At 29.5% G+C, this 57,671-nt stretch carries 54 protein-coding genes and 1 pseudogene (1 of these 55 running past the window's edge); 8 read left to right on the top strand and 47 right to left on the bottom strand.

From position 1 onward, the window contains the following. The 8 genes from dpaL to LQE93_RS12805 all read right to left on the bottom strand — a co-directional run. On the bottom strand, nucleotides 1-949 hold the 5' portion of the coding sequence (gene dpaL / locus LQE93_RS12840) for a diaminopropionate ammonia-lyase (RefSeq protein WP_055263407.1). 266 nt of this gene lie to the left of the window's left edge; only the first 949 of its 1,215 coding nucleotides appear in the window; the start codon lies at nucleotides 947-949; its stop codon lies off the left edge, out of view. 22 nt (nucleotides 950-971) lie between these two features. Next, complete coding sequence (arcC, locus tag LQE93_RS12835; protein ID WP_186839097.1) at nucleotides 972-1,904, bottom strand: carbamate kinase; 933 nt, start codon at nucleotides 1,902-1,904, stop codon at nucleotides 972-974. Between the two features lie 164 nt (nucleotides 1,905-2,068). After that, nucleotides 2,069-3,262 carry a knotted carbamoyltransferase YgeW gene (ygeW, locus tag LQE93_RS12830; protein WP_231073925.1) on the bottom strand — a complete coding sequence of 398 codons (1,194 nt, stop codon included), beginning with the start codon at nucleotides 3,260-3,262 and terminating at the stop codon, nucleotides 2,069-2,071. Nucleotides 3,263-3,314: 52 nt separating this feature from the next. Then, on the bottom strand, nucleotides 3,315-4,517 hold the full coding sequence (locus LQE93_RS12825) for a YgeY family selenium metabolism-linked hydrolase (protein WP_055263401.1): 1,203 nt from the start codon (nucleotides 4,515-4,517) through the stop codon (nucleotides 3,315-3,317). Between the two features lie 242 nt (nucleotides 4,518-4,759). Then, nucleotides 4,760-6,526 carry a sigma-54-dependent Fis family transcriptional regulator gene (locus LQE93_RS12820; RefSeq protein ID WP_186837597.1) on the bottom strand — a complete coding sequence of 589 codons (1,767 nt, stop codon included), beginning with the start codon at nucleotides 6,524-6,526 and terminating at the stop codon, nucleotides 4,760-4,762. 196 nt (nucleotides 6,527-6,722) lie between these two features. Then, the gene (locus LQE93_RS12815) at nucleotides 6,723-7,151 is read right to left on the bottom strand and encodes a DUF3783 domain-containing protein (protein ID WP_055263397.1); all 429 of its coding nucleotides are present in this window, start codon (nucleotides 7,149-7,151) and stop codon (nucleotides 6,723-6,725) included. A gap of 123 nt (nucleotides 7,152-7,274) precedes the next feature. Further along, nucleotides 7,275-8,006 carry a hypothetical protein gene (locus LQE93_RS12810; RefSeq protein ID WP_055263395.1) on the bottom strand — a complete coding sequence of 244 codons (732 nt, stop codon included), beginning with the start codon at nucleotides 8,004-8,006 and terminating at the stop codon, nucleotides 7,275-7,277. 207 nt (nucleotides 8,007-8,213) lie between these two features. After that, the gene (locus LQE93_RS12805) at nucleotides 8,214-9,356 is read right to left on the bottom strand and encodes an AI-2E family transporter (RefSeq protein ID WP_231073923.1); all 1,143 of its coding nucleotides are present in this window, start codon (nucleotides 9,354-9,356) and stop codon (nucleotides 8,214-8,216) included. 216 nt (nucleotides 9,357-9,572) lie between these two features. On the opposite strand from LQE93_RS12805, the gene LQE93_RS12800 reads away from it, so the two are divergent. Beyond that, nucleotides 9,573-9,812, top strand: a complete 240-nt coding sequence (locus LQE93_RS12800) for a hypothetical protein (RefSeq protein WP_055263391.1) — start codon at nucleotides 9,573-9,575, stop codon at nucleotides 9,810-9,812. A gap of 61 nt (nucleotides 9,813-9,873) precedes the next feature. Here the strand turns inward: LQE93_RS12800 and LQE93_RS12795 are convergent, their stop codons facing one another. Further along, nucleotides 9,874-11,076: an acetate/propionate family kinase gene (locus LQE93_RS12795; protein ID WP_331000426.1), complete on the bottom strand. Its 1,203-nt coding sequence runs from the start codon at nucleotides 11,074-11,076 to the stop codon at nucleotides 9,874-9,876. 248 nt (nucleotides 11,077-11,324) lie between these two features. Between LQE93_RS12795 and LQE93_RS12790 the strand changes: the two genes are divergently transcribed. Together LQE93_RS12790 and LQE93_RS12785 are read left to right on the top strand one after the other, a co-directional pair. Further along, a complete protein-coding gene (locus LQE93_RS12790; protein ID WP_055263557.1) occupies nucleotides 11,325-12,380 on the top strand; it encodes a YeiH family protein in 1,056 nt (351 codons plus the stop codon). A 120-nt stretch (nucleotides 12,381-12,500) separates the two neighbouring features. Continuing rightward, entirely contained in the window at nucleotides 12,501-12,965 is a 465-nt protein-coding gene (locus tag LQE93_RS12785; RefSeq protein ID WP_231073922.1) for a GNAT family N-acetyltransferase, read from the top strand. Nucleotides 12,966-12,992: 27 nt separating this feature from the next. Here the strand turns inward: LQE93_RS12785 and LQE93_RS12780 are convergent, their stop codons facing one another. The 10 genes from LQE93_RS12780 to LQE93_RS12735 form a co-directional block, all read right to left on the bottom strand. Next, nucleotides 12,993-13,961: a YybS family protein gene (locus LQE93_RS12780; protein ID WP_231073921.1), complete on the bottom strand. Its 969-nt coding sequence runs from the start codon at nucleotides 13,959-13,961 to the stop codon at nucleotides 12,993-12,995. Between the two features lie 154 nt (nucleotides 13,962-14,115). After that, entirely contained in the window at nucleotides 14,116-15,894 is a 1,779-nt protein-coding gene (locus LQE93_RS12775) for a M3 family oligoendopeptidase (RefSeq protein WP_231073920.1), read from the bottom strand. Between the two features lie 156 nt (nucleotides 15,895-16,050). Further along, nucleotides 16,051-16,761 carry a hypothetical protein gene (locus LQE93_RS12770; RefSeq protein ID WP_231073918.1) on the bottom strand — a complete coding sequence of 237 codons (711 nt, stop codon included), beginning with the start codon at nucleotides 16,759-16,761 and terminating at the stop codon, nucleotides 16,051-16,053. 148 nt (nucleotides 16,762-16,909) lie between these two features. Beyond that, a complete protein-coding gene (gene rbr, locus LQE93_RS12765; protein WP_055263379.1) occupies nucleotides 16,910-17,491 on the bottom strand; it encodes a rubrerythrin in 582 nt (193 codons plus the stop codon). Nucleotides 17,492-17,584: 93 nt separating this feature from the next. Next, nucleotides 17,585-18,463: a DMT family transporter gene (locus LQE93_RS12760; protein ID WP_186837588.1), complete on the bottom strand. Its 879-nt coding sequence runs from the start codon at nucleotides 18,461-18,463 to the stop codon at nucleotides 17,585-17,587. A 139-nt stretch (nucleotides 18,464-18,602) separates the two neighbouring features. Next, on the bottom strand, nucleotides 18,603-19,094 hold the full coding sequence (locus LQE93_RS12755) for a GNAT family N-acetyltransferase (protein ID WP_231073916.1): 492 nt from the start codon (nucleotides 19,092-19,094) through the stop codon (nucleotides 18,603-18,605). A gap of 41 nt (nucleotides 19,095-19,135) precedes the next feature. After that, nucleotides 19,136-20,893, bottom strand: coding sequence for a helicase-related protein (locus LQE93_RS12750; RefSeq protein WP_055263373.1), 1,758 nt, complete (start codon nucleotides 20,891-20,893; stop codon nucleotides 19,136-19,138). A gap of 84 nt (nucleotides 20,894-20,977) precedes the next feature. Then, complete coding sequence (locus LQE93_RS12745) at nucleotides 20,978-21,223, bottom strand: DUF1292 domain-containing protein (RefSeq protein ID WP_231073914.1); 246 nt, start codon at nucleotides 21,221-21,223, stop codon at nucleotides 20,978-20,980. Nucleotides 21,224-21,331: 108 nt separating this feature from the next. Further along, on the bottom strand, nucleotides 21,332-22,210 hold the full coding sequence (locus tag LQE93_RS12740) for a ComEC/Rec2 family competence protein (protein WP_186837598.1): 879 nt from the start codon (nucleotides 22,208-22,210) through the stop codon (nucleotides 21,332-21,334). 162 nt (nucleotides 22,211-22,372) lie between these two features. Continuing rightward, the gene (locus tag LQE93_RS12735; RefSeq protein ID WP_186837586.1) at nucleotides 22,373-23,653 is read right to left on the bottom strand and encodes a dicarboxylate/amino acid:cation symporter; all 1,281 of its coding nucleotides are present in this window, start codon (nucleotides 23,651-23,653) and stop codon (nucleotides 22,373-22,375) included. Nucleotides 23,654-24,024: 371 nt separating this feature from the next. Between LQE93_RS12735 and LQE93_RS12730 the strand changes: the two genes are divergently transcribed. Next, nucleotides 24,025-25,782, top strand: a complete 1,758-nt coding sequence (locus tag LQE93_RS12730) for a sensor domain-containing diguanylate cyclase/phosphohydrolase (protein ID WP_231073912.1) — start codon at nucleotides 24,025-24,027, stop codon at nucleotides 25,780-25,782. A gap of 33 nt (nucleotides 25,783-25,815) precedes the next feature. Further along, nucleotides 25,816-26,601 (top strand): biotin--[acetyl-CoA-carboxylase] ligase, encoded by a 786-nt coding sequence (locus LQE93_RS12725; RefSeq protein ID WP_231073910.1) that lies wholly within the window; start codon nucleotides 25,816-25,818, stop codon nucleotides 26,599-26,601. Here the strand turns inward: LQE93_RS12725 and LQE93_RS12720 are convergent. The 11 genes from LQE93_RS12720 to LQE93_RS12670 are packed head-to-tail and all read right to left on the bottom strand — an operon-like array spanning nucleotide 26,598 to nucleotide 35,674. After that, nucleotides 26,598-27,392 carry an acetyl-CoA carboxylase carboxyltransferase subunit alpha gene (locus LQE93_RS12720; RefSeq protein WP_231073909.1) on the bottom strand — a complete coding sequence of 265 codons (795 nt, stop codon included), beginning with the start codon at nucleotides 27,390-27,392 and terminating at the stop codon, nucleotides 26,598-26,600. The genes LQE93_RS12725 and LQE93_RS12720 overlap by 4 nt on opposite strands. A gap of 2 nt (nucleotides 27,393-27,394) precedes the next feature. Beyond that, nucleotides 27,395-28,252, bottom strand: a complete 858-nt coding sequence (gene accD / locus LQE93_RS12715) for an acetyl-CoA carboxylase, carboxyltransferase subunit beta (protein WP_231073908.1) — start codon at nucleotides 28,250-28,252, stop codon at nucleotides 27,395-27,397. 13 nt (nucleotides 28,253-28,265) lie between these two features. Beyond that, entirely contained in the window at nucleotides 28,266-29,609 is a 1,344-nt protein-coding gene (locus LQE93_RS12710; protein ID WP_231073906.1) for an acetyl-CoA carboxylase biotin carboxylase subunit, read from the bottom strand. 16 nt (nucleotides 29,610-29,625) lie between these two features. Next, the gene (gene fabZ / locus LQE93_RS12705; protein ID WP_055263360.1) at nucleotides 29,626-30,042 is read right to left on the bottom strand and encodes a 3-hydroxyacyl-ACP dehydratase FabZ; all 417 of its coding nucleotides are present in this window, start codon (nucleotides 30,040-30,042) and stop codon (nucleotides 29,626-29,628) included. Nucleotides 30,043-30,058: 16 nt separating this feature from the next. After that, the gene (accB, locus tag LQE93_RS12700; RefSeq protein WP_231073905.1) at nucleotides 30,059-30,526 is read right to left on the bottom strand and encodes an acetyl-CoA carboxylase biotin carboxyl carrier protein; all 468 of its coding nucleotides are present in this window, start codon (nucleotides 30,524-30,526) and stop codon (nucleotides 30,059-30,061) included. Further along, nucleotides 30,526-31,770, bottom strand: coding sequence for a beta-ketoacyl-ACP synthase II (gene fabF, locus LQE93_RS12695; protein ID WP_055263356.1), 1,245 nt, complete (start codon nucleotides 31,768-31,770; stop codon nucleotides 30,526-30,528). Before fabF ends, accB begins: the two co-directional genes overlap by 1 nt. A 13-nt stretch (nucleotides 31,771-31,783) precedes the next feature. Further along, nucleotides 31,784-32,527 carry a 3-oxoacyl-[acyl-carrier-protein] reductase gene (gene fabG / locus LQE93_RS12690; RefSeq protein ID WP_231073903.1) on the bottom strand — a complete coding sequence of 248 codons (744 nt, stop codon included), beginning with the start codon at nucleotides 32,525-32,527 and terminating at the stop codon, nucleotides 31,784-31,786. Further along, entirely contained in the window at nucleotides 32,520-33,473 is a 954-nt protein-coding gene (gene fabD / locus LQE93_RS12685) for an ACP S-malonyltransferase (RefSeq protein ID WP_231073902.1), read from the bottom strand. The genes fabG and fabD overlap by 8 nt, the downstream gene beginning before the upstream one ends. Before the next feature lie 14 nt (nucleotides 33,474-33,487). Further along, nucleotides 33,488-34,414, bottom strand: coding sequence for an enoyl-[acyl-carrier-protein] reductase FabK (gene fabK / locus LQE93_RS12680; protein ID WP_055263350.1), 927 nt, complete (start codon nucleotides 34,412-34,414; stop codon nucleotides 33,488-33,490). An 18-nt stretch (nucleotides 34,415-34,432) separates the two neighbouring features. Continuing rightward, complete coding sequence (acpP, locus tag LQE93_RS12675; RefSeq protein ID WP_231073900.1) at nucleotides 34,433-34,657, bottom strand: acyl carrier protein; 225 nt, start codon at nucleotides 34,655-34,657, stop codon at nucleotides 34,433-34,435. A 42-nt stretch (nucleotides 34,658-34,699) separates the two neighbouring features. Next, entirely contained in the window at nucleotides 34,700-35,674 is a 975-nt protein-coding gene (locus LQE93_RS12670; protein WP_231073898.1) for a beta-ketoacyl-ACP synthase III, read from the bottom strand. Nucleotides 35,675-35,866: 192 nt separating this feature from the next. Here LQE93_RS12670 and LQE93_RS12665 point away from each other — a divergent pair, with 192 nt between their 5' ends. Together LQE93_RS12665 and LQE93_RS12660 are read left to right on the top strand one after the other, a co-directional pair. After that, nucleotides 35,867-36,934 (top strand): NAD(P)H-dependent flavin oxidoreductase, encoded by a 1,068-nt coding sequence (locus LQE93_RS12665; RefSeq protein ID WP_231073897.1) that lies wholly within the window; start codon nucleotides 35,867-35,869, stop codon nucleotides 36,932-36,934. A gap of 119 nt (nucleotides 36,935-37,053) precedes the next feature. Then, entirely contained in the window at nucleotides 37,054-37,476 is a 423-nt protein-coding gene (locus LQE93_RS12660; protein ID WP_186837575.1) for a hypothetical protein, read from the top strand. A gap of 72 nt (nucleotides 37,477-37,548) precedes the next feature. On the opposite strand, the gene LQE93_RS12655 is transcribed toward LQE93_RS12660, so the two are convergent. Continuing rightward, complete coding sequence (locus LQE93_RS12655; protein WP_231073896.1) at nucleotides 37,549-37,725, bottom strand: hypothetical protein; 177 nt, start codon at nucleotides 37,723-37,725, stop codon at nucleotides 37,549-37,551. Between the two features lie 327 nt (nucleotides 37,726-38,052). Here LQE93_RS12655 and LQE93_RS12650 point away from each other — a divergent pair, with 327 nt between their 5' ends. After that, nucleotides 38,053-38,211, top strand: coding sequence for a hypothetical protein (locus LQE93_RS12650; protein WP_156334246.1), 159 nt, complete (start codon nucleotides 38,053-38,055; stop codon nucleotides 38,209-38,211). A gap of 58 nt (nucleotides 38,212-38,269) precedes the next feature. Here the strand turns inward: LQE93_RS12650 and LQE93_RS12645 are convergent, their stop codons facing one another. The 16 genes and pseudogenes from LQE93_RS12645 to LQE93_RS12570 form a co-directional block, all read right to left on the bottom strand. After that, nucleotides 38,270-39,061: a class I SAM-dependent methyltransferase gene (locus tag LQE93_RS12645; RefSeq protein ID WP_055263338.1), complete on the bottom strand. Its 792-nt coding sequence runs from the start codon at nucleotides 39,059-39,061 to the stop codon at nucleotides 38,270-38,272. 153 nt (nucleotides 39,062-39,214) lie between these two features. Beyond that, nucleotides 39,215-43,552, bottom strand: coding sequence for a PolC-type DNA polymerase III (locus tag LQE93_RS12640; RefSeq protein WP_231073894.1), 4,338 nt, complete (start codon nucleotides 43,550-43,552; stop codon nucleotides 39,215-39,217). 105 nt (nucleotides 43,553-43,657) lie between these two features. Then, nucleotides 43,658-44,617, bottom strand: coding sequence for a patatin-like phospholipase family protein (locus tag LQE93_RS12635; protein WP_231073893.1), 960 nt, complete (start codon nucleotides 44,615-44,617; stop codon nucleotides 43,658-43,660). 142 nt (nucleotides 44,618-44,759) lie between these two features. Then, entirely contained in the window at nucleotides 44,760-45,809 is a 1,050-nt protein-coding gene (gene ispG / locus LQE93_RS12630; RefSeq protein WP_055263330.1) for a flavodoxin-dependent (E)-4-hydroxy-3-methylbut-2-enyl-diphosphate synthase, read from the bottom strand. 11 nt (nucleotides 45,810-45,820) lie between these two features. Further along, entirely contained in the window at nucleotides 45,821-46,840 is a 1,020-nt protein-coding gene (locus LQE93_RS12625; protein WP_186837572.1) for a M50 family metallopeptidase, read from the bottom strand. 11 nt (nucleotides 46,841-46,851) lie between these two features. Next, on the bottom strand, nucleotides 46,852-48,012 hold the full coding sequence (locus LQE93_RS12620) for a 1-deoxy-D-xylulose-5-phosphate reductoisomerase (protein ID WP_055263326.1): 1,161 nt from the start codon (nucleotides 48,010-48,012) through the stop codon (nucleotides 46,852-46,854). Between the two features lie 211 nt (nucleotides 48,013-48,223). Beyond that, nucleotides 48,224-49,018 carry a phosphatidate cytidylyltransferase gene (locus LQE93_RS12615; protein WP_055263324.1) on the bottom strand — a complete coding sequence of 265 codons (795 nt, stop codon included), beginning with the start codon at nucleotides 49,016-49,018 and terminating at the stop codon, nucleotides 48,224-48,226. 16 nt (nucleotides 49,019-49,034) lie between these two features. Further along, nucleotides 49,035-49,790, bottom strand: a complete 756-nt coding sequence (locus tag LQE93_RS12610; RefSeq protein ID WP_055263322.1) for an isoprenyl transferase — start codon at nucleotides 49,788-49,790, stop codon at nucleotides 49,035-49,037. Nucleotides 49,791-49,865: 75 nt separating this feature from the next. After that, nucleotides 49,866-50,423 carry a ribosome recycling factor gene (frr, locus tag LQE93_RS12605; RefSeq protein WP_055263320.1) on the bottom strand — a complete coding sequence of 186 codons (558 nt, stop codon included), beginning with the start codon at nucleotides 50,421-50,423 and terminating at the stop codon, nucleotides 49,866-49,868. 14 nt (nucleotides 50,424-50,437) lie between these two features. Continuing rightward, on the bottom strand, nucleotides 50,438-51,148 hold the full coding sequence (gene pyrH, locus LQE93_RS12600; RefSeq protein ID WP_055263318.1) for a UMP kinase: 711 nt from the start codon (nucleotides 51,146-51,148) through the stop codon (nucleotides 50,438-50,440). A 70-nt stretch (nucleotides 51,149-51,218) separates the two neighbouring features. Beyond that, nucleotides 51,219-52,130, bottom strand: a complete 912-nt coding sequence (gene tsf, locus LQE93_RS12595; protein WP_055263316.1) for a translation elongation factor Ts — start codon at nucleotides 52,128-52,130, stop codon at nucleotides 51,219-51,221. Between the two features lie 84 nt (nucleotides 52,131-52,214). Beyond that, nucleotides 52,215-52,916 carry a 30S ribosomal protein S2 gene (rpsB, locus tag LQE93_RS12590; RefSeq protein WP_055263315.1) on the bottom strand — a complete coding sequence of 234 codons (702 nt, stop codon included), beginning with the start codon at nucleotides 52,914-52,916 and terminating at the stop codon, nucleotides 52,215-52,217. Between the two features lie 262 nt (nucleotides 52,917-53,178). Further along, nucleotides 53,179-53,955, bottom strand: coding sequence for a GTP-sensing pleiotropic transcriptional regulator CodY (gene codY, locus LQE93_RS12585; protein ID WP_055263313.1), 777 nt, complete (start codon nucleotides 53,953-53,955; stop codon nucleotides 53,179-53,181). 143 nt (nucleotides 53,956-54,098) lie between these two features. Then, nucleotides 54,099-56,183 carry a type I DNA topoisomerase gene (gene topA / locus LQE93_RS12580; protein ID WP_186837569.1) on the bottom strand — a complete coding sequence of 695 codons (2,085 nt, stop codon included), beginning with the start codon at nucleotides 56,181-56,183 and terminating at the stop codon, nucleotides 54,099-54,101. Between the two features lie 52 nt (nucleotides 56,184-56,235). Then, nucleotides 56,236-57,291 (bottom strand): DNA-processing protein DprA, encoded by a 1,056-nt coding sequence (gene dprA / locus LQE93_RS12575; RefSeq protein ID WP_186837568.1) that lies wholly within the window; start codon nucleotides 57,289-57,291, stop codon nucleotides 56,236-56,238. A gap of 22 nt (nucleotides 57,292-57,313) precedes the next feature. Continuing rightward, nucleotides 57,314-57,547: pseudogene (locus tag LQE93_RS12570) on the bottom strand (YifB family Mg chelatase-like AAA ATPase); the annotation flags it as partial. Nucleotides 57,548-57,671: the final 124 nt, after the last annotated feature.

Below are 57,671 nucleotides of genomic sequence, written 5' to 3'. Positions count from 1 at the left end.
CGAATAGCTTTGAATAGTTCTTAAGAACCTTCCACCCTATTGTATTTCCTTCTCCACAAGCAAGACCTGCCATAATAGTTGGCATATCTCCATCTACTACCCTAAGATTTCCATCATTAGCTACTGCTGATTTATAAAGACAAGCTGCTTCACTAGCTTCAACTATTGTAGTTTTTGGACAATCATCTCCAAATATAGATGCAAAGAATCCTTGAATTCCACCAGCTAATGATCCAACACCTGCTTGTAGAAATATATGTGTTGGCCTTTCTACTCCATAGCTTCTTAATTGATTTAATGCTTCAAGCCCCATAGTCCCGTAGCCTTCCATAATCCACGCTGGAATATCCTCATATCCATCCCAGGCAGTATCTTGAATAACTACACCATTATGCTCATCTGCGTACTTTGCAGCAAGCCTAACAGCTTCATCATAATTCATATCTGTTATAGAAGCATCAGCACCTTCTTTTCTAATATTCTCTAATCTAGTTAAAGAAGAGCCTTTAGGCATATAAACTACGGACTTTTGTCTTAATTTATTTGCTGTCCAAGCTACACCTCTTCCATGATTCCCATCAGTAGCAGTTACAAAAGTTATATCTCCTAATTCCTTTCTAACTTCATCTGAAATAAGCTTTTCATATGGAAGTTCTGATATATCTTTACCTAATCTTTGAGCCATATATTGAGCCATAGCAAAAGAGCCTCCAAGAACCTTAAATGCATTAAGTCCAAATCTATATGACTCATCTTTTATATAAATTCCACCTAAACCTAAATATTCACTAAGCTTATCTAATGCAACAAGTGGTGTTTCCTTATATTGTGGAAAACTAGAATGAAACTCTCTAGCTTTCCTTATTTCTTTTTCAGATAAAAATTCTAAATCTATTTCTTCTTTATTATGAGGTAAAGTATTTACCTTCCATTTTATTTTTCCCCTCATTTCCCCATTCCCCTTTTATACTCTATTTGCTTATTCTTGTTCCTGTTTTACCAGCTATTCCATCCTTAGCTCTTTCTAATAGTGTTATTAACGCATAACGGCCTTCTTTTGATTCTGCAAATTCTATGGCAGCCTCAACCTTAGGCTTCATTGATCCAGGAGCAAATTGCCCTTCTTCTACGTACATTTTCATTTCTTCAACCTTTACATCATCAAGCCATTTTTGATTTTCTTTCCCGTAATTTATAGCTGCTTTTTCTACCGCAGTTAATATAATAAGGCAATCAGCATCTAATTCCTTAGCTAATTCACAACTTGCAAAATCCTTATCTATTACAGCATCAACACCTTTTAATTTACCATCTTTCTTTATAACTGGAATTCCTCCACCACCACAAGCAACTACCACGTGCCCAGCATCTGCTAAAGTTTTTATAGTTTCAATTTCTACTATGCTCTTAGGTTTTGGTGAAGCTACGACTCTTCTATATCCCCTACCAGCATCCTCTATTACATTTTCACCTTTTTGGACCATTAAATCTGCTTCTTCTTTAGTCATAAATCCGCCAATTGGTTTTGTTGGATTAGTAAATGCAGCATCATTTTTATCTACTTCAACCTGAGTTATTATTGTAGATACACTTTTATTTATACCTCTTTCTAGAAGTTCTTCTCTTAAGGCATTTTGAAGATCATATCCTATATATCCTTGACTCATTGCAACACAAACAGACATTGGACACAATGAATACTTAGGATAATTTTTACCAAGTTCTGTCATAGCCAAATTTATCATACCAACTTGAGGCCCGTTTCCATGAGAAACTATAACTTCATTCCCATCTTCAATTAAATCTATAATTGCTTTAGCTGTAGATCTTACAGCTACCATTTGCTCCTCCAAATTATTTCCTAAAGCGTTTCCTCCTAAAGCAATAACTACTTTGCTCATAATTTTCTCCTTTCAAAACCGTAACTTAATACTATAAATAATTAAAAAGGTAGCTTAGCCACTATTGAAAATTTACCTTCAATTAATATTATCTTTTCTTTTAATACAGATGCTATTCACTACCTTTTAATTTAATAAAATTTCATCCTTAACTATTCTATAATATACTATTTTAATTTTCTAGCTTTATTATCATTTTCTAATTTAGCTAAAATCTCTTGAGGATTTTTAACCTTGCTTAAAAATATCATTGCAGCTATGATATATGGTTTAAAGCTAGCTTCTTTATATAAAGAATCTCTATATCTATCAAATACTGAATCTTCTACTTCACCAGCTTCACAGCTTACTCCAGTAATATCGGCTGGTAAGCAGTGTAAATAAAGTGCTGAACCATCCTTAGTTAATTTCATCATTTCTTCAGTACATTCCCAATCTTTGTGATTAGCATTATGTGCTAATAATTCTTTTTCTAACTCCTTAATTCCCTCTAAATCACCTTTCCCATATAAGTCTGTACGTTTTTCCATTGCAACAAACGGTGCCCAGCTCTTAGGATATACTATATCTGCATCCTTAAATGCTTCTTCCATAGAATTAGTTTTAGTAAATGATCCACCTGACTTTTCAGCGTTTCTTCTAGCTACTTCTTCAACATCACCCATAACCTCATAACCTTCTGGATGAGCAAGTACAACATCCATACCAAATCTAGTTAATAAACCTATAATACCTTGTGGTACTGATAATGGCTTACCATATGATGGTGAATAAGCCCATGTCATTGCAACTTTTTTACCTTTTAAGTTTTCAACTCCCCCAAATTCATTTATTAAATGAAGTGCATCTGCCATAGCCTGAGTTGGATGATCAATATCACATTGCAAATTTACAAGTGTTGGTCTTTGTTCAAGAACTCCATTCCTATATCCTTCTTGAACTGCTTCAGATACATTTCTCATATAGGTATTACCTTTTCCAATATACATATCATCACGTATACCTATAACATCAGCCATAAATGAAATCATGTTTGCTGTTTCTCTTACAGTCTCACCATGCGCTATTTGAGATTTACCTTCATCTAAATCTTGAACCTCTAAACCTAAAAGATTACAAGCTGAAGCAAAGCTAAATCTAGTTCTTGTAGAATTATCTCTAAATAAAGATATTCCTAAACCTGAATCAAATATTTTAGATGAAATATTATTCTTTCTTAATTCTCTAAGAGCTTCTGCTATAGTAAATACCCCTTGAATTTCGTCATCTGACTTTTCCCATGTTAAGAAAAAATCATTGTTATACATTTCCTTCAAATCTAATCCATTTAATTTTTCTATATACTTATCCATTAACGCCATATTCGTATTCTCCTTTTCTCTCACTTCTTATATATAAATTTAAATATTTTAATTATTCTTTATCTTCACAATATAAAGTTGGAACTGCTGCATAAACTGCCGCACATTTAACTAAATCAGCTTTCCAAGTCTTTTCATTTGGCGCATGGGCTTCTTCCTCTTTACCTGGTCCAAACCCTATACAAGGTATTCCATATCTACCCATTATAGAAACTCCATTAGTAGAGAATGTCCATTTATCAACTTTAGGTGTTCCGTACATTCCTTCATATGCTTTAACCATAGCTTGTGTTGCTGGTGCTTCTTCTGGAATTACCCATGTTGGGAAGTAGCAATCTGTTGGATAAATAAGGCCTGTCCAGCTTGGTCTTTCATATTTATACATAGTAACTTCTGCATTATATTTCTTAGCAAAAGGTAAATTTCTTACTTCTTCTAAAGCCATTTCATAAGTTTCTCCATCTGTTAAACGTCTGTCTAATGAAATTGCACACATATCAGCTACTGCACAACGTGATGGTGAATTATAGAATATTTGTGAAACTGTTATTGTTCCTTTTCCTAAGAATGGGTCATAATGTAAGTTATCATTTAATACTCTTATTTCTTGAAGTATATCAGCCATTTTATAAATAGCATTATCTCCTCTTTCTGGAGCAGAACCATGGCATGATACACCTTTAACTTCTACTCTTATCTCCATACGTCCACGTTGTCCTCTATAAATATTTCCGTTAGTTGGTTCTGTAATTACAACAAATTCTGGTTTTATTTCAGATTCGTTATATATATATTGCCAACAAAGTCCGTCACAATCTTCTTCTTGAACTGTTCCAGTTACTAGTACAGTATATTTATCTGATAAAAGCCCTAAATCTTTCATTATTTTAGCTCCATATGTTGCAGAAACTATCCCTCCTAATTGGTCTGATGCTCCACGTCCACCTATTTCACTTTCTGTTTCATATCCTTCATAAGGATCAAACGTCCAATTGCTTAATTCCCCAAGTCCAACTGTATCAATATGAGCATCATAGGCTATTAAAGTTTTACCTGTTCCCATATATCCTAATACATTACCCATTTTATCTATTTCAACTTTATCAAATTCTAAACTTCTCATTTCTTCTGCTATTCTTTTAATAACACCTTCCTCTTCAGAACTTTCTCCTGGTATAGCTATTAAGTCTCTTAAAAATCTTGTCATCTTACTTTCGTAACTCTTAGCACGTTCTTTAATCTTATTGAAATCCATAACAATCCTCCTACAAAGTTTATTTTTTTATTACAATTATTAATAAAGCAAAACTCATGCCAAATATAAAAATAAAAATTTAATTTTTTTCACCATTTATTCACGTTTTTTAAAGCCTCTATCTAGAATTATTTATATTGAAATTTAAAAAAATTATCAAAATGATAACTACTTATCATTTTGATAATCTGTCTTAATCCTTTAATTTTAATATCTTTGTTAGTATTTTATCATTTTGATAATTATTCTAAGCCATCCATTTTTCTATATAGCGTAGCTATTCCAATTCCCAATTTTTTTGCTGCAATTTTTTTACCTTCTGTAGTATTTCCATATTTCTCTATAGCTTTTTTTATATATAACTTTTCAATCTCTTTTAATGGTATTATTTCTTTAATATTTATACTTCTATCTATACTATCATTTAATAACTCCTTATAATTTTCTATAAAAGATTCTGGCAACATAGATTTATCTATAATACCTCTTTCATCTGAAATGCTTACCATAAACTCAACAACATTCTCTAACTCTCTCACATTTCCTTGCCACTTATATTTACGAAACATTTCTGATACTTCATCATCAATTTTGTTTACAGACTTATTAAGTAGATTATTATATTTATCCACTAAAACATTTACTAATAAAGCCAAATCCTTTCCTCGTTCTCTTAAAGCTGGAACTTCTATTGGTATTACATTCAATCTATAATAGAGATCCTCTCTAAATTTCCCTTTCCTAACAAGCTCTTTTAAATCTTTATTCGTTGCTGCAACAATTCTAATATCTAGTGATGTAAGTTTATTAGATCCAACCCTTACTACTGTTTTTTCTTGAAGTACTCTCAATAACTTAACTTGCAAAAATAGAGGCATATCTCCGATTTCGTCTAAAAATATAACTCCTCTATTAGCTAATTCAAATTTTCCTATACGCCCATTTACATTCGCTCCAGAAAAAGCACCTTTTACATATCCAAATAATTCACTTTCTAATAAAGATTCTGGTATTGCACCACAATTAATAGCTATAAAAGGTTTATTTCTTCGTTCTCCCTCTGCATGTATCGCTCTAGCTACTAGTTCTTTGCCTGTCCCACTTTCCCCTGTTATCAATACTGTTGACTTTAAATTACTTATGCTTTTAATTTTTTTCTTTAATGACTTCATAGCATCAGATTCACCAACAATACATGATATATCTGTTTTATTATTACCATAAGTTAAAGTTACAGCTTCTTCTTTTATATTCACAAGTTTATTAAATATTAATATTTTACTGTACTCATCTATATCTAATGATCCTTGGATTAATCTACCAACTACCTCATATTTTATATCGTCTATTTTTATTTGATAAACATTATTATCATTAAACTTATCATCAGTTTCATCAATAGATATTCGTTTATTTATTACCGATGATTGCAATTTTAATTCACTCGCACCTTTTTTATTAATACTACTAATTGAATTATTAGAATTTACAACTATAACCCCATCATTCACAGAATTAACTATCTCTTTAAAAAAATCTAAACTCTTTATTTGAAGCATATCCTTAGTATATTCAGATACTTTCGCTGATATAAGTTCTGATATTTGTTCTATAAATGATATTATTGTACCTAAATCATTTAACAGTCTACTTTTTTGTTCTACCGTACTACATACTACCCCTATTACTCCAATAACTTTTTCTTCATATATTATTGGGAAACTTACCTCCATCTTCTCTAAACAATTATCTTTTTCTGGACACTTTTTACAAAGTATATGTTCTCCTGGATTTTCTATAAGATGAATTCTTTTTTTGTTTATAGTCTCTTTATATACAAAACCACTTCTCTTTATATTTTCATTTATTCTATCTTCAAAAATCCCTGTTCCAGCTATTCTATTTAAACTTTTATCTACTATCTCAACATCAATTTTTAATATATTAGAAATAACTTTAGCATATCTTATAACTGAATCCTGTATATTTTTTAGATAAAGAGAATTCATATACTCTATCCTCCTATAAACTTCTCACTCTATTATTATCCGCATATTTTCTTTACTTAACAAATATTAATATATTATTAAATTATTAATCTCAAAACTTGTCTTATAAGATGATTTTACCTTTTATTACCATTTTATTCAATAAACAAAATAAAAAAGAAGTAATAATCGTTTTATTACTTCTTTAACTAAATAATTATTTTTTATGTAAATCTGAAAAATCTCCATTATTTATAGCAGCTCTTTCATTTAAAAGGTTAACTATTACTTCATTTAAAGTCCAATTAATTGATGTCTCTGTTACTATCGCTTTAAGAACATTATTTATTCTTATTTTCTTTAAATTATCTATAAACATATTAATTTTCATATTCGATATATTATTAAATATTATAGCTTTCTCTTTTCTGCCTTCTTCACAATTAGAATCTATTTTATCTTCTAATATATCTTTAATTATACTATTTCCATTTTTTGAATATAAACATATCTGATCTCTTAACCCTAAAATACTAGCATAATTCTTAACTGCTTTAAGCTCTTTTCCATTAAAATTACATAAAATCACACAACTTCTTGCATCGTTATCTAAATCACTATTTTTATCAAGTATCTCAAAAGACATAATTTCACCTCAACCTTAAATTTATTAAATATTAATTGAAATTCTATCATATTTGATAATAAATATCAAAATAAAAATATCTATCCAAACTGATAGATATTTTTATCAACTTTTAATTAATATTTAAGGCTTAATTATAAGGGTCTCAACCTTTCCTCCTGTACTACGTTCCTCTTCTCTATAATTTTCTTCATAATCATCGATTACTTCTTGCAAAGATTCTTTAACTATAGATAATATCTCTCTATCTTTAAGATTTTTCAAGTGATCCATACATAAATCCATATTATTATCTTCTTCGCATCCAACATTTTCTCTTAATTTATTTACCATCATTTCACTACCTGAACCAATAGCCCAAAAACTTCCTTTTCCTGAAATTCCTTGCCATATAGCTCTACCTTTTACAGCCTTAATTCCATAAATAACAGGCTCATCATTATCAAAACCTACTACTAATATATCTCCTGTATAATCTATTAAAAGATTAACATATTTTTCTGCAATTAACTCTGCAGTATCTGCTACTGTAAGTTCTTCAATACAGCTTAAATTATTAAGATCATTTATTATTGTACTTACTGATTTAGTTATTATATCTTTACCGCTTCTTAGAGTTTTTATAGAATTTGTATCTCCAGCAAAAGCTACACCTACACCATTCTTTAATTTAAATAGTTTTTTTCCTGTATCATCATGAATCTTTTCCCCATTCTTCTTTGTAATTGTAAGTCTAGTATCCGCTGCGAGCATTATTTTATTTTCACCAATTACAGCAATTATAGTAGTAGCATTGGCTGTTAATGTAATAAGCATAAAAAATATAATAGTATTACAAATAATTTTTTTTAACAAGCTACACCTCCTCCTCTCTCTATTTATAGTTTGTCAAATTGCTTTATTTATTCTAATTAAATTATGTTATATTATGACAACAATACCTTACCTAGCAAATATAAAAAACGTAAACCTTTAATAAAAACTTAAATTTAAATCTAAAAAAAGACTATTGCATCCAATTAATTTCTGCAATAGCCTAATAATTATGAAAACTTCCATCTTTTAATTCACTATTATATTTTTATTATTTAATCTTTTATTTATAAACTCTTTAGATACCTTATATATTACTGAGAAAGTTGGTATACCTAATAACATTCCTAAAAGACCAAAGGTATTACCTCCAATAAGCATAGCTAACATTACCCATATAGGTGGTAATCCTACTGAACTTCCAACTACTCTTGGATAAATTAAATTACCTTCAATTTGTTGAAGTACAATTATAAATATTACAAACCAAAGTGTTTTCATTGGATCTATTATTAAAATTATAAAAGCAGACGGTATAGTTCCTATAAAGGCTCCGAATATTGGTATTAATGCCGTTACAGCTACTAATACACTAATAAGTAATGCATATGGCATATTTAATATAATCATTCCTATAAAGCATAGTACCCCTATAATAATAGCTTCTATAAATTGGCCACCAATATAGCTAGAAAAAGATTCATTTGCTACTCTTCCTAAATACATCACCTTATCTGCAAAATTCTTCTTACTAAATGCATATAAAACTTTTTTCATACCTAATTGTAATCTTTCTTTATTTAGTAACATATAAATTGAAAAAATTAAAGAAAGTATAAAATTAACTAATCCACTAGTAAAGCCTACTGTAATATTAACTACCCCTGATAAAGATGATACAACTATTTGTCCTGTAAATTGAAGTACTTCCTTCCAAGCTGATAAAAAGTTATTCCATAGTGTACTTAAGATTTCTGTGTTACTTACATATTTATCTATTAAAGCTTCAAAAGATTTTATATATCCAGGTACTGTATCAGTTAAAGTAGACACACTATCAATCAGCTGTGGAATTATAAAGATTATTAATCCGCAAATTACAGCAACTACAGTTATAAAGGTTAAAGCTACTGATAATGGTCTTTTAAGACTAGAATACTTTATATACTTTTTACTATCTAAAAACTTAAATACTCTCTCTTCAAAAATTCTCATAACCAGATTTAATATAAATGCTATAGCTATTCCAATAATAAACGGTGAAATTATTCCTATTATATTTTTCCCACCTGAAATAATATTTTTAAAATTAAAAATTACATAAGCCAGAATAATTGTATATGTAACTAATCCCCAATACTCTTTAAACTTTTCTCCAATAAAATTTTTCAAAGTTTGATAATCCTCCCTTAACATTCTTAAGTTTATTTAAATGATATTATACACCATTTAGGTAGATAAATATATTTTTCAGTCCATTTATACAGTAATTTTAACATTTTATTAATTATTAAGCTGTAATACTTTTAAATAATATGGATAATTTAAACAAAATCACCTTTTTTAAATACTATATAGTATAAAATCTAATGATAGGAGATGATATACATGTCAAGAAGTTGTTGTAATAATAACTCCTGTAATTCGTGCAATGGTAATAGTGCATTAGACTTCGGAAATTCTTGGATTGCTGTACTAGCAATATTTTTAATATTCGGTGGTGGAGGGTTTTCTCAAAGTAGCTTTTGGGGAGACTATAACAAAGTTTTTCGTTGTAGCGGATTTGCTAATGCTTGGTGTGATAATAATAACTCAAATTTTAGTAGCCTTACAGAATCCTCTAATTAAGTCCTGCACTTTTACAAAGCAAAAATATCCTCAGCATTCACGCTGAGGATATTTTACTTTACTATTTAATATTTTCTACTAATTTAACTGTATCTCTAGCAATCATTAATTCTTCGTTAGTAGGAATTACATAAACCTTAACTCTTGAATCATCTGTAGATATTTCTTGAATTTCTCCTCTTGTTTCATTTCTTTCATTATCAAGTTCAAATCCTAAGAATTCTAATCCTTTTAAGCTTTCTCTTCTAGTTAATGAAGCGTTTTCACCTATTCCTGCGGTAAATACTATTACATCAATACCACCCATAACTCCAGCATATGATGCAATTTGAGCTCTTACTTTATAATGGAATACATCTAAAGCAAGCTTAGCTCTTTCATTTCCTTGCTCTGCTGCATCCCTTACATCTCTGAAGTCTGAAGAAATTCCTGAAATTCCAAGAACACCTGATTTTTTATTTAATAAATCATCAACTTCTTGCATTGTATAACCTTTTTCTTTTATTAAAAATCCAATTACAGATGGATCAATACTACCTGATCTAGTTCCCATCATAACTCCTGCAAGTGGTGTGAATCCCATTGAAGTATCTATTGATTTGCCACCTTTTACAGCTGCTAATGAACAACCATTGCCTAAGTGACAAGTTACTATCTTAAGATCTTTTATATCTTTATTCATAACTTCAGCAACTTTATTTGATACATACTTATGAGATGTTCCGTGGAATCCATATTTTCTTATTCCATAGTTTTCATATAATTCATATGGTAAAGGACATATATATGCTTCCTTAGGCATAGTTTGATGGAATGCTGTATCAAATACACCTACCATAGGTACATTTGGCATTAATTCCATACAAGCTCGTATTCCTATTATGTTTGGTGGGTTGTGTAACGGTGCAAGTGCATTACACTCTTCAACTGACTTTAAAACTTCTTCCGTTAATACCACTGATTCTGAATATTTTTCTCCCCCATGAACTACTCTGTGTCCAACTGCTGCTATCTCATCCATTGACTTTATTACGCCATGCTTTTCATCGATTAAAGCTTCTAAAACTAATTTAATAGCATCTTTATGATCTTTAATCTCAGCTTTTATTATATATTTTTCTCTACCTTCAACTTTTTGAGTTAATTGAGAACCTTCAATTCCAATTCTTTCAACTAACCCTTGAACCATAGATTCTTCTGTACTCATATCAATTAACTGATACTTTAATGATGAACTACCACAATTGATTACTAACGTTTTCACTTATCTTTCCTCCAAACTGTAAAGCTAATAAATTTAACATACTTTAATAATACAACAAATCCTTGAAAATTGAAAATAATTAATTATTCTTTTTTATCAAAAAAATCTGATAATTGTTTCGTTATTTTATTTATTATTTTGGATAAACTATCATTGTATTAATTCCATATATAAAATTGCTAATAAAAAATTTAACTAGAGAGGAAGTGAATATTTGTAAGGTTTTAAATATTCCTTACTTTTTCAATATGAGTAACGAGAATAACAAGAATCAAAATAGTTTTATAAAACATGCACTTCAAATTCTTCCTGGATTTTTAGTGTGTGTTGTAATAGCTATAGTAAGTAAAATAATAGCTAAACTTTTTCTCCCAACATTAGGTGCAGCTACAATTGCAATAATTATAGGTATAATCGTAGGTAACACTTTTGGTAGAAAAGAGTATTTAAACAAAGGTACTAAATTTTCTGAAGGAACTCTTTTATCTATATCAGTAGTCTTATTAGGTGGAACATTAAATATTAGTCAATTATTAGATTTAGGTATCAGGGGTATACTCTTTATAATTTTGCTTATGCTAATGACATTATTCGGAACTATTTGGGTTGGAAGATATCTAAAGTTTGGAGAAGACTTTGTACTTTTAATGGCTAGCGGTAATGCTGTATGCGGTTCATCTGCAATAGCCTCAACAGCTCCTGTAATTAATGCACATAGTAGGGATAAAGGTATTGCCATTACTATGGTTAATGTAACTGGGACTGTTCTTATGATATTACTTCCACTTTTAACTTCTTTTTTATATAATAATGAAACTTTTAGAACATCAGCATTTTTAGGTGGAATACTACAATCTGTAGGGCAAGTTGTTGCTGCTGGTTCAATGGTAAGTGAACAAGTAAAAGAACAAGCTACTATTTTTAAAATAGTAAGAATTGTATTTCTTGTCGTCGTAGTATTTTTACTTGCAGCTTTAAAGAAGAAAAGTACTGTTAAAGGTGTTGAAGCCGTTGAAGAAGAAATACATAGTCATAATCATCAATCAAGAATAAAGATTCCATGGTATATTATAGGATTCTTTATAACTTGTGCTTTATATTCATTAAATATAATTCCACATAGTCTTACTCATACGTTAAAAGAATTAGATAATTTTATAGAAGTTATTGCTTTAGCTGGAATAGGTATGAGAGTATATTTTAAAGATTTAATACAACAAGGTCCTAAAGCTTCAATGTATTGCGTATTTATAGCTCTTATTCAAATAATAAGCGCTATTGTATTAATAGGTGTTTTATTATAAATTTTTAACCATAAATTAATTTTAATATTAATTTATGGTATTTTTTGTTATTTGTTATATAATTATAATAACATCAATTAAAAGGGGGTAAAAGTAAAAGATTAACTTTTACTAAAAGCTATGATTAAATTTAGACTTGCAAGAAAAGGTGATGAAAAAGAAGTTTTAACGCTTATAGATATTGTTTTATCTGAATATGGCCTTAATTTAGAACCTTCTGGTGCTGATTTTGACGTTACAGATATAACAAAATTTTATTTTAATAATAAAGGATGGTTTCAAGTTATTGAAGATGATAATAAAATCATTGGTTCAGTTGGAGTCTACAAGATAAATGACTCAACTTGTGAGCTTAGAAAGATGTATCTTTATAAAGAATATCAAGGCAAAAATTTAGGAAAAACTTTGCTAAAAAATGCATTGCAATCTGCTCAAAATTTAGGTTATACTACAATGACACTTCAAACAAATTCACTTTTAACAAAAGCTTTACCACTATACGAATCTTTTGGATTTGAAAAAAATAATGATGAAGTTTGTTCAAGATGCGATATTTCAATGCAAAAAGATATAATGCTTACATAAATAAGCCTTATTATTTTAACTTTCTCACTATTTTTGCCCTTCTAATTCTAAATACTGATTAACTATATTTATTTCTTTATCTCTTATTTTCAATAAAAAATTAACTGTAACACTTCCTATAATTAATAATATGGTAGTTATGTAGATATTAACAATTAATAGATATAATATTGCAAATGATACCACTTGAGCAACAGTTGGGGATTTGCTTCTAATATAAATATATTTTCTTATAAATCCAATGGAATCTTTAATAATAAAATACATAAATACGACTCTTACAGACATAATTACAGTTTTTATATATGTTGAATTAATTGTAAAATTCGTATTATTAATTATTTCTACTATTAGTAAATATGTCACTGAAATGAAATACGTTCTTTTAGAACAACATAAATAGCTTCCAATTTTTTTAAAGTTTTTTAATATATTATATTTCTCTTTACTAGCTTTATTTAAAATATTTAATTTATGTCCTATAAATAATGCTCCAACATAAGACACTAAAGCTGTTCCTACAGGTATAGTTGCAACAAATATATAAAAAGCCATTTTTGTTATTTCTTCATTTAAAGGAAACATTACAGCTACTGAATCAAAATCTTTAAGTAGACTATATCCTGTTAATGTTGATAAATATACATCTACAAGTATTACTACAAAACATCCTCCAATTGATGACCACAATATATCGTCTAATATTGCTCCTTTTTTAGATACAAAAAATCCACATATTAAACCTAGTATAATCCCTTGGCTCATCCATATCGCTGATGGAACATCCCCTATAGCTAGTGCTACAATAATTAAAGAAGTTAAAGAAGATAGTACTGTATATTTAAACCCTATTTTTAAATATAAAATTGAAATAAAAATAGGTACTATTATATCTAAATATATTGAGTACATAAGTCCAGTAGAAATTGCTACTATACTAACTACAACAAAAAGTGCAGATAGCATAGCTGCTTCGGTTAATTTTTTTGTTTTCAAATCTTTCACCTTCATTTGTTTTTAATTATATAACTTTTAGTATAATACTTATTTAATTAAAAGTTAATAGCTAATATAAATAAAGTGCTAAACATCTCTTCTCATTTTCGAAATGAAAGAGCTGCTAATAGCAACTCCTTCATTAATAATATTATTATAACTCTTTGCTTAGTTCTATAAACTTTTCAATATCTTCTTCTATTGTCTTTAAAGAACTTCTCCAGAAATCTTTATCATGAATATCTATTCCCATAACCTTTGTTACATCAGCAATCTTATTTTTCCCTGTTATTGAAAGTAAATTTTCGTAATCTTTAGGGAATGAATCTCCCCTCTTAATATATTCTGCATATAGCCCTTTAGCAAATAATAATCCAAATGCATAAGGGAAGTTATAGAAATTGCTATCTACATAATAATAATGAGGCTTCCAAGTCCACATATATGGATGTAAATATTCTGGATCTAATCCATCTCCATAAGCTTCTTTTTGTGCTTTAATCATAAGCTCTTTTATCTCATCTACAGAAAGCGCACTTTCTTTTCTCTTTTCAAAAAGCCAAGATTCAAATAAAAATCTTGAATATATATCTACTATAACTTGTGTTGAATCACTTATTTCACTTTCTAATATTGATAGAGCCTCTTCTTTATCAGCTTCCTTTATCGCTGCTTTTTTAATAATAGTTTCACAGAAAGTTGATGCTGTTTCTGCAATTGGCATTGGATAGTTAGAGTTTAAAGCACTTTCATTTTTTAAACACTCTCCATGGAATCCATGTCCTAATTCATGAGCCATAGTTACAACATCACTAAACGTATTTCCATAGTTTAATAAGAATCTACTTTCTCCTATAAAGTGAAGGTTTGAACAAAATGCTCCTCCCACCTTACCTTCTCTAGGATATACATCTATCCAGCTATTATCAACTGCTTTCTTTGCAAAATTTGCAAGGTTATCGCTAAATGTTCTAAAGTTCTTTTCTACAAACTTAGCTCCTTCTTCATATGAAAATTCCATATCTTTCTCTATTATTGGAGCATACATTTCATAAAATGGTAATCCATTATTATATCCTAATATTTCAGCTTTTCTTCTTAAATATTTTCTAAAGGTAGGCATCGCTTCTCTCATAGCTGAAAGCATTGCATCTAAAGATTCTTTATCCATTCTTGAATTTACAAGTGTTTGCTCTAATGGAGACTCATATCCCCTAAACTTACATATAGTTAATACTTCACCTTTTATTGCATTTAATGCTGCTGCTACACCTTCTTCAATCTTTTTATATGACTCAATTTCAGCTAAATATGCCTTCTTTCTTACATCTTTATTATTGTCATAAGCCATATTTAAAACTACTGTAAGAGGTAACTCCTTCATTTGTCCATCCTCTTCAATATTCACTTTATGATTTGAAATTAAATTGTTTTTTAACTTTAACCATGCAGTTGATCCTGTATTTTGCATATTAGCAATTATACTCTCTTCTTTATCAGATAAAAGATATTTAGATTTTTCAACAATACTTGTTAAAATAAATTTATGTTCTTTCAATTTTTCTGAAGATTCAATAGCTTCATCTAGATTTTTTAATGTACTTATCCATTTATTTAATTTTGTTTCTGCTTCAACTATATTAGTTAATTTATCGTCTAAAATATCTGAATATTTTAATGCCACACCATTTGTTGTATCTGCACTAATAGTTAAATGAATAAATGCACCTAGTCTATTTGTTATATTTTCTAAATTAGTATAAAAATCAATATACTCTTCAAGTTTTTCTACTTCATTTTCATTATTTTTTACTGTTTCATTTGTCCAATAATTAAAGTTTGTAATTAAATTATCTACCTTTTCTAAATCTCTTTTAAACTCATCAGAATCAAATGATTTATATATTTCTTCTAAACTCCATTTTAATTCCATATTTTTCTCCCCAATCTTTTTAAATTTCATAAGCAGCATTCTATTTCTACTTATTAGGTATATTATATCATTTAAACTACAAAAATCCATATTTTGAAATAATTACGATAAATTATCTATCAAAAAAGAGGATGTCCAAAAACATCCTCCTAAAATTTATCTTTTTTTCTTTAATTGTAGCTTTTCTATCCAACCTTTTTCATAAATAAGTGATATATAACCTATTATTGACATAATTAATGCACCTAAGCAGTCAACTATTAAATCTTTCATAGTATCAACTAAAGCTGCTCTTCCAAGTAAATCTACTCCACCTTCTAGTGCAAATTTTTGCATATTTAATCCTAAAAGACCATCAAAAGTAAACTCATATATTTCCCAAAACACTCCAAGAGTTACTGCAAAGCAGAATGAAAATATAACAACAAATAATGGACTTAAATTAATAGGTACTGTTTCTGTTTTATTTAATAAAGTTACAAAAGAAAATCCTAATGCACCTAGCATAGCTCCACTAAAAGTATGCAGTATAGTATCCCAATGTGGTACATTATAATAAAAACTCTTTACTTCTCCTAAATATATTGCACAATATAAGAATATTGTATAAAGAATTAGCATATTTGAAGGTATTTCTATTTTAAATTTACGTTCAAATACCCCTGGTAAAAACATTGCAACAACACCTAAAATACATTGAGATAAAATAAGTACATAATCATTTTTTGTTCTTGCAAATGGATCACTTGGGTTCATTACTGATGGAGCTACAATCATAGCCCATACTAAAAATATAATTGTTAAAATAAGCGAAATAAGTACGAAATAATTAAATATCTTCTGATAATTTATTTTTTTACCTTTCAAATTTTTCCTCTCCTTATTGTTTATTATGTATAAAACACCTGATTCAATATAATATAACAATTTTCATCAAAAGTAAAATATGAAATTTTAGTTAATTTAAAAAAAAGTAACATATAAGAACCTCTTACATGTCACTTTTAAAATTTTTTTAATAATTTTCTATAAATACCTCAAAGTAACCTTGTGGATGCAAACATGCCGGACATGCCTTAGGTGCCTCATTTCCTTCATAAATATACCCACAATTATTACATTTCCATAATACTGATTCTTCTTTCTTAAATACAGAATCATTTTCTATATTTTCCAATAATTTTCTGTATCTTTTTTCATGTCTAAATTCAACTTCTGAGATTCTTTCATAAGCAATTGCTATATCTAAAAATCCTTCTTCTCTTGCAACTCTAGCAAACTCCGGATAATCAGCACTCCACTCCTCATGTTCTCCATTAGCAGCTGCTTTTAAATTTTTCACTGTTTCTCCATGTAGTGCTACTGGATATGATGCTGTTATTTCTATAGCTTCATCTGCAAATTCATCCTTTAAGAATTTATAAAATCTCTTCGCATGTTCTTTTTCCTGTTCTGCGGTCTCCATAAATATATTCGCTATTTGAACATATCCTTCTTTTTTAGCTGTACTAGCATAGTAAGTATATCTAGTTCTAGCTTGACATTCTCCCGCAAATGACTTTAATAAATTTTCTGCTGTTTTTGTTCCTTTTAACATTGTTAAAACCACTTCCTTTTATACCATTTTATAGTTATATTTTACCATTTATAGTTATATTTTAAAATACTATCTATTTATAAACACTAGGTATTACTTATTTTTTTCTAGTTTATCTAGCTTCTTATTATATAAAAACATATAAAATGATGCTCCAAATATAATTAAATACCCTATTACACTTAAATAATCTGGTAATACTCCAAAAATAACTAAACTTATTATTGCAGAGAATATTATATTAGAATAATCAAAAATAGATATTTCTTTTGAAGGTGCATATTTATATGCTAATGTTACCCCAAATTGTCCAATACTTGCAAAAATCCCCGCTAATATTAAATATACTAATTGAATCATGGTCATAGACTTATAAACTACAATCATAAATGGGAAAATTACAATAGTTGAGAATAATGAAAAATAAAATACTACCGTATAATGTTTTTCTTTCCCTCCTAAAACTCTTAGACAAGTGTACGCTGCCGCAGCACAAATTGCTCCAAGTACGCCTAATAATGATGGAATTATATCTAAATTAAAAGTAGGTTTTATTATAAATAACGCACCTAAAAATGCAATAATTATTGCAATACTCTGTTTTATATTTATTTTTTCTTTTAAAAATAATGCTGAAAAAATTATTACAAAAAATGGGCTTAATTTATTCAACATATTAGCATCTGATAAAACTAACTTATCTATTGCATAAAAATTCAATACTATTCCTATAGTTCCAAATATCGATCTTAATATTAAAATCTTTTGGCTATCCTTTTTTCCAAAAAAACTCTCCTTATTCTTTATAATAAATATTGCTGCAATTATACATGAAACAAGATTTCTAAAAAAAGTCTTTTGAAATGATGGCAAGTCCCCTGCTAGCTTTACAAATGCAGACATCATAGCAAATCCAAAAGCAGATGCTATTATAAATATTATACCTTTTGTCCTATTACTTAGTTCACTCATACTGTTACTCCTTTAATATTTAATTTTCTACATTATATATAATAACTAAAATAACTTATAAATCAAACTTTTAACTATAAAATATCTATAAATAAAAATAAAGTGGAAACCCACTTTATTTTTATTACTATTTCAAACTTTAAAGCTTTCTTATATAATCATCTGTTAATCTAAATGTTGTCCATTCATCCATAGAAATTGCTCCTAATCCCTTATAGAATTTCTTTGAAGGTTCATTCCAATTTAAACAGACCCATTCCATTCTTTTACATCCCTCTTCTCTTGCAAGCTTACCTAATATCTTAAATATTTCTTTTCCTAATCCCATACCTCTATATTCTGATCTTATAAATACATCTTCTAAATAAAGTCCTGAAGTGCCTGTAAAAGTAGAGAAATTATAAAAATAAACTACATATCCTATAGGATTCTCATCTTTCTCAACTATTAAAACTTCTGCTCTTCTTTTTTCAAAAACGTATTTTTTAAGTGACTCTTCTGTTGCGTCTACAGCATTAGATAATTTTTCATACTCAGCTATTTCTTTAATAAATCCTAAAATTAATGATAAATCATTTTCACTTGTTTCTCTTAATGTAAACCCCTCAATATTTGTATTATATCTTCTCATGTTATCCCCCTGTGCGTAATATAAATATCTTCAAATGATATCTAAATTCTAATTAAAATATCATTTATATCATTACTAACTTTTAATCTTTCACTATATACCCATTCTACATCAAATTCTAATGAAAATATTTTTGAGAATGAGTAGTACATACTTATTTCTTGATAATAAATTTCTAAAGCTTCTAAGTTGCCTTTATAACATTCTGGTTTAAATAATTTCTTTTCTTTATTTATAAATAACTCATCAACATATTTTAAAAAGGTCTCCATAAGACTTTCATTTTTAACATCAAAAGGAACTTTTAACAAATCCCATTGAATATCTTCCTTTAAGTTATATCTTTTAATAGCTTCTAATACAATTAGATAATCATTTATATCCATCTTTCGATAATAATTAAGTTTTTCTTCTCTAGTACTCCACAATGCTAACTTCTCTTTTAATGGTAGATTCTTTATATTTAGAATAGCCTCTGAAGGACCAACTACAGCTTTCTCTATTGGTTTATCTATACTCTCTATCTTTTCCTTTATGAAATCAGCTGTATCTCCTACTGAAGCTACATATCCAACATCATATATTCCTTTTCTTCCCGCTCTTCCTGCTACCTGTTTTACTTCTTGAGATGTAAGTTCTCGTATTTCCTCTCCATCAAATTTTCTTATAGACATAAATACGATTCTTCTTATAGGTAAATTTACTCCCATTCCTATTGCATCTGTTGTAACAAGAACTTTAGTATCTTTATTTATAAACTGATTATATTGCATTCTTCTAACCTCAGGTGGTAAATCACCATATATTATACTAGCTTTAATACCTAGATTAGAATATTCTGATGCAATTTCTAAAACTCGCTTTTTAGAGAATACTACTATTGCATCTCCCTCCTGCGCATCTCTAATATTGAAATTCTTATATTCTACTTCTAAAGGAACATTTCTTGTATACTCCTTTATTTCATAATCATCTTTACAATCCTTTAATATCTTTTCAAGTAACTCCTTAGTATTAAGTGCTCCACAAACATGAATTTCTTTACATCTTAAACCTAATAAAGCTCTAGTCCATGCTGCCCCTCTTTGAGAATCACCAATCATTTGAATCTCATCTATTACTGCAATATCATATTCTTCTCTTAAATTAAGTTTTTCAATTGTACATGATAAATGAGTTGCACCTTCTTTAATTATTTCTTCCTCTCCTGTAGCTAAGTTACAAACAACCCCTTCACTGTTAAGCTTTTCAAAGTTTTCTAAAGCTAATATTCTTAAAGGTGAAAGATATATTCCCTTTCTAGCTGTTTTTAATCTCTCTATAGCATTAAATGTCTTACCTGTATTTGTATCACCTAAATGAATAAAGAATTTTCTTTCTATATTTCTAGCATTTATATATTCATTTTTAGGATTATCAGGAAAATTCTTTTCAAACTCCTCTGCTATTATATTAGGAATATGATGTTTTGTAAGTACAGTAATAAATCCAGAGTTTATTAATAAATTATAATTTCCCCTTACAACTTGATAATAGTCAAAATCTGTTCCATTTTTTTTATTATATGATTCAAGTATTCTCTTAGCTGTCTCTTCAAGAAGTTCCTCATACCTCTCTAAAACAACATCATATTCTTTAAACCCTTCAGTTTCCATTTCCAATAGTGTCTTTATTTTTTTCCTTATTGCTGCTTCATGTTCAAAAAGAGCCCCTGCCTTAGAGTGATGAACTATTTCTTCTATTTGAGTAATTTGACTTTTTAATTTTTTAAATTCTCTTTGTGCTGCGTTTTTTTTCATATACTCCCTCCATAAGGATTTTATTAATATATTTATATTGTACAACAAATAAGGGCCGTTTCAAAACAGCCCTTAAAATTTTTGTTAAAACTTTACACTTGATACTTGCCTTACCATATCTAATTCTTTTTCAGACTCTACTTGGATTAATGTTTCGTTCCAATTTTTATCAAACTTAATCTTAAATACTTCAACATCAGCCTTATTACTTACTGGTGCCATTGTTACATACTCAGTTTTATTAATCAGTTTTTGTTCTAAAATTTGATAGTCAATTTTATTTCCGTTTTCATCATGAAAAGTCATTATCTTTTGTTCCAAAATTATCACTCCTTCATCAATAATATTAGTATTGTTCAAAACCTATAAAAATTATAGCTTTAAATTTTATTTATTTTCAAAAAAATTAGAGCTATCTTCTTTGATAGCTCTAACCTTTTATTCTAAAACTTTTATATTTTCCCCATCACTTTCTAGAATGATAGTTCCTTCAAAATCAGTTCTAAGTAAATTAATATTATTCTTTTCTAATAGCTCTAGTATTTCCTTATGAGGATGTCCATAATCATTTCCTTCTCCAACTGGAATAACTGCAATATCTGGTGAAACTTCTTTTATAAAGTCTTCTGATGAAGAAGTAGTACTACCATGATGGCCTACCTTTAATACATCAGCATCAATATTTTCTCCATTAGCAATAACTTGCTTTTCTACAAGTTTCTCTGCATCTCCAGTAAATAAGAATGAATTCTCTCCAAAAGTAATCTTCATAATAGGAGAATAATCATTTAACTCATTATATTTATCATCTACTGGTGAAAAAATTTCTACTTTAGTACCATCTCCTAAATCTATCTTAGATCCATCTCCAGCTTTAATAGTAGTTATTTTTAATCCTTCATTTGTAACAGCATTTATCATTTTTTCAAAAGTCTTAGTAGTATGCTCAACCTTTGGAGAATAAAAGTTTTTAACCTCAAATGCATCAAAAATTTCATCCATTCCACCTATATGATCTTCATGAGGATGAGTTGCAATAACGTGGTCTATAGTTGTTACTCCTATTCCTTTAATATATTCTACTAAGCTGTCTGCCGACTTATTTGGTCCTGCATCTATTAATAAATTTTTACCATTAACTTGTACTAAAGTTGCATCGCCTTGTCCAACATCGATATAGTGAACCTTCATAGTACCAATAGCGCCTGTAGTTGTATTTTTTAGTTCTCCACCAAATGCTATAGTTACTAAAGCAATAATCGCAAAAATCACTGTTGTAATTAATTGAGCCTTTTTGTTTCCTTTGTGCTTCTTCATAGCCTTATCATAGCTATTTTTCAATTTCTTATTATTCATTTAAATCTTTATCCTTCCTATAGTATACGTAAAATAATTTTACATTGTAAATATAAAACTGTCTAGTATAGTTAAAAATCAACTAAATAAAGGAGATGTAAAAAACACCTCCTTCATTTATAACTATGCAGTTACTTCATCAATCATTATATCATCATCCGAATAATATTTTTCTTCATCAAACTCATTTTCACTTTTACTTACGATAAGTGTACATATACAATCCCCAAATACATTTATTGTAGTTCTACACATATCTAGTATTCTATCTACACCCATAATAAGCCCTATACCTTCTACAGGTAATCCAACAGTTCTTAAAACCATAGATAACATTACTAGCCCAACTCCTGGCACTGCAGCAGTTCCAATAGATGCAAGTGTTGCAGTAACTATTACAGCCATTATTTGTCCTATTCCTAATTCAATTCCATATATTTGAGCTATAAAGACAGTTGCAGCTCCTTGCATTATAGCTGTTCCATCCATATTTATTGTTGCTCCTAAAGGTATTGTAAAAGATGATACCTTATTACTTACTCCAGAATCATCCATTGCCTTTTTTGTAACAGGTAATGCAGCCCCACTTGATGCCGTTGAAAAAGTTACAGCTGCAACTTTAGCGAATCTTTTAACAAATGGTACAATGTTTAATCCTGTAAATGCTTTTAATAATCCAGAATATACAACTACAGCATGAACAGCTAAAGCTAATAAAACAACTATCATATATTTAACTAATGATCCAAAAGCTTCAAATCCTGTTGTTGCAAAAGTATTTGCTATTAGTCCAAATACTCCAAAAGGTGCAATAGCCATTACTATATTAACCATTTTTAAGCAAACCTCATTTAAACTTAGCATAAAGGTTTTTACAGGCTTAGCCTTTTCACCTAATATACTTATAGTAGCCCCAAATAAAATTGAGAACGAAATTATTTGAAGCATGTCCCCATCTACCATAGCTTTAATTGGGTTTGTTGGAATTATGCTTATTATTAAATCAGCTATGCTTTGACTTTCTCCTATTGTAGGTTCTTGAAGAACTAAACTTGACATATCTAATCCTACTCCTGGATTAATTAAAAATCCTAGTCCTATAGCAATAGATATAGCAACCGCTGTTGTAAATAAATAAAATACTACTGTTTTGCCCCCAATTCTTCCTAAGCTCTTTATATTTGCAAGTGATGCAACTCCACAAGTTATAGATGCAAACACTAATGGAACTACAAGCATCTTAATAGCACTAATAAATCCTGTTCCTAAAACTTTTAAGATTCCATTTAAAAATACTGTATCTTTTATAAATCCACTTGGTAAAGCTCTAATTGCTAATCCTAAAAGTAATCCTAGCCCCATTCCTATAAATATTTTGGTAGTTAATCCTATTTTATTTTTCATAAAATTCCCCCTTTTTATTTTGCTTATATCTATATATTACCACATAAATGCATAATTTCAAATTTTTTATTCATTTTTCTAAAAATTAAATTCTATTTCCTATTTTATTCATCTTAATATTATATATATATTTAGCATTTATTCTTCATTTTGAAGCTATATTTAAAATTTACTTTTCTTTTTATAATATTATAAATATTATTTTATGAAATTTTACTTTCTATAACTTTCATTTCTCAAAATAAACTTTTCCTGTTAAATAGACCTTTTTTTGTAGCATTTTCTATATTTAGCTTGTTTTATTAAAGATACTTCTCTTTTTTATGCTATAATATTATCTATAAATACATATATAAAGGAACTTTTTAATTATGAATATTTTTAAATCTTTTTTAGAATTTCTTCCTTATCCAGTTTGGATAGAAGACATAAATACTAAAATAATATTCTTAAATAAATCTTATGAAAATTTATATAATACAAAATATAGTGATATCATAGGTAAGACAAATAAAGAAGTTTTTCCCAAAGTAACTGCAACATTATATGATAACCAAATAAAAAGATGTATATCAGAAAAGAAGAGTATAACTTTTAATGTTAATATAGATAATATTTTTGTTGAGTGCATAATCTTTCCTTTATTAAATTCACATAATGAAATACATTCAATAGCCGGTATTATATTACCTATAAACGATAAATTAAAAAGAGAAGAAGAGTTAAAAAAACAAAAAGATATATTAAAAACTATAATAGATTCTTTACCAGAAGCTATATTCTACAAAGATAAAGATTGTAAATTTATCGGCTACAATAAAAACTTTAGTGACTTTTATGAAAAGCTTGGAGTTTATGATTTAATAGGCAAATCTGATTTAGAAATATATCCAAATAAAGAAATTGCCAAAAAATTTCTTGAGCAAGATAAAGAAATTATGAAGACAAAGAAAGCAAAGTCTTCTCAATACTCTATATCTTATAAAAATGATGATGTTAAATTTGAAGAAAACCTTAAAGTTCCTGTCATTAATGAAGATGGTGATGTTTGGGGCATTGTAGGCCTTTCTAGAGATATTACAGATAGAAAAAAATTAGAGAACAAACTAAGATATTTAAGCTATACTGATTATCTTACTGGTTTATATAATCGTTCTAGCTTCGAAGAAAAACTAAACAAATATAATCAAGAAAAATATCTTCCTCTCGGAATAATAATGGGTGATGTCAACGGTTTAAAAATAGTTAATGATACATTAGGCCATCTAGAAGGTGATAAACTTCTTATAAGCATCGCTAATGTATTAACAGATGTTTGTTCAACAAAAGGTTCTGTCTTCCGTTGGGGTGGAGATGAATTTATGATTCTTTTACCAAATAGCAATGAACAATTATGCGAAAATATAATGAGAGAAATTTTACACAAATGCGAAGCTAGTGATTATAAATTTATTCAATTAAGTATAGCACTAGGCGAATCTGTCAAAAGTTCTATATCTCAAAATATATACGATTGTATAAAAGAAGTAGAGGAAAAAGTATATAGAAGAAAATTGTTAGATAAAAAAAGTATACGAAGTTCTATAACAGATTCTTTAATAAAAAGTCTTCAAGAAAAAAATACTGAAACTGAAGAACATACTGAAAGAGTAACTACATACGCTTCTTCCTTAGGAGTTGTGCTCAACCTTAAAGCTTCAGAGTTAGATGAACTCTTTTTAGTTGCTAAGTTCCATGATATAGGTAAAATAGGTATACGTGAAGATATACTTTTAAAACATGGAAAGTTAACATACGATGAATTTATGATAATGAAAACCCATTCCGAAAAAGGCTATAGAATACTTCAAGCTATGGGCGAACTTGAAAATGTAGCTAAATGTGTTTTATGTCATCATGAAAAATGGGATGGTACTGGCTACCCTCTAGGACTTAAAGAGCAAGAGATACCTCTTATATCACGAATAATTTCTATTGCAGATGCTTATGATGTTATGAGAAGTGAGCGTACATACAAGAAACCAATGAGCAAAGAAGATGCTATTTTAGAGTTAAAACATTGTTCTGGTTCTCAATTTGACCCTTTTTTAGTTGATACTTTTATAAATTATGTTTTAAATAATATTTGATTTATCTATAATCAAAAGATAAGGAGATTAATTATGGACAATATCTTAACTACTGAATTGAATAATTTCAAATTGTTATATCCAAACATTGAATTTTATTTTTTCGAAGAAATTGACTCTACAAATAAATTTTGTAAAAGTTTAGCTAATAAAGGCTTCGATAAACCAACTTTAGTATTAAGTGATAAACAAATATGCGGTAGAGGAACAAAAGGTAGAAACTGGCTTTCACCTAAAAATAAAGGACTATGGTTTTCTCTCTTATTAAAACCAGACTTTTCTACTAAATTTCTAAGTATTATCCCTATTTTAACAGCTACTGCTATATATGAGACTCTGTTAGAATTTGATATTAAAGCTACTATTAAGTGGCCAAACGATATTTTTATTAAAGATAGAAAATTAGGTGGTATTTTAACTGAGAGCAATATTTCCAACGAAAAAATAGACTATTTAATAATTGGTATCGGTATTAATATAAATTTAGATATAACCGATTTTGACTTAGAACTTCAAAACAAGGCTACATCACTTAAAATTGCTTATGGAAATGATTTTAATAGGTTTAAGATTCTTAATACTTTCATAAAAAAATTCAGCAATATATATTCAGATATTACCGAAGATAAGATAATTTCTATATTAAAAATTTATAAAGCTAACTCCTGTATTTTAAATAAAGAAGTCAGCTTACATTATAATAATACATATGAAATTGTAACTCCTATCGATATTGCCAATGATGGAAGCCTATTAGTAAAAGACTCTAATAATATAATAAAACAAATTTACTCTGGTGAAGTTTCTCTTAGATTTTAAGAGAAACTTCTAAATCTTTTATATCGCTCGTCTAAAAGAGTATTTATTGTTTTACTCTTCAAAACTTCTAATTCTTTTATTAGCTCTACCTTTATATTTTTAGCAACACTTTCTATATCATTGTGAGCTCCACCTTTAGGCTCTTTAATGACTTTTTCAATTATATTTCTCTCTAAAAGCTCATAAGATGTAATCCCCATATTTTCTGCAACTTCTTTCGATTTTGTTGCATCTTTTAATAATATAGATGCAAAACCTTCTGGTGATAAAATTGAATACACAGAGTTTTCTAACATCCAAACTCTATCTCCAACAGCTAATGCAAGTGCTCCGCCACTTCCACCTTCACCAATTATAATTGATATTATAGGGACCTTAATTTTAGAAATCTCCATTAAATTTCTAGCTATAGCTTCTCCTTGCCCTCTCTTTTCTGCTTCAACACCACAATAAGCTCCTGCTGTATTTATAAAACAAATTATAGGTCTATTAAACTTTTCAGCTTGCTTCATAAATCTTAATGCTTTTCTGTATCCTTCTGGGTGGGGAGAACCAAAATTTCGTTCTATATTTTCTTTTAAATCTCTTCCCTTTTGCATCCCTATTACAGTAACTGGTTCATTTTCTAAAAAAGCAATACCGGCTACCATAGCCTTATCATCTTTATAAGCTCTATCTCCATGAAGTTCTATAAAATATTTAAATATTATATCTATATATTGAAGTGTAGTAGGCCTTTCAATCATTCTCGCTGTTTCAACCCTACTCCAAGCTTTAATGTTTTTGCTCATAGTTACGCCTCCTTGTATCCATGAAGCTTTAAAAGTTTATATAAAGTTCTTTTCATATCTTCTCTGTTAACTATTTTATCAACAAATCCATTTTCTAATAGAAACTCTGCACTTTGGAAGTCATCAGGTAACTTTTCTTTTAATGTTCCTTCAATAACCCTTCTTCCAGCAAATCCAACCAATGCTTTTGGTTCGGCTAAAATTATATCACCTAACATGGCAAAACTTGCGGTAACACCTCCTGTTGTAGGATCTGTTAATACTGTAATATATAAAAGCCCTTCATCATTATGCTTTGCAATAGCACTACTTACCTTGGCCATCTGCATAAGCGAGAAAATACCTTCCTGCATTCTAGCACCACCAGAGGTAGTAAAAATTATTATAGGTAATTTCTCTTTTGTAGCCTTTTCAATTGCTAATGTTATTTTTTCTCCCACAGCAATCCCCATACTCCCCATAAGAAAGTTTGAATCCATTACAGCTATTATATTTTTTATTCCATTTATTTTGCAGTCACCTGTAATTACCGCTTCAATTAGCCCACTTTTCTCTCTATTACTTTTTAACTTTTTCTCGTATTCATCAAAGTTCATAGGATTTCTTGATGAAATACTAGAGTTAAATTCATTGAAAGACCCTTTATCACATATTTGATCTATTCTCTCATAAGCTCCCAATCTAAAATATCCGCCACAGTGATTACAGATTTTATAGTTTTCTTCTAATACTTTTTTGTATAATATTTTTCCACAATTTCCGCATTTAACCCATGTACCATCTGGAACTATCGGTAAATCTAAAGCTTCTTCTTTAGTTAAATTTACTACTCCGTACTGTCTTTTCTTAAAAATACCCATAATAATCACCATACTATAAATTATATTCTGTACTTATAAATGAAGTATCAAAAATACCTAATTTAAATCTTTCATTGTTTAATATGTCTATCTGAAAATCTATATTGCATTCTACTCCTTGTATTACAAACTCATCTAAAGCTCGAATCATTTTATTTATAGCCTCTTCTCTATTATTTCCATGAACTATCACTTTGGCTATCATTGAATCATACACCGGTGGTATTGTATATCCTGGATACACCGCTGTATCTACCCTAATACCATTCCCCCCTGGCACATTTAAAAATTCAATTTTCCCAGGAGAAGGTGCAAAATTCTTATTAGGATTTTCTGCATTTATTCTACATTCTATAGAGTGACCTTTAACATTTATATCTTCCTGATTTATTGACAGTTTCTCACCATTAGCTATTCTCAATTGTTCTTTAACTATATCTACTGAAGTAACCATTTCTGTTACTGGATGTTCTACCTGTATCCTTGTATTCATTTCCATAAAATAAAAGTTCTTATGTTTATCTACTAAAAACTCAATTGTTCCAGCATTTGTATACCCTACTGCTTTAGCAGCATCTACTGCAGCTCTTCCCATCTTTTCTCTTAACTCATCAGAAAGTATAGATGATGGTGCTTCTTCTAATAATTTTTGATTTCTTCTTTGAACAGAGCAATCACGTTCACCTAGATGAACTACATTTCCAAAACTATCTGCAAGTATTTGAAATTCAATATGTCTAGGATTCTCTATAAACTTTTCCATATATACTGAATCATCACCAAAATTAATTTGTGCTTCAGATTTAGCAGTAAAAAATGAATTTTCAAGTTCATCTTCTTTATGAACTATTCTAATCCCTTTACCTCCACCACCAGCTGAAGCTTTTATCATAACTGGATAGCCAATTCTCTTAGCTTCTATTTTGGCTTCCTTAAAAGATTTTACCAGTCCATCACTTCCTGGAACAATTGGTACTCCAGCCTTACTCATAATTTCCCTTGCTTTTGATTTATTCCCCATAAGATTTATAACTTCACTATTTGGTCCTATAAACTTTATATTACATTCTTCACATATAGCTGCAAATTCTGCTTTTTCAGATAAAAAACCAAATCCAGGGTGAATCGCATTGCATTTAGTTATAACTGCAGCACTTATTATATTGCTTTCATTTAAATAGGAGTCTTTTGACTTAGGAGTACCAACACAAATAGACTCATCAGCTAATTGAGTATGCATAGCTTCCTTATCTGCTTCAGAATATATTGCAACAGTCTTTATTCCCATTTCCTTACAAGCTCTTATTACTCTTACAGCAATTTCACCTCTATTAGCTATTAATACCTTTCTTATCATAAAACACCTCTTTATCTTAACCTATCATAAATGTTAATTCAGCTTCACAAGCTTTTTTACCATCTACATATGCTATTCCTTTACCAATACCTGCTACTCCTCTAATTTTAGTTAATTCAACCTCTAGAGTTAAAATATCACCAGGCACAACTTTTTTTCTAAATTTGGCATTATTTATACCACCAAAATAAGCTATTTTCCCTTTGAACTCTTCTCTTTTTAAAAGAGCAACAGCACCTGCTTGCGCTAAAGCCTCTACTATCAATACTCCAGGCATAACCGGTTCTACTGGAAAATGTCCTTGAAAGAAATATTCATTCATAGTAACATTTTTTATTGCAACTATTTTATTTCCTTCTAAACTTTCAACCTTATCTATTAAAAGAAAAGGATATCGATGCGGAATTATCTCCATAATTTCTTTTATATCCATAACTAATCTCCTTAGACTATTTAATTTTAAATATAGTCATACCAAACTCTACTATATCTTCATCTTTTCTTAATACTTCAACTATCTCACCATCAAAATCTGAAGTGATTTCATTCATAATCTTCATAGCTTCAACTATACAAAGTACATCTCCCTTTTTTACTTTAGATCCAACCTCAACATAAGGCTTACCACCTGGTGTTGAAGATGAATAAAATGTACCAACTAAAGGTGACTTAACTTCTTTTAACTCTATATCGATAATATTATTACTTTCTTCTTCCACTACTAATTCTTTTTTAGGTATAGATTTTGAATTAGTATTTCCAACATTAACTTCTTCTTTGTTATTTATTTCTTTAAAACTTACTTCATCATTTTTACTCAATTTTAATTTAAAACCATCATTTTCTAGTTCAAATACTCTTATACTAGATGAATCTATTTCATGTATTAGTTCTTTTATTTTGTTATAATCTAGCACTATAAATTCTCCCTCCATTTTTTAAATATAAGGGTTCCATTATGTCCTCCAAATCCTAATGAGTTTGACATTGCATAATCATACTCTTTTCTTATACCTTCATTAACAACTAAATTTAAGTCACATTCTTCATCTTCATTTTTATAATTTATAGTTGCTGGAATAAAGTCCTCCTCTAATGATTTAATTGATATTATAGCTTCTATAGCTCCAGCTGCTCCTAAAAGATGACCTGTCATTGACTTAGTAGAACTTACGTATATATTTTTATAATCTTCTCCAGTTGCTTTTTTAACTGCTAACGTCTCAACCTTATCATTAATCTCTGTAGATGTACCATGAGCATTTATATAACCAATATGCCTTGAAGAAATATCTGCATCTTTCATCGCTTGAATCATAGCTCTTGCTGCTCCATCTCCATCACTACTTGGTGATGTAATATGATATGCATCACATGTAGTACCGTATCCTACTACTTCAGCATAAATTTTAGCACCTCTTTTTAATGCACTATCTAAATCTTCTAAAATTAATGCCCCTGCACCTTCCCCCATAACAAATCCATTTCTATCCTTATCAAAAGGTATAGATGCTCTATCCTTATCCTCACTTCTGCTCAAAGCAGTAAGTGACTGGAACCCTGCAATTCCGAAAGGTGTAATTGAAGCTTCAGAACCACCAGCAATAATTACATCTAAATAACCATCCTTAATACTTCTATAAGCTTCACCTATAGCATGTGTAGAGGTTGCACATGCAGAATTTAAACTTAAACAACTACCTAAAATCCCATGCTCTATAGCTATTGTTCCAGCTGCAATATTAGCAATTCCCATTGGTATAGTAAGTGGTGATACTCTACTTGGCCCTCTATCTTTTAGTGTATTGATTTGATTTTCTATAGTACCTATTCCACCTATACCACTGCCAAATACAACTCCAACTCTTTCTTTATCTATATTACCTAACTCAAGCTTACTATCTTTTATAGCTTCATTAGATGATATAACAGCAAATTGAGTGTACTTATCCATCCTTTTTGCATCTTTTTTTCCTATATAATCTTCTACATTAAAATTTTTAACTTCTGCTGCTAGCTTAACTTTAAAATCTTCTGTATTAAAATAAGTAATCTGTTCTATACCATTTTTATTCTTTTTTACATTGTTCCAAAATTCACTTACTGAATTTCCTATTGGCGTTATTGCTCCCATTCCTGTAACTACTACTCTTCTTTTCATAAGAAACTCCCTTCTAGTTCATAACCATTCCACCATCAACACTAATTACTTGCCCAGTAATGTAGTTAGATAAATCAGAAGCTAAAAACAATACTAAATTTGCTACTTCTTTTGGTTCTCCTATTTTTTTCATAGGAATACTTTGGATTATGCTCTCTTTAACTTTCTCTGGTAAACCCTTTGTCATATCAGTTTTTATATAGCCCGGCGCAACTACATTTACGTTAACATTTCTTGTTGCTAACTCTCTTGCAATCGATTTTGAAAACCCTATTACTCCAGCTTTCGACGCTGCATAATTACATTGACCTGCATTCCCTGATATACCAACTACTGATGATATATTTATTATTTTTCCATATCTTTGCTTCATCATAATTCCAGAAGCAGCCTTTGTAGTATTAAAAACTCCTTTTAAGTTCACATCTATTACTGAATCAAAATCCTCTTCTTTCATTCTGAGAATTAAACCATCCTTAGTTATTCCTGCATTATTAACTAAAATATCTATGCTCCCAAGGCTTTCCTTTGCTTCTTTAATGAATTCATCAACTTCTCCTCCGTTGCTTACATCGCACTTTCTAGTAAACACTTTAACACCTAGTTCTTTTAACTCATTAATCAAGCTACTTAAATCTTCATTTTCTTTTCTATAATTTATAGCTATATTGGCTCCATTTTTCGCCAAAGTTATAGCTATTTCCCTTCCTATACCTCTTGTGGCTCCAGTAATAACTGCATTTTTATTATTAAGCATTCAAATCACCTACTCCCTCTAATGTTTTATTTAAAGACTTAAGATCTTCAACATTAAATATATTTACTTTAGCTTTATTAGCTCGAGCTATTTCTTTAATGAAACTACTTAATGTTCTTCCTGGCCCTATCTCTATAAATGTATCAATTCCCATATCAATCATTTTTTCTATTGTCTCTCTCCATCTAACAGACGACTTAACTTGCTTCCCAAGAATATCCTTTATATCATCATCTTTTTTTATTTCTTCCGCTGTAACATTATTTATTACAGGTATTTTTATATTACTAAAACTTATGTTACTAAGTTCTTCTTTCAATTTAATAGCTGCCGGCTCTAATAATACAGTATGGAAAGGTCCAGATACTTTAAGACTTATAGCTCTTTTTGCTCCATATTCTAAGCAAAGATTAGCTGCAAAATTCACTGCTTCCAACTCTCCACCTATTACAATTTGGTTTGCTGTATTATAATTAGCAATTTGAACTATACCTTTATCCTTAGACATCTCTATAGCTTCTTCTATTTTTTCTATAGATAATCCAATAATTGCAGTCATTGCACCAATACCTAAAGGAACAGCTTCCTGCATATACTTTCCTCTCTTTTTTACTAATGCTACTGCATCTTTAAAAGATACGGCCCCTGAGGCAACAAGTGCTGAATATTCACCCAAACTCAATCCAGCAACTACCTCTGCTTCAATGCCTTTATTTTTTATTACTTCTAAAGCCGCAATAGACATAGTAAGTATTGCAGGCTGAGTATTTTCAGTAATATTTAACTCTTCAGCATCACCATTAAAAGTTAAGTTCTTTAAATCAAAATCTAATACTTCATTAGCATCATCAAAAATTCTTTTTGCTTCTTGGAAATTTTCATATAACTCTTTTCCCATTCCTACATACTGTGAACCTTGCCCTGAAAATACAAATGCTACTCTCATATGTCCTCCTTATTTTATAAGGCTTTTCTTAACTCCTCATATTCATTAAATATCTCTTCAATTATCTCTTTAACACTTTGCTTTTTAGAAACCATTCCACTTATTTGACCTGCCATTAATGAACTATTGTCAACATCTCCATCCTTTACAGCTCTTCTAAGCGCTCCTCTTCCTAACTCTTCTAGCTTCTCTGCTGATACATTGCTAGCCTCTAACTTTAGAAACTCTCTAGCTAATCTATTTTTTATTACTTGAACAGGATGACCTGTAACTCTTCCAGTAACTACTGTATCTATATCCTTAGCTTTTATAACAGCATTTTTATAATTTTCATGAATTGTACATTCATCTGAAACTAAAAATCTAGTTCCCATTTGAATTCCTCTTGCTCCAAGAGCAAAAGCTGCTGTAATCCCTCTTCCATCACAGATTCCTCCTGCTGCTATTACAGGAATATTAACTGCATCCACGACTTGAGGAACTAATACCATAGTTGTTAACTTTCCAACATGACCACCTGATTCGCATCCTTCTGCTATAACTGCGTCAGCTCCAGCTCTCTCCATCCTTTTAGCTAATGCAACTGATGGAACTACAGGTATAACCTTGATTCCAGCTTCTTTCCACATACTCATATATTTACCTGGATTTCCCGCTCCAGTAGTTATAACCTTAACACCTTCTTCTACTGCAATCTTAGCTAATTCTTCTGCGTTATCAGAAAGTAACATTATATTTAAACCAAAAGGTTTATCTGTTAACTTTTTAGTTTTTCTTATTTCTTCCCTAATATAATCTACAGGAGCTGTTGCTCCTGCGATTATACCTAACCCTCCAGCATTTGAAACTGCTGAGGCTAATGAACTATCTGATACCCAAGCCATTCCCCCTTGGAAGATTGGATATTTTATATCTAACATTTTACAGATATCATTTTTCATAAAATCTACTCCAATCTATTATTTTGTTACAGATTCCACAAATTTTACTGCATCTCCAACAGTTTTTATATTTTCAACATCTTCCACTTTTACATTAAACTCATCTTCTAACTCCATAATAACTTGGAATAAATCTAATGAGTCTGAATTTAAATCTTCTATAAATCTTGTTTCTAAAGTTATGTTTTCCTCTTCTATTCCTAATTGATCTGCTACTATTCCTCTAATTTTTTCAAATATCATAATAAATTCCTCCAAATTCAAATTTAATTTTTTATTTTATATTTAAAATTCTATTAATGTTCCTGCCCAAGTTAATCCGCCACCAAAGGCAGCTAAAATTATCTTATCACCTTTTTTTATAAGTTCCTTTTTCACCATCTCATCTAATGCTATTGGTATACTAGCTGAAGATGTGTTTCCATATCTCTCTAGATTTATATAAAATCTATCACTAGTTATTCCTAATCTCCTTGAAGCTTCATCAATAATTCTTGAATTTGCTTGATGTGGTATTATATATTTTATATTCTCTATCTTTTCTCCTGATTTCTCTAAAAGATTATTTACTATGATTGGTATTATTGATACTGCGAATCTAAATACCTCTCTACCTTCCATATCTATATATCTTTTTTCTTCATCACACTCTTTTACAAATGGATTATTTAAAGAAAGACTTGTGCTAGTCAAAGCTTTTACTCCTCTTTCTCCATCAGAACCAAAATAAGTACCGATAATTCCACATTCATCACTAATTTCTAAAATTGCAGCTCCTGCACCATCTCCAAATAAAACACAAGTATTTCTATCTTTCCAATCTACAATTCTTGATAAAACTTCCGCTCCAATCACTAATGCTCTAGTTTTTTCATTAATTTTTAGTAAACTATTAGCTACTATAAGACCATATACAAACCCCGAGCATGCTGCAGATATATCAAAAGCTGTTGCATTTGCACATCCTAATCTTTCTTGTACACTACAAGCTGTAGATGGCATTATTCTATCTGGCGAAGTAGTGGCTACTATAATTAAATCAATATCTTCTGAAGTATACCCACTATTTTCTAGAGCTTCTTCGCTAGCCTTAACAGCAAGATCTACTGTACCTTCACCACTAGATATTCTTCTTTCTTTAATACCAGTTCTTTTTATTATCCACTCATTAGAAGTGTCTACTAATGATGATATATATTCATTACTAACTACATTACTTGGGCAATAATGTCCTATTCCTACTATCTTAACTCCTTTCATATCAGTCCTCTTCTCTCATTTTATTTAATTCAATATCAAATATTTTGAATATCAAATTATTTGTATAATAATACTTTTCCCCAATATTGTCAACATTTATATTTTTTATAAAAACCTTGTGTTTTTTTACTCATACTACTATAATAGCATTATTGCTTTGATTATCAAACTATTTATTTAAAGGAGTTTATTATGAAAATTAAACCATTAATAATCGGAGATTTAATAACAAAATTACCCATAATACAAGGAGGTATGGGCGTAGGTGTATCATTGTCAAACTTAGCTGGGAATGTTGCAAAACATGGCGCTATAGGTGTGATATCTGCCGCTCATGCCGGATATATGGAGGACGATTTCGAAGAAAACACAACTGAAGCTAATATACGAGGATTAAAAAAACATATAAGAAGAGCTAAAGAAATTTCATTTAATGGAATAATAGGTGTAAATATAATGGTTGCAACTAATTATTATAAAGAACATATCAAAGCCGCTATAGAAGGTGGTGCTGATTTAATAATATCTGGTGCTGGTCTACCATTAAAGCTACCAGAGTTTATAGGTGAAAGTTTAATTAAAATAGTTCCTATAGTTTCATCAGCTAAAGCTACTAATGTTATATTGAAGTACTGGTATAAACATTATAATAAAACTGCTGACGCTATAATAGTTGAAGGTCCACTAGCTGGTGGCCATCTAGGTTTTAAAAAAGATAACCTGGAAGATGAAATAAAAAATTTTGATAAATCCATCAAAGAAGTTATACAAGAGATATCTAATTTCGAAAAAATATTCAACAAAAAAATTCCTGTTATAGTTGCCGGTGGAATCTTTGATTCTGATGATTTAAAAAAATACTTATCTTTAGGTGCTAGTGGTGCTCAAGTAGCTACAAGATTCGTTGCTACTCATGAATGTGATGCTCATATCAACTTTAAAAATGCATACATAAATAGTACCAAAAATGACATTGAATTAGTAAAGAGCCCTGTTGGTATGCCAGGTAGAGCTTTAAGAAATAAATTTACTGAAACTTTAAAAAAAGAAAATATACCCGTAAAAAAATGTTATAATTGTTTAATTCCTTGTAATCCTGCCACTACCCCTTACTGCATCTCAGAAGCATTAATCACAGCAGTAAAAGGAGATACAGATAACGGATTAATTTTTTGCGGCTCAAACGCACATAGAATTAACTCAATTACTTCAGTAAGTGATGTATTATCAGACCTTACTAAAAATCTTGAAATATCATAATTTATTTTTTACTCCTATTAAAATTAATTATTTATTAACTTTTTATTTACGATAATAAATTGTCCCATTAATATTTTTATACTATAATATACATAATTAATATTTTTAGGAGTGATAAAATGAATTTTTTAAAAGGTTCTTATGGAGTAGATTTATTATCTTTATTCCTTATTTTATTATCTTGTATTTTAAATATATGGGATATTACTAGAATATTTTCTATTGCATTGTTAATATTTGCTTTTTATAGAGCTTTTTCAAAGAAAATATATAAACGAAGAGAAGAATATAATATATTCTATACTTATACAAATAAACTATTATCAAAATTCGGGAAATCCCTTCCTTACAATATACCAGTTTATGACCTAAATAACATTTCTAAAATATTTGAAAACTTTAACTATTGGTTAAATCAAAAGAAAAACTATAAGATTACAAAATGTCCAAACTGTAAGCAAAAATTAAGATTACCAAGAGGAAAGGGAAATATAGTTGTAACTTGTAAAAAATGTTCAACTAAATTTGATTTTAGAACTTAAAAAAAATGCTATTGCTCCTTTAAAACTGCAATAGCATTTTTTCATTATTTATAATTATAATTTCCACTTAACTTATGTACTTTTTATAAGCTTTTGTAAAATATCTAGAATTTTAAACTCTGGAGCTTCTTCTCTTAATTTATCTAATTCTACTAGATTCTCTTTAGCCTTTTCAATTGCTTCTCTATCAATATACTCATTTACAAAGTCGTCATTACAATATAATTTATATTTATATATGCTCTCCATATCTAAAACTTCTACCATTTTATATTATTTTTTCATCAATTTCTCCTTACAGTTAAAATTTTCTAAATTTTATTATTTATAGTATATAACCTTTATACCTCTTTGTCATTAGGATAATAATTCCTATAAGCTACTGTTGAATCCACTTTTTCCTTACTTTTTAAACTTTCCTTTCCTTTGCTTTTTGCACCTTTATTCTTTTTTACCACCGATACTTCACCTCTTATATATTAATTGCTATTATAAATTTTTATATTTATAATATGTCACTTTATTACTAATACTATTATTAATATAATTTATATTCTTTTATAAGGAGATATCAAAATGAAAAAATTAACATTTATTCTTTTAGTTTTTTTACAACTTAATTTAATTAGTAATATAGTTTATAGTTTATCTGTATTTAATGCTTATGATTTTAAATCTTATGATTATCAAGAACCAACCTACAAAATAATGTTACCTAAATGGTGGAATAACTAAAATAAAAGCTTGAGAAGAGCCAAATACTCTCCTCAAGCCTTATTACTTATTATTTAAACTACTGTTTAACACCTTTAGCAATTAGATTTATAAGAATAACTATTGTATTTTTAGAACTGATCATATCTTTACTTTGCTTTAACAAATGAGCTAGCTTAGGATTAACTCTGGATAAATTCTTAATATCTTCATTTGTAATATTCATTTCTCCTGCAATGCTTCCAACGCCAACTATATCACTATGGATAGCTACAGCCTCAAAATCTAATCCATTAAATCCTCCTAGTTTTAGTATTCTTAAAAGCTTTCTTCCAACTTCCCTATTCCATCTAGCTTTCTTCTCTAGTCTCCCAAGTATATTTCTTTCATTTTTTAATATGTCCGGTTCACTTATTCCCCATACCCCTCTATCTGAATCTATAACTGAAACTATACCTCCATACTTTAAAACCCTATAGATCTCTTTACTTGCAGCTATAGGATCATCTAAATGTTGAAAAACAAATCTACTTACTACAAAGTCATATTTTTCACCATCAAGACTATTATTATAAATTGATTCTTCTTTGAATTCCACTCTACCTTCATATTCGCTTAGATTCTCTTTGGCAAATTTCATAAAATCACTATCTGGCTCTAATAAAGTAACTTTGCAATTTGGCAAATTTTCTAATAAAAGCTTTGAAAAAAATCCTGGTCCTCCTCCTAAATCTAGTATTTTCATACCATCTTCTAACCCTAACCATTTCAAAGTTCTAAATTCTTTTTCCCATCCTAGGCTAACTTGTCTTTCTAATCTATTTATTTCAGCCTTAACTCCTATTAAATTATAAAGGTCACTATAATTCACAATTAACTCCCATTAATATTATTTGTATTCATATTATGATTAAAACTTAATATTTGTTAATTTTATAGTATCATTCTATTATTAATTCTATTTATAATAAAAGAGATTAATTTAAAATTATAAAATTTAAAATTAATCTCTTAACTATAAATATTAAAATAATGATAATTGGTTTGTCTCAGACATTCCTTCTAAACATCCATGATTGCTTAAAGTTTCTATAACTGTTTTAGAAACCTTAGTTCTAAGTCTTAAATCTTCCTTAGATATAAATTCTCCATTAACTCTTGCTTCAGCTATTGCTTTAGCTGCATTTACTCCAACTCCCTGAAGAGAGCTTAGTGGAGGTCTCAATGAATTATCTACTATTAAAAATTTAGTTGCATCTGATTCATATAAATCAACCTTAAGCATCTTAAATCCTCTTTTATACATTTCAAAAGAAAGTTCACAAACAGTAATTAATCCCTTATCTTTTACAGTTGCACTATTTCCAAGTGCATACAATTCTTGTAATTTTGCATGAACAGCCCCTTCACCTTTGCAAATCAAATCTGCATCAAAGTCATCAGCTCCTCTTACTGTAAAATATGTTGCATAATAAGCAAGTGGGTAATAAACTTTAAAGTAAGCAACTCTAACAGCCATCATTACATACGCAACGGCGTGTCCCTTCGGGAACATGTACTTAATTCTTTTACAACTTTCTATATACCAATCCTCAACGTTATTTTCTTTCATGGTCTTTTCAAACTCTTCAGTAAGCCCCTTACCTTTTCTTACACTTTCCATTATTGTAAAAGCAGTTTTAGGAGCTACGCCTTTATACATAAGATAAACCATAATATCATCTCTTGTAGCTATACAGTCTCTAAGTGTTGTATATCCTTCCTTAATAAAATACTGAGCATTATTAAGCCAAACATCAGTACCATGTGATAAACCTGATATTCTTACTAAGTCCGAAAAAGTTTGTGGTTGTGTATCCACAAGCATTTGCCTAACGAATTTAGTTCCAAACTCCGGCAACCCATATGAACCAACTTCACACTCTAATTCCTCTTTAGTAACTCCTAAAGCATCAGGAGATGTAAATAATGATAATACTTTTTTATCATTCAACGGTATAGTCTTAGGATCTACTCCAGTAATATCTTGAAGCATTCTAAGTACCGTCGGATCGTCGTGTCCAAGTATATCTAACTTAAGCAATCTACCTGATATTGAATGATAATCAAAGTGTGTTGTTGTAACATCTGACGTTGAATCATCTGCTGGCCTTTGTATTGGTGTGAAGTTATATACTTCTGTATAATTAGGAACAACCATAATACCACCTGGATGTTGCCCTGTAGTTCTTTTTATTCCAGTACATCCTATAGTCAATCTTTCTATTTCTGCTTGTGATACTTGCATACCTTTTTGATCTAGATATTTTTTAACAAATCCATAGGCTGTTTTTTCAGCTACTGTACCTATTGTTCCAGCTTTAAATACATATCCTTTACCAAATAATACTTCTGTATACTTATGAATATCCGCTTGGTTATCTCCTGAGAAATTTAAGTCTATATCTGGCTCTTTATCACCTTCAAAACCTAGGAATGTTTCGAAAGGTATATCATGCCCATCTTTAATATAAGGAACACCACAATCTGGACAATCTTTATCTTCTAAATCCGCTCCAGAACTTACTGATCCATCTAAGAAGAAATGTGACTTTTTGCATTTCGGACAAACATAATGTGGTGGTAATCCATTAACTTCTGTTATATCTGACATAGTAGCAACAAAAGAAGATCCAACAGATCCTCTTGATCCAACTAGATATCCATCAGAATATGACTTTGCCACTAACTTTTGTGCAATAAGATAAAGAACAGCATATCCATTATTAATAATAGAATTTAATTCTTTATCCAATCTTTTTTGAACAACTTCTGGTAAATTCTCTCCATAAATTGAGTGTACTTTATTCATGGTCATATTTCTAATATCATCATCAGCACCTTCAATTTTAGGTGGATATGTTTCATCTGGTATAGGTTTTACTACATCTATAGAATCTGCTATTGCTTGTGGATTCTTAATTACTACCTCTTTAGCAATTTCACTACCTAAATACGAAAACTCTTTTAACATTTCTTCGGTAGTTTTAAAATATAGTGGTGGCTGGTTATCTGCATCACCGAAACCTTGCCCTGCCATTATTATTCTTCTAAAAGCTTCATCATAAGGTTCTAAGAAGTGAACATCTCCCGTAGCCACTGTCGGTTTATTTATTTCCTTTGCTAAATTATAAATCTTTCTGTTAATTTCCTTTAACTCATTTTCATCCTTAACATTACCTTTTTCTATTAGATATGCATTATTTGCTATCGGTTGAATTTCAACATAATCGTAAAAACTCATTATCTCTTTAATTTCTTCATCACTTTGACCACCAAGCACAGCTCTATAAATTTGCCCTGCCTCACAAGCTCCACCAATTATTAAGCCATCTCTCATTTCCATAAGTCTTGATTTTTTAGTTCTTGGCCTCCTAAAGAAGTTATCTATATGTGCCTCTGAAACCAGCTTATATAAATTTTTTATACCTTCTTGAGTTTTAGCTAATATAATTATATGATATGTCGGTAATTTTTTTATATCAACTTTATCCAAGAATACCTTATTAAGCTCTGTTAAAGTTTCAACTTCTAACTCTTCTTTTATCTTCTTAATACACTCTACTAAAATATCAGCTGTAGCTTTAGCATCATCTACCGCTCTATGATGGCTTTCAAGTTTAACACCTAAATATTTTGCTACTATATTCAATTTTACCGACTTTAATTCTGGATATAAAAATCTACAAACCTGTACTGTATCAACTACTGTAGGTGAGAATTCTAATCCCATATCATTACAATTTTTTGCTATAAAACTACAGTCAAAGCTTGCATTATGTGCAACTACAACTGAATCTCCAATAAAGTCAATAAACCTTGGTAATACATCATGTATACTCTGTGCATCTCTTACCATATCTTCAGTTATTCCAGTTAATTCTGTTATCTTATATGGTATAGCTCTTCTTGGATTTACAAATTCACTAAAGTTATCTATTATTACTCCATTTTTTATCTTAACAGCACCAATTTCAATTATAGAATCATTTTTCGGAGAAAACCCTGTTGTTTCTAAATCAAACACTACATATGTATCATCTAGACTTTGTCCTTTTTCATTTAATGCTAATGGTACTCCGTCATCTACTAAGTATCCTTCAACACCATATAGTACCTTTATCTTATTTTTCTTAGCAGCACTTTGGGCATCAGGGAATGCTTGAACAACTCCATGATCTGTAATTGCAACTGCTGAATGTCCCCACTTAGCAGCTCTTTCTATTATCTTACTTACAGGGGTAACTCCATCCATAGCACTCATAGTAGTATGGCAATGAAGCTCAACTCTTTTTTCTTCAGCTCCATCCATTCTTTCTATCTTTTTCATCTTTAAAATATCTCTTCCCATAAGTACAACTTCTCTTGCATAAGAATCATAAACAGCTTCTCCTCTTACTTTGCAATAAAGTCCCTTTTTAATATTATCAAGAACTTCTTCTTTTTCTTGAGGTTTTAAGAAGCATTTAACAATTATTGATCCTGTAAAGTCTGTTATATAGAATGTTAATATTATCTTTCCAGTCTTTGTTTCCATAGTCTCTACTTTAAAGACTTCTCCAAGTACAGCTACATACCCAGAAGTTTCATTTATATCTCTAATTGCAGTAGCCTCAATAGAAATATTTCTACCGTAAATGGCATTCTCTGCTTTAGCTTCTCTTTTATATGTATTTTCCTTCTTTTCATATGGTTTCTTCTCAGCTGGCTTACTAGCAGGTTTTGTAACTTGCGGAGCTACACTTACCTCCTTAGCCCTATCTGACATAGCCTTTGCAATTAATTCTCTTTCTTTTCTCGCTGCTTCTTCTGGATCTATTATAACTTCCATCGATGGATCGAATTTTATTTCTATTCTACAATTAATTCCAAATATAATTTTTATGCTATTCTCTATATTTTTACTACCATCTTTAGAATTTAAATGCTCTGTAAGTTTATCATATCCATTAAGAACTAAAACCTTATTATCTTTTACTATCTTCTTACAATTCAACAATAAAGTTTTACATAAAGGCGTCTTCTTAATTATATCTGATACACATTCTACCCAATGATCATTTATTACTTCTTCTAAGCTTATATCACTAGCATCTCTATAGAAGATTATTTCAACAGTAATTTTTATCATAAGTGTTCTACATATAATATTTTTTATTAGTTGTTCCTCTTCTATAGCTAATTTTTCTTTTCCTCTTAAAACTACTTTCAATATATTGCTCTTTTTTAAAAATTGAAATTTTATTATTTTAAGTTCTTTATCTTCTAAGCTCTCATGTTTATTTATTTCAAGGGTTAACTTTTTTAAAACATCTTTGCCCATCTTATACCCCCAATCAACTTTATCAATAAGTAACTACATTATTATAACACAAATTTATTTTTCTTAAATAAATTTAGAACTTGTATTAATTTCTAACTATATACACTATAAATTAAATAGTTTAAATCTATTTAATAAATTATTATTATTTTCATTATTCCTTTTTATTAATTCTTCAATATTTCTTCCCTTTATCAATGCTATGACTATAGGAGACAATGCTACTAATCCATCTCTATACCCTAGTTCAACCCTATCATTTAATGTAGCTTGATTTAGATTTATAGTTCCCATTCCTTGAATAGTTTCTAAATGAGCAGAAGGATATATTTCTATTATATTGTTATCTTTAAAATACTTTTTATCAATTTTATCTTTATGTGACAAATAAATTACTATTATAAGGTCACACTTGTGATTAATTACTGGTTTTATTGGAACATTATCAGCATTTTTATTTGGATACTTAGGATTATTAATTCCTCCATCTGCATATTTATATCCTTTAAACTGTATTGGTTTAAATATAAAAGGAATTGCACAAGATGCTAATGTTATGTCTATTACTTCATCTTCTGAATAATCATTTAATCTAAAATATTCAGGATGCCCTAAGTTAATATTATAAGCACAAGCATATATAGTTCTATTACACTTCTTTATTTCATTCATATTTATATATTCTTCTATAAACTGTTTCACTCCTGATTGTGATAATAAGCCTATGTCTCCCTGTCTAGCTAGATGAGTCTCAATTGTAGCTTTCTCACCAGTATATATTCTTTTAACTGCATCAGATATATTTTTATTTCGTATACTATCTTCATTTAAAATAAATCTTGAATAACTAACATTTGCCCAACTTGATTCTAAAACATTGCTATCATCCATAGAAAACATTAAACCATTAACCGTTCCTATAGATGTTCCAGATATAACAGATATATTTTTAACTATATCTAAATCCCACATAGCCTTAAAAACGCCTGCTTCATATGCACCTTTTGCCCCTCCCCCAGATAAAACTAGACCTATGTTTATATCATCTATTTTCTTAGTAATCATATTCAAGTATCACCTCTCACAATTTTATAATAAATAATATTACTTCATAGTACATATATTAACTAACATTTATTAATTCTTAACTTTAAATTCTAAATTAAACAGAGGATACATTTCAATTTTAAAATGTATCCTCCGTTTATTAAAGTTTCTCTATTTCTTTCATTAACTCTTCAATTAAGTCTTCTTCCTTAACTTTCTTAATTATTTCTCCCTTTTTGAAAATTAATCCTTCACCATTTCCTCCAGCAATACCTATATCAGCTTCTCTTGCTTCCCCTGGGCCATTAACAACACAACCCATTACTGCAACCTTTATATTTTTATCACAATTCTCAAGTCTCTTTTCAACTTCTTCTGCAATTTTTATAAGATTGATTTGAGTTCTTCCACAGGTAGGGCAAGATACAAATGTCATACCTTGCTTTCTTAAGCCTAAAGCTATAAGCATTTCTTTTGCAACTTTTATTTCTTCTATAGGATCGCTTGTTAATGACACTCTAATTGTATCACCAATACCTTCAGCTAATAATGTTCCTATCCCTAAAGTTGACTTTATAGTACCACGGAATACAGTTCCTGATTCAGTAACACCTAAATGAAGTGGATAATCACATTCTTTGCTCATTAATCTATATGCTTCTATCATCATAGGAACATCGGAAGACTTTATAGATATTACTATATCAAAAAAGTTCAATTCTTCTAATATTTTTACATGTCTTAAAGCAGATTCAACTAAACCTTTTGCTGTTGGTCTACCATCTCTTTCTAGTATATCTTTTTCTAAAGAACCTGAATTAACACCAATTCTTATCGGAATATTCTTTTCTTTAGCCGCTTCAGTAACTATTTTAACTCTTTCAACATTTCCAATATTACCTGGATTTAATCTTATTGCAGAAACGCCATTTTCTATAGATTTAAGCGCTAATCTATAATCAAAATGTATATCTGCAACTACAGGCATAGGAGAATTTTCACAAATCTCCTTTAAACTTTCTGCAGCTTTCATATCAGGTACTGCACATCTTATTATTTCACAACCTGCTACATGTAATGCTCTTATTTGATTTAAAGTAGCTTCTACATCTCTTGTATCTGTATTAGTCATAGATTGAATACTTACTGGTGCATCTCCACCAACATAAACATTTCCGACTTTAACTTTTCTTGTAATTCTTCTTTCCATTTATTCATCTCCTAAAGTTTAACTGGGAAAATTATATCCTTCAATGTTACTATTATCATAAATCCTATTAATATCATAAACCCAACATAATTTACAGCTCCTACTATCTTATCTGGGACTTTTCTCCTTGTTATTAATTCTATAAGCAAAATTACTGTCCATCCACCATCTAATGCTGGGAATGGCAATAAATTAAACACTGCTAAATTTATACTTATAAATGCTAAGAAATATGCAAGTGTATATAGCCCATTTTTAGCTGCTTGCCCTGAAATTTTTATTATTGTTACTGGCCCACCAACGTCTGTCTTAAAGTTTAACTTACCTGTTACTAGTAATTTTAAACTTTTATACGTTTGCCCAACTAAAGATATTGTTTCATTAAATGTTGCTTTAATTGCCTGCCCTATTGTAGGATTTTCTACAGCAGAATAATAAAATCCTATTTGGTATATTTGACTACCATTCTCTTCTACCAACCTAGGTGTAATAGATAAATCTACTTTTTCTCCATTTCTATCAACTAATAAATTTACATTATCACCTTTAGATAATTGAATCTCTATAGAAACATCACTAGGCGTGAATACTCTTGATCCATTAATCTTTAAAATAGTATCTCCTGCCTGTAAGCCTGATTCTAAAGCTGGAGAATTCTCTACTACCTTACTTACTGTTTGTGTACTAAATCCTCTATTGAAGAAAAATACTGTAAAAATTACTAAAGCAAAAAGTATATTCATAATTGCTCCAGCAAGAATAACTGAAATTCTTCTTAATGGTGATTTACTTGAGAAGCTTCTTTCATCATCTACTACTTCTTCTTCACCTAACATCTTAACATAACCACCAATAGGAAATAGTCTTAATGAATATTGTGTTTCTTTTCCCTTATGAGAAAAAATCTCTGGTCCCATTCCAATTGAAAACTCTTCTACTTTTATGCCATTTACCTTAGCCATTATGAAATGTCCTAATTCATGAACTATTATAAGCAAACTAAAACCAAGTATCGCTGCTATTATATACACTTATTTTCCTCCTAACACCATTTATTTCTAATGTATTTTCTTACTCTGCAATCTAAATCTATTATATTGTCTAAAGTTAATTCATTATTTTTTTCATCTTTAAAGTGTTCTAATGATTCCTCAATTATTTCAGCTATTTGTAAGAATTTAATTTTTTCTTCTAATAATAATGCTACAGCCTCTTCATTTGCACCATTTAAAATAGTTGTAGCAAGACCACCTTCTTTTCCTGCTTTATATGCAAGTTCTAAACATTTAAAAGTATGTAAATCAGGCTTTTCAAATGTTAATGTAGCAATTTCATAAAAACTTATAGGTTTTGCAATTCTCTCGATTCTTTCTGGATAATTTAATGCATATTGAATTGGTAATCTCATATCTGGTGAACCTAATTGAGCTATAATACTAGCATCTTTATATTCTACCATAGAATGTATTATACTTTGAGGATGTACTACTACCTCAATATTATCATAATCACAGTCAAATAAGAAATGTGCCTCAATAACTTCTAATCCCTTATTCATCAAAGTAGCAGAATCTATTGATATCTTCTTCCCCATATTCCATTTAGGGTGTTTTAAAGCTTCATGTACAGTAACATTTTTAAGTTCCTCTATTTTTTTACCTCTAAAAGGTCCACCTGAAGCTGTTAAAATTATTTTATTTATATCTTTTGAAGTATACCCACTTAAAGACTGAAATATAGCACTATGCTCAGAATCCACTGGAAGTATTTTTACTCCCATTTCTCTTGCTTTGTCCATTACAAGTTCCCCTGCTACAACTAAAGTTTCTTTATTAGCAAGAGCTATATCTTTTCCTGCTTCTATAGCTGCCATAGTAGGTCTTAAACCAATCATACCAACTACCGATGTAACTACTGTATCAATTTCATCTAATGAAGCTATTTCTATTAATCCTTCTATACCTTCTAAAACCTTTATGTCAAGATCATTACTACTACAATAATTTTGTATTTCTTTAGCACAATCTTTATCCATCATAGCCACATATTTAGGTGAAAATTCTTTTATAATTTCAATTACCTTCTTAACAGAAGAATTTGCTGTAATCCCTATAAGATTTATTTTATTAGTTGAATTTCTAATAACATCTAGTGTCTGCGTTCCTATGGAGCCTGTAGCTCCTAAAATAGAAATGTTTTTCATTTTTACCTCCTACGTTTTTAATTTATATGTTTTACTAAACAATATAAATTATGTAATTCCTTATTGATATTTTATATTATTCCTTTCAGAAAAACAATTAATGTTACCTTCTTTTAATTATATATTTAAATTTGTAAATACATTACTTATTTTTTAATATAAAGAATACTAAAATAGGAGCCATTAAAAATAGCTCCTATTTTAGCATTATTTATATTTTAACAATAAAAGTTAAATAATAAAATACTACCATTCCATTAAATAAAATAGAGTCAAATCTGTCCAATATACCACCATGTCCTGGAATTATATTACCATAATCTTTAATACCAACAGCTCTTTTAACTGAAGATGCTACTAAATCTCCAAACTGTCCCATAATTCCGCATAAAGCTCCAATTAAAAAGTAATGAATTAAATCTACTCCAGGTACATATTTACCAATTATCATCCCAAAAATTCCACATCCTATAACACTTCCTAGAAATCCGCCTAAAGCACCTGCTATAGTTTTTTTTGGACTAACTTTTGGACATAACTTTTTCTTGCCTAGATATTTTCCACTATAATATGCTAAAGTATCACAAAGCCAAGATCCAATAAATACTAGCCATATTAAGTATTGTCCTCCTACCTTATTATTGATAATAGGTAAAAAACTAAATAATATTCCTACATAAATAAATCCCAAAATAGTTACAGCTACATCCATAAATGAATACTTTAAGTCTATAACTGGAATTATTAAAGCTATTACAGTTATAAAAATAAGAATATATAACATATTTTCAAAATTATTATTGATTAAATAATATATAGCTAATAGAATATATCCTATTATTGGTAATGTCTTTATCTCTTTGCTTTTAAGCGCATTGTAAAACTCGTATAATCCAACTGCTGAAATTACTATTGTAAATAACTTTAATGGCATTCCCCCCAAAAATACAAATATTAATAGGGGAGCAAGTATTAGCGCTCCTAAATATCTACTATTTGATTTCATATATCCACCTCAATTATTATACTCCACCAAATCTTCTATCTCTATTTTGATAATCATAAATAGCCTTTTGTAAATCGGATTCACTAAAATCAGGCCAATTTACATTAGAATACCAAAATTCTGAATAAGCACATTGCCATAACAAGAAGTTACTTATTCTTTGCTCTCCTGAAGGTCTTATGATTAAATCTGGATCTGGCGAATTTTTTGTGTATAGATAATTATTAAATAAATCTTCGTCTATATTTTCTTTATTTATCTTTCCAGATTCTATATCAGAAGCTATATTTTTTACAGCTCTAACTATTTCATCTCTACCACCGTAATTAAAAGCAACATTTAAAACTATTCCTTTATTATCTTTTGTTAATTCTATTGCTTCATAAATTTTATTCTTAACTTGATCTGGTAAAGCATCAACATCACCTAAAATTCTTAAAACAACTCCATTTTGATGCAAAGCTTCAACTTCATTAGTTAAATATTGCACTAACAATTTCATTAATGCTTCTACTTCATCTTTTGGTCTTTTCCAATTTTCTGTAGAAAATGCATACAAAGTCATATATTCTACACCTAATCTATCAGCTTCTTTAAGGATTTTTCTTATAGTTTCTACACCAGCTTTGTGTCCCATCGATCTTGGAAGTTTTCTTTTCTTAGCCCATCTTCCATTTCCATCCATAATTATAGCTATATGTTTAGGAATTTTATTAAAATCAAGTTGAATTTCTTCATTAATTTCTTTATCCTTTTTAAATAGCTTAAGCATATTTAACTCTCCTCCATCATCACAAAGCAACCTTTGAAAAATATATTATGGAAAAAACCTGCTAAATAGCAGGTTTTAAATTGACATAATCTCTTTTTCCTTAGCTACTATTATTCCGTCTATTTCTTTAACGAATAAATCAGTCTTCTTTTGAACTCCATCTTCTGCCTTTTTAACTTCATCATCAGATATGTGTCCATCTTTCTTTAATGCTTTAATCTTTTCATTAGCATCTCTTCTTATAGATCTTATAGCTATTTTAGCATCTTCTCCTACAGCCTTAACATTTTTAACAAGTCTTTTTCTTGTTTCTTCTGTTAATTCTGGAACTAATAATCTTATTACTGATCCATCATTTGAAGGATTTATTCCTAAATCAGATTTTAATATAGCTTTTTCTATCTCCTTTAATAAAGGCTTCTCCCATGGAGTAATAACTAACATTCTTGGTTCTGGAGCAGAAATATTTGCTACTTGAGATAATTGACATTGGCTTCCATAGTAGTCAACGAAAATTCTATCAAGCATTGTTGGGTTTGCTCTCCCCGCTTTCATTGTGGATAAATCTGAAGTTAAAACTGAAACAGTTTTTTTCATCTTAGCTTCTGCAGTATTAATTATGTCTTTAATCATATTTTACCTCCTTATTACTTAGATACTATTGTACCTATCTTTTCACCTTTAATCGCTCTTTTTATATTACCTTCATCACTTATTCCAAATACTAATATTGGGATATTATTGTCCATACATAGAGTTGTTGCAGTTGTATCCATAACTTGTAACCCTTGTTCAATAACTTCCATATATGTAAGTTTATCATATTTTTTTGCATCTGCAAACTTATTTGGATCTTTATCGTATACACCATCAACATTTTTTGCTAATAGAATTACATCTGCTTCTATTTCTGCTGCTCTTAATGCTGCAGCTGTGTCAGTTGAAAAATATGGATTACCTGATCCTGCTCCAAATATTACAACTCTTCCTTTTTCTAAATGTCTCACTGCTCTTCTTCTTATAAAAGGTTCTGCAATTTCTTTCATTTCTATAGCTGTTTGTACTCTAGTTAAAACTCCAATTCCTTCTAAAGCATCTTGAAGTGCTAAAGCATTTATACATGTAGCTAACATTCCCATATGATCAGCGGTAGTTCTGTCCATTCCTTCACCAGTTCTACCTCTCCATATATTTCCTCCACCTACAACTAAACCAACTTCTACGCCCATATCTACTAAAGATTTGACTTCTCTAGCAATTCTTCCAACTGTTTCGAAATCAAATCCAAAACCATTTTCTCCTGATAAAGCTTCACCTGAAACCTTTAACATAACTCTTTTATAAGCACATTTCTCCATGGAAATACCTCCCGCAATCTGTATAATATAATTTCTAAAAAAAGAGAACACAAAAGTGTTCTCCTTGATATTACATACCCATAGTCTTAGCTACTTCTGCTGCGAAGTCTTCTTCAACCTTTTCGATACCTTCTCCTCTTTCGAATCTAGCGTATCTAGTGATAGCTATTGGAGAACCAACTTCTTTAGATTTTTCTTCTAAGAACTTAGCTATTGATTTATCTCCATCTTTAACCCATGCTTGATCTAAAAGACAAACTTCTTTATAGTACTTTTGAATTCTTCCCATAACCATTTTTTCAACGATATTTTCTGGTTTTCCTTCATTTAATGCTTGAACTCTGTAGATTTCTTTTTCTTTTTCTAAAGATTCGTTATCTACTTGTTCTCTGCTTAAGAATAGAGGATTTGCAGCCGCAACTTGCATACAAACTTCTCTAGCAACTTCTTCTAATATAGCGCTATCAGTGTCGCAAGAAACTTCTACCATAACACCAATTCTTCCGCCACCGTGTATGTAGCTAGCTATCGCACCATTTTCTATGTTAAATTTAACGAATCTTCTAACTGTCATGTTTTCACCTAATTTAGCGATTAAAGCTGTTAAAGCTTCTTGAACAGTAGTTTCTCCTTCAAATTTTTCAGCAACTAATTCTTCAACAGTTGTAGCTGAAGTGTTAGCAGCCATTTCTGCAACTTTAGTAGCAAAGCTAACAAATTCATCGTTAGCAGCAACGAAGTCAGTTTCACAGTTAACTTCTACCATACCAGCAGTTTTCTTATCAGCGCTTACGAAAGTCTTAACGATACCTTCAGCAGCAACTCTACCAGCTTTTTTAGCAGCAGCAGCTAATCCCTTTTCTCTTAAAAATTCAACAGCTTTTTCTATGTCACCTTCAGTTGCAACTAAAGCCTTTTTGCAGTCCATCATTCCTGCACCAGTCATTTCTCTTAATTCTTTAACTGATTTAGCAGTTATCATCCTAAATTCCTCCTTAACATTAAATGTAAACCATATTTTAGGCTAAAAGGTAAATGAAGTTTCCCTCACCTACCTTTTAAAATATTATTCAGCTAATTGTTCACCTTGTCTAGCTTCGATAATTCCATCAGCAAGTTTAGCAGTTATTAATTTAACAGCTCTTATTGCATCATCGTTACCTGGAATTACGTAATCTACTTCTTCAGGGTCACAGTTTGTATCAACTATAGCTACAACTGGGATTCCTAATATCTTAGCTTCAGATATAGCGTTCTTTTCTTTTCTTGGGTCTACTACGAACATAGCTCCAATATTGTTAACGTCTAAGTTTCTGATACCACCAAGGTTGTTTTCTAATTTTTCCATTTCACCTTTTAATTTGATAACTTCTTTCTTAGGTAAAACTTCGAAAGTTCCGTCTTCTTCCATTTTTTGTAACTTTTCTAATCTTGCTATTCTAGTCTTTATAGTCTTGAAGTTAGTTAACATACCACCTAACCATCTGTTGTTAACGTAGTGCATGTTTGATCTTATAGCTTCTTCTTGGATAGCTTCTTGAGCTTGTTTCTTAGTTCCTACGAAAAGGATATCTTTTCCTTCTGCAGATACTTCTCTGATGAAGTTATAAGCTTCTTCAACCTTTTTAACTGTTTTTTGAAGATCGATTATATATATTCCATTTCTTTCTGTGAATATATAAGGAGCCATCTTAGGGTTCCATCTTCTAGTTTGGTGTCCAAAGTGAACTCCAGCTTCTAATAATTGTTTCATTGATATAACTGACATTCTGTTACCTCCTGGTTTTTTCCTCCATAGTCTTCATTTTAATAAAGTTTCCTAAAAAGGCACCGACTTTATTTATTGGACTATGTGTGTATTTTGTTACCTAGGATAGTATAACACAAGCTATATATCCTAGCAATAAAAATTTTTCAACTTTTTTATCTTTATAAAATAATTCACTACGTTTATTATTATTACCTAAAACTTTTAAAAATAATTCTAAATAATTTAATAAAAAAAGCTGTGATTTTCACAGCTTTAACAATTATTTCATTTTTTTAAGTTCATGAATTAATTTTTCATTTAATATTTTTATATGAGTTCCCTTCATTCCTAAAGATCTTGACTCAATTACTCCTGCACTTTCAAATTTTCTTAACGCATTAACAATTACACTTCTAGTAATTCCTACTTTGTCAGCGATTTTTGAAGCAACTAATAACCCTTCATTTCCTTCTAACTCATTAAAAATATGTTCAATAGCTTCAAGTTCTGAATAAGATAAAGTTCCAATTGCCAGCTGAACTACAGCCTTCTTTCTTGCTTCTTCTTCTAATTCATCTTGTTTAGCTCTTAATATTTCCATTCCTACTACTGTAGCACTATATTCTGCTAAAACCAAATCTTCATCTGTAAATTCTTCACCAAATCTAGCTAAAAGTAGAGTTCCTAACTTTTCTCTATTTCCAATTATTGGAACAACAGTAGAAACTTTATCTTTCATTGGACATTGTCCTTCACCCTCAAAGACACATAATCCCTTATTTTTGATATTAGCTATAGTTTGTGATGCACTTAATAAGTCATCATTGTATATTCCAGGGAACATTTTATCATTAACTACATACTTTCTCATTATTTCACATTCGAAGTTTTCTAGAAATGTATGTCCCAAAATTTTTCCTTTTCTACTTATTATATAAACATTAGCACATAAAACTTCACTTAAAAGTGCACATATATCTTCAAATGCTACTGGTTCAGTTCCACCCTTTTGTAATATTCTATTTAGCTTTCTCGTTTTATCTAATAATGATGACATAAATATCATTCCCCTCATTTAACCTTTAATATTCAACATTTTCTAACCATTATAATTCTCATAGATATAATCATAGTATCATAAGCAATTAAAGATTTCAACATTTTTTACACTTTTTCGACATAGTTGAAATGAGGGTCTTTTTATTCTGTTTTTTCTTCTAACTTTTTAGTTTCATTGCATTCAGTATTAGAACACTGAGCGTATTTACCTTTTGTTTTACTAAACTTTAAGACCATGTATGATCCACATTTATCGCATTTTTCATTTAAAGGCTCATTCCAACTTACAAAGTCACAATTAGGATAATTAGAACATCCAAAGAATTTTTTACCCTTCTTACTCTTTCTAGCCAAAATTTTTCCTCCACATTTCGGACACGGTACATCTAATTCCTCTACTATAGGCTTAGCATTTTTACATTCTGGATAACCAGGACAAGCTAAGAAATCTCCATATCTTCCATGCTTTATAACCATCATTCTTCCACACTTATCACATGGAACATCACTTACTTTATCTTCAATTACTACTTTTGAAACTTCTTTTTCAGCTTTATCAATAGCAACTTTTAATGGTCCAAAGAATTCAGCTACTACTTTAGTCCAAGACTCACTGCCCTCTTCAATATTATCTAATTTATGTTCCATTTCAGCTGTAAAATCTACATCCACAATTTGCTTAAAATAATCTGAAAGTATATTATTAACAATAAACCCTAATTCAGTTGGTATTAAATTTTTCTTTTCTCTTACAATATATTCCCTACTTAAAAGAGTAGATATTGTTGGAACATAAGTACTTGGACGTCCTATTCCTTTCTCTTCTAACAATTTAACAAAAGAAGCTTCTGTATATCTTGCTGGTGGTTGAGTAAAGTGTTGATTTCCATCAACTGAATGAGAATCTAAAATCTCATTTTCCTCTAACGTAGGTAATAAAACATCACTTTCTTCATCTTCAGTAGTGTAATCATACACTTTCATAAACCCATCAAATTTCATCGTTGAACCAGTGGCTCTAAATTTATAATCACCATTAGTTATATCTATACTATTAGTATTTAATTCACAGCCTGCCATTTGACTTGCTACAAATCTTTGCCAAATTAGTGTATATAACTTATATTGTTCTGGAGTTAAATTATCTTTTGCAACTTCTGGTGTAATTTCAACATATGATGGTCTTATAGCTTCATGCGCATCTTGTATATTCTTTTTGCTTTTATAATTTCTTGGAGTAGCTGGTATATATTCATCTCCATAACTATTTGCTATAAAGTCACGTGCCTTTCCTTGAGCTTCTTCTGAAATTCTTACAGAGTCAGTTCTCATATAAGTAATCAAACCAACAGTTCCATATCCTTTAACTTCAACACCTTCATACAGCACCTGCGCTATAGACATCGTTCTTTTTGTTACGAAGTTTAGCTTTCTAGAAGCGTCTTGTTGTAAAGTACTAGTTGTAAATGGCGGTAAAGGATTTTTAGTTTTTTTACCTTTTTTAACAGCTGTAACTTTATATTTATCATTTGATAAGTCTTCAATTATTTTTTCAGCCTCATCTTTAGAATCTATCTCTATCTTTTTATCTTTATATCTTAACAATCTAATAGGAAATTTCTTTTTATCTTTTTTTAGTACTACATCTACTGTCCAATATTCCTTTGGTATAAATGCTTTTACTTCCTCTTCTCTATCACAAATAAGTTTTAAAGCTGCTGATTGCACTCTACCAGCACTTAGACCCCACTTAACATTTTTCCATAAAATAGGACTTATTTCATAACCAACTAATCTATCTAACACTCTTCTAGCTTGTTGAGCATCAACTAGATTTTGATCTATTGCTCTCGCTTCTTTTATAGAAGATTTTACTGCTGTTTTAGTTATTTCGTTAAATACTATTCTACAATTCTCTTCTGGAGATATCTTTAAAACATTTGCTAAATGCCATGAAATAGCTTCTCCTTCTCTATCGGGGTCGGTTGCAAGATATATTTTATCTGCTTTTTTAGCACTCTTCTTTAATTTATCTAACAAATCACCTTTTCCTCGTATTGTGATATACTTTGGCGTAAAGTTATCCTCTATATCAACACCTAATTTACTTTTAGGTAAATCTCTTACATGTCCCATTGAAGCTTCAACAATATAATTTTTCCCTAAATACTTTCCTATTGTTTTAGCTTTAGCAGGTGATTCCACTATAACAAGTTTTTGACCCATTTCACAAACTCCTATTTCATTTATTTCAGGAGTTCTTCACCCCCATTTATCATTAATTTATTCTCGCATAATAATTGCCTGGTAAGCAAATTAGTTCATTTCTATTTTGCATTTCAAATAATAACTCAAACAAAGCCACTCTGTCAATATTTACACATTCTATTATTTTATCTAAATGAATCGGTTCGCTACTTATCACATCACTCAAAAGTAATTTTATGGTATTTTTTTCTATATTTTTTCCATCTTTTTTAATCACATTAAGAAAACAATATAAATCATCTAATTCTACAAATACCTTTGCTCCATCTCTTATCAATAAATTACATCCTTTGCTATTGCTATTTAAAACCGGTCCTGGTACAGCCATAACATCTCTTCCATATTGTAATGCGTAATTTACAGTTATTAAAGAACCACTTTTAACTGTTGCTTCTACAACTATTACACCTTTGCTTAAAGCTGTAATAATCCTATTTCTCCTAGGAAAGTTATATGGCATTGGCTTTGTCATAGGTAAAAATTCAGATATCAACAGCCCATTTTTTTCTATTTCTTTGTAAACCATCTTATTTACTTTAGGATATACTATATCTATACCACAGCCTAAAACTCCAATTGTTTTTATTCCTCTATTTAGACACTCTTTATGTGCTATTGTATCAATTCCATAAGCTACACCACTAACAACTCCATAATCTATATTCCTTAGTTCTCCAACTATTTGCCTTGTTACAGCCTCTCCATAAGTTGTATTTTTACGTGATCCAACTATAGCAACCATATTATAATTTAATAAAGATAAGTTTCCTTTATAAAACAACACATAGGGTGGTTCATTAATTTCTTTTAAAGATTCTGGATATTGATCTGAATTTATTGTGACATAACTAATGTTATTTTTATTAATATATTGAAATAATTCAGTTCCCTGACTTAGCGAAGTCGATTTCAATTTTGTATATTCACTACCTTTATAAATATAGCAATTATCTATACTATCAATATTATTATAAATATTTTCTTCGTTATTATACTTTTTAATTAATTCTATTTTAGTTTCGTTAGAAATATTCGCCACTATAAACCATAATTCATACTCTCTCATTTAACTACTTCCCCTTTAAACTTTATATTATTTCACCAAAAGCATTCTTTCTATATTGCAAAGCTTCAATTATATGGTAATCAGCAATCTCATCACTACCTTCTAAATCAGCTATAGTTCTTGCAACTTTAATTATCTTTACATATCCTCTAAGAGTTATATTGTATTTATTATAATATTGTTCTAGTACTTTCTTTCCTTTAGAACTTATGTTACATATTCTAAATACATCTTTACCAACAATCTCTGAATTATAATTATAGGCTCTGTTAGATTAAATTGTTGATATTGTACTCAAAATAGGGTTGTACAAATTACAACCCTATCTAACTATAAACTCTGTTTAGATTCCCTAACAATATTTCTATTGCAAAGGTCTA

Source organism: Clostridium sp. NSJ-145 (genome assembly GCF_021044725.1).
GTDB classification, from domain to species: Bacteria; Bacillota; Clostridia; order Clostridiales; family Clostridiaceae; genus Clostridium; species Clostridium disporicum_B.
This window is presented reverse-complemented; position numbering and strand designations above follow the sequence as displayed.

Coding starts and splice junctions, on each gene's coding strand:
- ygeW (WP_231073925.1), bottom strand. CDS start 3,262: ATGGCGTTAATGGATAAGTATATAGAAAAATTAAATGGATTAGATTTG.
- LQE93_RS12825 (WP_055263401.1), bottom strand. CDS start 4,517: ATGGATTTCAATAAGATTAAAGAACGTGCTAAGAGTTACGAAAGTAAG.
- LQE93_RS12820 (WP_186837597.1), bottom strand. CDS start 6,526: ATGAATTCTCTTTATCTAAAAAATATACAGGATTCAGTTATAAGATAT.
- LQE93_RS12815 (WP_055263397.1), bottom strand. CDS start 7,151: ATGTCTTTTGAGATACTTGATAAAAATAGTGATTTAGATAACGATGCA.
- LQE93_RS12800 (WP_055263391.1), top strand. CDS start 9,573: ATGTCAAGAAGTTGTTGTAATAATAACTCCTGTAATTCGTGCAATGGT.
- LQE93_RS12790 (WP_055263557.1), top strand. CDS start 11,325: ATGAGTAACGAGAATAACAAGAATCAAAATAGTTTTATAAAACATGCA.
- LQE93_RS12785 (WP_231073922.1), top strand. CDS start 12,501: ATGATTAAATTTAGACTTGCAAGAAAAGGTGATGAAAAAGAAGTTTTA.
- LQE93_RS12775 (WP_231073920.1), bottom strand. CDS start 15,894: ATGGAATTAAAATGGAGTTTAGAAGAAATATATAAATCATTTGATTCT.
- rbr (WP_055263379.1), bottom strand. CDS start 17,491: ATGTTAAAAGGAACAAAAACAGCAGAAAATTTATTAAAGTCATTTGCG.
- LQE93_RS12760 (WP_186837588.1), bottom strand. CDS start 18,463: ATGAGTGAACTAAGTAATAGGACAAAAGGTATAATATTTATAATAGCA.
- LQE93_RS12755 (WP_231073916.1), bottom strand. CDS start 19,094: ATGAGAAGATATAATACAAATATTGAGGGGTTTACATTAAGAGAAACA.
- LQE93_RS12750 (WP_055263373.1), bottom strand. CDS start 20,893: ATGAAAAAAAACGCAGCACAAAGAGAATTTAAAAAATTAAAAAGTCAA.
- LQE93_RS12740 (WP_186837598.1), bottom strand. CDS start 22,210: ATGAAGAAGCACAAAGGAAACAAAAAGGCTCAATTAATTACAACAGTG.
- LQE93_RS12735 (WP_186837586.1), bottom strand. CDS start 23,653: ATGAAAAATAAAATAGGATTAACTACCAAAATATTTATAGGAATGGGG.
- LQE93_RS12730 (WP_231073912.1), top strand. CDS start 24,025: ATGAATATTTTTAAATCTTTTTTAGAATTTCTTCCTTATCCAGTTTGG.
- LQE93_RS12725 (WP_231073910.1), top strand. CDS start 25,816: ATGGACAATATCTTAACTACTGAATTGAATAATTTCAAATTGTTATAT.
- LQE93_RS12720 (WP_231073909.1), bottom strand. CDS start 27,392: ATGAGCAAAAACATTAAAGCTTGGAGTAGGGTTGAAACAGCGAGAATG.
- accD (WP_231073908.1), bottom strand. CDS start 28,252: ATGGGTATTTTTAAGAAAAGACAGTACGGAGTAGTAAATTTAACTAAA.
- LQE93_RS12710 (WP_231073906.1), bottom strand. CDS start 29,609: ATGATAAGAAAGGTATTAATAGCTAATAGAGGTGAAATTGCTGTAAGA.
- fabZ (WP_055263360.1), bottom strand. CDS start 30,042: ATGGATATAAAAGAAATTATGGAGATAATTCCGCATCGATATCCTTTT.
- fabF (WP_055263356.1), bottom strand. CDS start 31,770: ATGAAAAGAAGAGTAGTAGTTACAGGAATGGGAGCAATAACGCCAATA.
- fabG (WP_231073903.1), bottom strand. CDS start 32,527: ATGCTTAATAATAAAAATGCAGTTATTACTGGAGCCACAAGAGGTATA.
- fabD (WP_231073902.1), bottom strand. CDS start 33,473: ATGAGAGTAGCATTTGTATTTTCAGGGCAAGGTTCACAGTATGTAGGA.
- fabK (WP_055263350.1), bottom strand. CDS start 34,414: ATGAAAAATGATATCTGTAAAATGTTAGATATAAAATATCCAATCTTC.
- acpP (WP_231073900.1), bottom strand. CDS start 34,657: ATGATATTTGAAAAAATTAGAGGAATAGTAGCAGATCAATTAGGAATA.
- LQE93_RS12670 (WP_231073898.1), bottom strand. CDS start 35,674: ATGAAAGGAGTTAAGATAGTAGGAATAGGACATTATTGCCCAAGTAAT.
- LQE93_RS12665 (WP_231073897.1), top strand. CDS start 35,867: ATGAAAATTAAACCATTAATAATCGGAGATTTAATAACAAAATTACCC.
- LQE93_RS12660 (WP_186837575.1), top strand. CDS start 37,054: ATGAATTTTTTAAAAGGTTCTTATGGAGTAGATTTATTATCTTTATTC.
- LQE93_RS12655 (WP_231073896.1), bottom strand. CDS start 37,725: ATGGAGAGCATATATAAATATAAATTATATTGTAATGACGACTTTGTA.
- LQE93_RS12650 (WP_156334246.1), top strand. CDS start 38,053: ATGAAAAAATTAACATTTATTCTTTTAGTTTTTTTACAACTTAATTTA.
- LQE93_RS12640 (WP_231073894.1), bottom strand. CDS start 43,552: ATGGGCAAAGATGTTTTAAAAAAGTTAACCCTTGAAATAAATAAACAT.
- LQE93_RS12635 (WP_231073893.1), bottom strand. CDS start 44,617: ATGATTACTAAGAAAATAGATGATATAAACATAGGTCTAGTTTTATCT.
- ispG (WP_055263330.1), bottom strand. CDS start 45,809: ATGGAAAGAAGAATTACAAGAAAAGTTAAAGTCGGAAATGTTTATGTT.
- LQE93_RS12620 (WP_055263326.1), bottom strand. CDS start 48,012: ATGAAAAACATTTCTATTTTAGGAGCTACAGGCTCCATAGGAACGCAG.
- LQE93_RS12615 (WP_055263324.1), bottom strand. CDS start 49,018: ATGAAATCAAATAGTAGATATTTAGGAGCGCTAATACTTGCTCCCCTA.
- LQE93_RS12610 (WP_055263322.1), bottom strand. CDS start 49,790: ATGCTTAAGCTATTTAAAAAGGATAAAGAAATTAATGAAGAAATTCAA.
- frr (WP_055263320.1), bottom strand. CDS start 50,423: ATGATTAAAGACATAATTAATACTGCAGAAGCTAAGATGAAAAAAACT.
- pyrH (WP_055263318.1), bottom strand. CDS start 51,148: ATGGAGAAATGTGCTTATAAAAGAGTTATGTTAAAGGTTTCAGGTGAA.
- tsf (WP_055263316.1), bottom strand. CDS start 52,130: ATGATAACTGCTAAATCAGTTAAAGAATTAAGAGAAATGACTGGTGCA.
- rpsB (WP_055263315.1), bottom strand. CDS start 52,916: ATGTCAGTTATATCAATGAAACAATTATTAGAAGCTGGAGTTCACTTT.
- codY (WP_055263313.1), bottom strand. CDS start 53,955: ATGTCATCATTATTAGATAAAACGAGAAAGCTAAATAGAATATTACAA.
- topA (WP_186837569.1), bottom strand. CDS start 56,183: ATGGGTCAAAAACTTGTTATAGTGGAATCACCTGCTAAAGCTAAAACA.
- dprA (WP_186837568.1), bottom strand. CDS start 57,291: ATGAGAGAGTATGAATTATGGTTTATAGTGGCGAATATTTCTAACGAA.